This window comes from Streptomyces pseudovenezuelae (assembly GCF_001513955.1).
GTDB classification, from domain to species: Bacteria; Actinomycetota; Actinomycetes; order Streptomycetales; family Streptomycetaceae; genus Streptomyces; species Streptomyces pseudovenezuelae.
The window spans coordinates 1-57,671 of sequence record NZ_KQ948149.1 but is presented as its reverse complement, the minus strand read 5'-3'; the positions used below and the strand labels follow the sequence as shown (position 1 = coordinate 57,671).

General features: G+C 70.8%; 46 protein-coding genes and 1 tRNA gene (1 of these 47 running past the window's edge). 22 read left to right on the top strand and 25 right to left on the bottom strand.

The window, feature by feature from the left end:
• From dapF to miaA, 3 genes are all read right to left on the bottom strand, one after another.
• Positions 1 to 811, bottom strand: the 5' portion of a protein-coding gene (gene dapF / locus AQI94_RS24645) for a diaminopimelate epimerase (RefSeq protein WP_031052762.1). 59 nt of this gene lie to the left of the window's left edge; the window shows 811 of its 870 coding nt (coding positions 1-811); the start codon lies at positions 809 to 811; the stop codon falls past the left edge of the window.
• Positions 812 to 895: 84 nt separating this feature from the next.
• Positions 896 to 1,399 (bottom strand): hypothetical protein, encoded by a 504-nt coding sequence (locus tag AQI94_RS24640; RefSeq protein WP_031052761.1) that lies wholly within the window; start codon positions 1,397 to 1,399, stop codon positions 896 to 898.
• 108 nt (positions 1,400 to 1,507) lie between these two features.
• Entirely contained in the window at positions 1,508 to 2,446 is a 939-nt protein-coding gene (gene miaA, locus AQI94_RS24635) for a tRNA (adenosine(37)-N6)-dimethylallyltransferase MiaA (RefSeq protein ID WP_031052758.1), read from the bottom strand.
• Positions 2,447 to 2,629: 183 nt separating this feature from the next.
• Here miaA and AQI94_RS24630 point away from each other — a divergent pair, with 183 nt between their 5' ends.
• Together AQI94_RS24630 and AQI94_RS24625 are read left to right on the top strand one after the other, a co-directional pair.
• Positions 2,630 to 2,971: a hypothetical protein gene (locus tag AQI94_RS24630; protein WP_031052755.1), complete on the top strand. Its 342-nt coding sequence runs from the start codon at positions 2,630 to 2,632 to the stop codon at positions 2,969 to 2,971.
• Between the two features lie 24 nt (positions 2,972 to 2,995).
• Complete coding sequence (locus tag AQI94_RS24625) at positions 2,996 to 3,265, top strand: antitoxin (RefSeq protein ID WP_031052753.1); 270 nt, start codon at positions 2,996 to 2,998, stop codon at positions 3,263 to 3,265.
• Between the two features lie 156 nt (positions 3,266 to 3,421).
• On the opposite strand, the gene AQI94_RS24620 is transcribed toward AQI94_RS24625, so the two are convergent.
• The 3 genes from AQI94_RS24620 to miaB are packed head-to-tail and all read right to left on the bottom strand — an operon-like array spanning position 3,422 to position 6,004.
• A complete protein-coding gene (locus tag AQI94_RS24620; RefSeq protein ID WP_079062563.1) occupies positions 3,422 to 4,135 on the bottom strand; it encodes a class III extradiol dioxygenase subunit B-like domain-containing protein in 714 nt (237 codons plus the stop codon).
• Positions 4,136 to 4,145: 10 nt separating this feature from the next.
• Positions 4,146 to 4,442, bottom strand: coding sequence for a hypothetical protein (locus AQI94_RS24615; RefSeq protein ID WP_031060495.1), 297 nt, complete (start codon positions 4,440 to 4,442; stop codon positions 4,146 to 4,148).
• 35 nt (positions 4,443 to 4,477) lie between these two features.
• Positions 4,478 to 6,004, bottom strand: a complete 1,527-nt coding sequence (gene miaB, locus AQI94_RS24610; RefSeq protein WP_031060493.1) for a tRNA (N6-isopentenyl adenosine(37)-C2)-methylthiotransferase MiaB — start codon at positions 6,002 to 6,004, stop codon at positions 4,478 to 4,480.
• A gap of 211 nt (positions 6,005 to 6,215) precedes the next feature.
• Here miaB and argG point away from each other — a divergent pair, with 211 nt between their 5' ends.
• Complete coding sequence (gene argG / locus AQI94_RS24605; protein ID WP_031060491.1) at positions 6,216 to 7,670, top strand: argininosuccinate synthase; 1,455 nt, start codon at positions 6,216 to 6,218, stop codon at positions 7,668 to 7,670.
• A gap of 280 nt (positions 7,671 to 7,950) precedes the next feature.
• Here the strand turns inward: argG and rutA are convergent, their stop codons facing one another.
• On the bottom strand, positions 7,951 to 9,033 hold the full coding sequence (gene rutA / locus AQI94_RS24600) for a pyrimidine utilization protein A (protein WP_031060489.1): 1,083 nt from the start codon (positions 9,031 to 9,033) through the stop codon (positions 7,951 to 7,953).
• A 168-nt stretch (positions 9,034 to 9,201) separates the two neighbouring features.
• On the opposite strand from rutA, the gene AQI94_RS24595 reads away from it, so the two are divergent.
• Together AQI94_RS24595 and AQI94_RS24590 are read left to right on the top strand one after the other, a co-directional pair.
• Entirely contained in the window at positions 9,202 to 12,090 is a 2,889-nt protein-coding gene (locus AQI94_RS24595; RefSeq protein ID WP_031060486.1) for a SpoIIE family protein phosphatase, read from the top strand.
• A gap of 98 nt (positions 12,091 to 12,188) precedes the next feature.
• Positions 12,189 to 12,653: a hypothetical protein gene (locus AQI94_RS24590; protein WP_031060483.1), complete on the top strand. Its 465-nt coding sequence runs from the start codon at positions 12,189 to 12,191 to the stop codon at positions 12,651 to 12,653.
• Here the strand turns inward: AQI94_RS24590 and AQI94_RS24585 are convergent.
• Together AQI94_RS24585 and AQI94_RS24580 are read right to left on the bottom strand one after the other, a co-directional pair.
• Positions 12,640 to 13,293: a response regulator gene (locus AQI94_RS24585; RefSeq protein WP_031060481.1), complete on the bottom strand. Its 654-nt coding sequence runs from the start codon at positions 13,291 to 13,293 to the stop codon at positions 12,640 to 12,642. The genes AQI94_RS24590 and AQI94_RS24585 overlap by 14 nt on opposite strands.
• Entirely contained in the window at positions 13,293 to 14,240 is a 948-nt protein-coding gene (locus AQI94_RS24580; protein ID WP_031060478.1) for a HAMP domain-containing sensor histidine kinase, read from the bottom strand. Before AQI94_RS24580 ends, AQI94_RS24585 begins: the two co-directional genes overlap by 1 nt.
• Before the next feature lie 161 nt (positions 14,241 to 14,401).
• Here AQI94_RS24580 and AQI94_RS24575 point away from each other — a divergent pair, with 161 nt between their 5' ends.
• From AQI94_RS24575 to AQI94_RS24565, 3 genes are all read left to right on the top strand, one after another.
• A complete protein-coding gene (locus AQI94_RS24575; RefSeq protein ID WP_031060476.1) occupies positions 14,402 to 14,887 on the top strand; it encodes a cation:proton antiporter regulatory subunit in 486 nt (161 codons plus the stop codon).
• 4 nt (positions 14,888 to 14,891) lie between these two features.
• Positions 14,892 to 16,109, top strand: coding sequence for a cation:proton antiporter (locus AQI94_RS24570; RefSeq protein WP_031060474.1), 1,218 nt, complete (start codon positions 14,892 to 14,894; stop codon positions 16,107 to 16,109).
• A gap of 561 nt (positions 16,110 to 16,670) precedes the next feature.
• On the top strand, positions 16,671 to 17,666 hold the full coding sequence (locus AQI94_RS24565) for a TAXI family TRAP transporter solute-binding subunit (protein WP_062229935.1): 996 nt from the start codon (positions 16,671 to 16,673) through the stop codon (positions 17,664 to 17,666).
• Here AQI94_RS24565 and AQI94_RS24560 read toward each other — a convergent pair.
• Positions 17,656 to 19,038, bottom strand: a complete 1,383-nt coding sequence (locus AQI94_RS24560) for a sensor histidine kinase (protein WP_031050355.1) — start codon at positions 19,036 to 19,038, stop codon at positions 17,656 to 17,658. The genes AQI94_RS24565 and AQI94_RS24560 overlap by 11 nt on opposite strands.
• A gap of 237 nt (positions 19,039 to 19,275) precedes the next feature.
• Positions 19,276 to 19,962, bottom strand: coding sequence for a response regulator transcription factor (locus AQI94_RS24555; protein WP_031050356.1), 687 nt, complete (start codon positions 19,960 to 19,962; stop codon positions 19,276 to 19,278).
• A 301-nt stretch (positions 19,963 to 20,263) separates the two neighbouring features.
• On the opposite strand from AQI94_RS24555, the gene AQI94_RS24550 reads away from it, so the two are divergent.
• The 7 genes from AQI94_RS24550 (at position 20,264) to AQI94_RS24525 (ending at position 26,231) form a co-directional block, all read left to right on the top strand.
• Positions 20,264 to 21,040: an amino acid ABC transporter ATP-binding protein gene (locus AQI94_RS24550; protein ID WP_031050357.1), complete on the top strand. Its 777-nt coding sequence runs from the start codon at positions 20,264 to 20,266 to the stop codon at positions 21,038 to 21,040.
• A 61-nt stretch (positions 21,041 to 21,101) separates the two neighbouring features.
• A complete protein-coding gene (locus tag AQI94_RS24545; protein WP_031050360.1) occupies positions 21,102 to 21,947 on the top strand; it encodes a glutamate ABC transporter substrate-binding protein in 846 nt (281 codons plus the stop codon).
• A 108-nt stretch (positions 21,948 to 22,055) separates the two neighbouring features.
• Positions 22,056 to 22,724, top strand: coding sequence for an amino acid ABC transporter permease (locus AQI94_RS24540; RefSeq protein WP_031050362.1), 669 nt, complete (start codon positions 22,056 to 22,058; stop codon positions 22,722 to 22,724).
• On the top strand, positions 22,721 to 23,659 hold the full coding sequence (locus AQI94_RS24535; protein WP_031050366.1) for an amino acid ABC transporter permease: 939 nt from the start codon (positions 22,721 to 22,723) through the stop codon (positions 23,657 to 23,659). The genes AQI94_RS24540 and AQI94_RS24535 overlap by 4 nt, the downstream gene beginning before the upstream one ends.
• Before the next feature lie 193 nt (positions 23,660 to 23,852).
• Entirely contained in the window at positions 23,853 to 25,457 is a 1,605-nt protein-coding gene (locus tag AQI94_RS24530; protein WP_062229934.1) for an FAD-dependent monooxygenase, read from the top strand.
• A 116-nt stretch (positions 25,458 to 25,573) separates the two neighbouring features.
• The gene (locus AQI94_RS46595; protein WP_309506048.1) at positions 25,574 to 25,621 is read left to right on the top strand and encodes a hypothetical protein; all 48 of its coding nucleotides are present in this window, start codon (positions 25,574 to 25,576) and stop codon (positions 25,619 to 25,621) included.
• Between the two features lie 76 nt (positions 25,622 to 25,697).
• Positions 25,698 to 26,231 carry a cupin domain-containing protein gene (locus AQI94_RS24525; protein WP_031058626.1) on the top strand — a complete coding sequence of 178 codons (534 nt, stop codon included), beginning with the start codon at positions 25,698 to 25,700 and terminating at the stop codon, positions 26,229 to 26,231.
• 35 nt (positions 26,232 to 26,266) lie between these two features.
• On the opposite strand, the gene recX is transcribed toward AQI94_RS24525, so the two are convergent.
• Both recX and recA read right to left on the bottom strand, forming a co-directional pair.
• Positions 26,267 to 27,199, bottom strand: a complete 933-nt coding sequence (gene recX, locus AQI94_RS43100) for a recombination regulator RecX (protein WP_031058629.1) — start codon at positions 27,197 to 27,199, stop codon at positions 26,267 to 26,269.
• 4 nt (positions 27,200 to 27,203) lie between these two features.
• On the bottom strand, positions 27,204 to 28,328 hold the full coding sequence (gene recA / locus AQI94_RS24515) for a recombinase RecA (protein ID WP_031058632.1): 1,125 nt from the start codon (positions 28,326 to 28,328) through the stop codon (positions 27,204 to 27,206).
• Between the two features lie 322 nt (positions 28,329 to 28,650).
• Here recA and AQI94_RS44655 point away from each other — a divergent pair, with 322 nt between their 5' ends.
• A complete protein-coding gene (locus AQI94_RS44655; RefSeq protein WP_158806451.1) occupies positions 28,651 to 28,794 on the top strand; it encodes a hypothetical protein in 144 nt (47 codons plus the stop codon).
• Positions 28,794 to 29,591: a hypothetical protein gene (locus AQI94_RS24510; RefSeq protein WP_051832905.1), complete on the top strand. Its 798-nt coding sequence runs from the start codon at positions 28,794 to 28,796 to the stop codon at positions 29,589 to 29,591. Before AQI94_RS44655 ends, AQI94_RS24510 begins: the two co-directional genes overlap by 1 nt.
• 10 nt (positions 29,592 to 29,601) lie before the next feature.
• On the opposite strand, the gene AQI94_RS24505 is transcribed toward AQI94_RS24510, so the two are convergent.
• Together AQI94_RS24505 and AQI94_RS24500 are read right to left on the bottom strand one after the other, a co-directional pair.
• On the bottom strand, positions 29,602 to 30,852 hold the full coding sequence (locus AQI94_RS24505) for an AI-2E family transporter (RefSeq protein WP_078902951.1): 1,251 nt from the start codon (positions 30,850 to 30,852) through the stop codon (positions 29,602 to 29,604).
• 124 nt (positions 30,853 to 30,976) lie between these two features.
• Positions 30,977 to 31,171: a DUF3046 domain-containing protein gene (locus AQI94_RS24500; RefSeq protein ID WP_007385121.1), complete on the bottom strand. Its 195-nt coding sequence runs from the start codon at positions 31,169 to 31,171 to the stop codon at positions 30,977 to 30,979.
• A gap of 79 nt (positions 31,172 to 31,250) precedes the next feature.
• On the opposite strand from AQI94_RS24500, the gene AQI94_RS24495 reads away from it, so the two are divergent.
• The 4 genes from AQI94_RS24495 (at position 31,251) to AQI94_RS24480 (ending at position 39,264) form a co-directional block, all read left to right on the top strand.
• Positions 31,251 to 32,168: a hypothetical protein gene (locus AQI94_RS24495; protein WP_031058653.1), complete on the top strand. Its 918-nt coding sequence runs from the start codon at positions 31,251 to 31,253 to the stop codon at positions 32,166 to 32,168.
• A gap of 358 nt (positions 32,169 to 32,526) precedes the next feature.
• The gene (locus AQI94_RS24490; RefSeq protein ID WP_031058656.1) at positions 32,527 to 37,467 is read left to right on the top strand and encodes an ATP-dependent helicase; all 4,941 of its coding nucleotides are present in this window, start codon (positions 32,527 to 32,529) and stop codon (positions 37,465 to 37,467) included.
• 145 nt (positions 37,468 to 37,612) lie between these two features.
• Positions 37,613 to 38,467 (top strand): Fpg/Nei family DNA glycosylase, encoded by an 855-nt coding sequence (locus tag AQI94_RS24485; protein ID WP_031058660.1) that lies wholly within the window; start codon positions 37,613 to 37,615, stop codon positions 38,465 to 38,467.
• Between the two features lie 32 nt (positions 38,468 to 38,499).
• A complete protein-coding gene (locus AQI94_RS24480) occupies positions 38,500 to 39,264 on the top strand; it encodes an SDR family NAD(P)-dependent oxidoreductase (protein ID WP_031058662.1) in 765 nt (254 codons plus the stop codon).
• A gap of 489 nt (positions 39,265 to 39,753) precedes the next feature.
• Here AQI94_RS24480 and AQI94_RS24475 read toward each other — a convergent pair whose 3' ends face one another.
• The 8 genes from AQI94_RS24475 to AQI94_RS24440 form a co-directional block, all read right to left on the bottom strand.
• Positions 39,754 to 40,134, bottom strand: coding sequence for a helix-turn-helix domain-containing protein (locus AQI94_RS24475; protein WP_007385114.1), 381 nt, complete (start codon positions 40,132 to 40,134; stop codon positions 39,754 to 39,756).
• Positions 40,135 to 40,243: 109 nt separating this feature from the next.
• On the bottom strand, positions 40,244 to 40,789 hold the full coding sequence (locus AQI94_RS24470) for a CinA family protein (RefSeq protein ID WP_031058665.1): 546 nt from the start codon (positions 40,787 to 40,789) through the stop codon (positions 40,244 to 40,246).
• Positions 40,786 to 41,625, bottom strand: coding sequence for a CDP-diacylglycerol--glycerol-3-phosphate 3-phosphatidyltransferase (gene pgsA, locus AQI94_RS24465; protein ID WP_031058668.1), 840 nt, complete (start codon positions 41,623 to 41,625; stop codon positions 40,786 to 40,788). The genes AQI94_RS24470 and pgsA overlap by 4 nt, the downstream gene beginning before the upstream one ends.
• The gene (gene rimO, locus AQI94_RS24460; RefSeq protein WP_078902953.1) at positions 41,622 to 43,118 is read right to left on the bottom strand and encodes a 30S ribosomal protein S12 methylthiotransferase RimO; all 1,497 of its coding nucleotides are present in this window, start codon (positions 43,116 to 43,118) and stop codon (positions 41,622 to 41,624) included. The genes pgsA and rimO overlap by 4 nt, the downstream gene beginning before the upstream one ends.
• Positions 43,119 to 43,220: 102 nt before the next feature.
• Positions 43,221 to 44,057, bottom strand: coding sequence for a helix-turn-helix domain-containing protein (locus AQI94_RS24455; protein WP_031058674.1), 837 nt, complete (start codon positions 44,055 to 44,057; stop codon positions 43,221 to 43,223).
• A gap of 245 nt (positions 44,058 to 44,302) precedes the next feature.
• The gene (locus tag AQI94_RS24450) at positions 44,303 to 47,026 is read right to left on the bottom strand and encodes a DNA translocase FtsK (RefSeq protein WP_051832907.1); all 2,724 of its coding nucleotides are present in this window, start codon (positions 47,024 to 47,026) and stop codon (positions 44,303 to 44,305) included.
• Between the two features lie 118 nt (positions 47,027 to 47,144).
• Positions 47,145 to 47,831, bottom strand: coding sequence for a response regulator (locus AQI94_RS24445; protein WP_031058677.1), 687 nt, complete (start codon positions 47,829 to 47,831; stop codon positions 47,145 to 47,147).
• Positions 47,832 to 48,075: 244 nt separating this feature from the next.
• A complete protein-coding gene (locus AQI94_RS24440) occupies positions 48,076 to 53,547 on the bottom strand; it encodes a HAMP domain-containing protein (protein WP_107119432.1) in 5,472 nt (1,823 codons plus the stop codon).
• A 396-nt stretch (positions 53,548 to 53,943) separates the two neighbouring features.
• Here AQI94_RS24440 and AQI94_RS24435 point away from each other — a divergent pair, with 396 nt between their 5' ends.
• On the top strand, positions 53,944 to 56,697 hold the full coding sequence (locus AQI94_RS24435) for a SpoIIE family protein phosphatase (RefSeq protein WP_031058690.1): 2,754 nt from the start codon (positions 53,944 to 53,946) through the stop codon (positions 56,695 to 56,697).
• A 47-nt stretch (positions 56,698 to 56,744) separates the two neighbouring features.
• Here AQI94_RS24435 and AQI94_RS24430 read toward each other — a convergent pair.
• Positions 56,745 to 56,820: transfer RNA gene (locus tag AQI94_RS24430), tRNA-Thr, on the bottom strand.
• A gap of 74 nt (positions 56,821 to 56,894) precedes the next feature.
• Positions 56,895 to 57,557, bottom strand: coding sequence for a DegT/DnrJ/EryC1/StrS family aminotransferase (locus tag AQI94_RS24425; RefSeq protein ID WP_031058693.1), 663 nt, complete (start codon positions 57,555 to 57,557; stop codon positions 56,895 to 56,897).
• Positions 57,558 to 57,671 lie beyond the last annotated feature (114 nt).

Here is a 57,671-nt window from a genome sequence, read left to right as displayed (position 1 = left end):
CGGGACCGGTCATCTCGATCTCGCCGTCGACCTGTTCGGTGATCACCAGGGTGCCGCCGGGCACGTCCACGGTGTACGTCGCCGGGCTGCCGGTGGCCGCCGGGTCGACTCCGTCCCTGCGGGCCGCGGCCACGGCGACGGCGCACGCGCCCGTGCCGCAGGACCGGGTCTCGCCCGCCCCGCGCTCGTGCACGCGCATGGCGACGTGGCGGGGGCCCCGGTCGACCACGAACTCGACGTTGACCCCGCTCGGGTAGGCGGCGGCCGGGCTGAAGGGCGGCGGGGAGTACAGGTCGCCGGCGTGCGCGAGGTCGTCCACGAAGGCGACGGCGTGCGGGTTGCCCATGTTCACGTTCCGTGCGGGCCAGCTGCGGTCACCGACGCTCACCGTGACGTCTCCCTCGGGCAGCAGCGCCCTGCCCATGCCGACGGTGACGTCCCCGTCCTTCGCGATGTGCACGGCCTTCACGCCCCCGCGCGTGGCCACCGCGAGGTCGCCCTCGGTGACGTGACCGGCGTGCTGGAGATAGCGGGCGAAGACGCGTACGCCGTTGCCGCACATCTCCGCGACGGAGCCGTCGCCGTTGCGGTAGTCCATGAACCACTCCGCGTCCCCGGCCATGTGCGCGGCCTCGGGGTGCTCGGCGGACCGTACGACGTGGAGCAGGCCGTCACCGCCGATGCCGGCCCGGCGGTCGCACAGGGCGGCGACGGCGGCGGGGGGCAGGTCGAGGGCGTTCTCGGGGTCCGGGACGATCACGAAGTCGTTCTCGGTGCCGTGGCCCTTGAGAAAGAGGATCCGGGTGCTCATCTCTCGATCGTACGTGCAGGCCGGTGAAGGCTGCGTCCCGCGCCGGAGCCGGGCATTCCACGCGGCCCCGCACCCCGGAAGCCTCTAGCGGAGCCTCGCCACGCGCCAGACCGCGAGAACGACCACGACCGCCACCAGCAATACGTACCCGAGCACGACCCGCCAGTCCGCACGGCGGCCCGACCCCCGCTGCGGCAGTCCCGGCCACGTGTAACCAACCCGGCGCGCGGCCATCATGCCCCAGCCCGCCGCACAGGAGCAGATCAGCAGGCCCAGCATGGCGATCACCGCTCCGCTGTCGCCGAAGTCGAAGGCCAGCGGGAAGGCGAACATCAGGGAACCGACCGCGGCCAGCGAGACGATCGGGGCGAGCTGCCAGATCCGCAGGCGGCGCTGCGGGCGCAGTTCGACCTCGACCTCTTCCCCGCCCGGGAACATCTCCTCGGGCTCGGGACCGTCGGCGGTCACACCGCCCTGGGTGTCGTCGGGCCCGTCGGGGCTCAGACGCTCCGCGTCCTGCTCCGGCTCACCGCTCTCGACGGTGAGGGGCTCGGTGCCTTGTGCGGTGTCGCGAGGGCCGGCCTCCATCGCCACGCGCCCTCCCAACTCGGACTCCACTTGGTCGATCGAAGCTCGATGATGGCACGGCGCCGGAGGCCGGGATGACGGCCGGAGCGTCCCGATGCCAGGACGTGATCAGGCTGTGACCGGTCGTTCGACCAACGCCAGTGCGAGCTGCGGAAGTTCTGTGAGATGTGCCGCAGCCCCACTCAACCAGTGCACCCGCGGGTCGCGCCTGAACCATGAATCCTGACGGCGCGCGAAGCGTTTGGTGGCACGGACGGTCTCGGCCCGCGCGTCCTCCATCGTGCACTCCCCCGAGAGCGCCGCGAGCACCTGCTGGTATCCGAGCGCACGCGAGGCCGTGCGCCCCTCGCGCAACCCGCGCGCCTCCAGCTCCCGCACCTCGTCCACGAGACCCGCCTCCCACATCCGGTCGACCCGACGGGCGATGCGCTCGTCGAGTTCGGGCCGGGCGACGTCGACGCCGATCTGAACGGTGTCGTAGACCGAGTCATGGCCGGGGAGGTTGGCGGTGAAAGGCTTGCCGGTGATCTCGATCACTTCGAGGGCCCGGACGATACGGCGGCCGTTGCTGGGCAGGATCGCCTGCCCGGCTCCGGGGTCGGCGGCGGAGAGACGGGCGTGCAGCGCGCCGGAGCCGCGCAGCACGAGTTCCTCCTCCAGACGGGCCCTGACCTCGGGGTCGGTACCGGGGAACTCCAGGTTGTCGACCGCGCCGCGGACATACAGTCCGGATCCGCCGACGAGGATCGGCCAGCGGCCCTCGGCGAGCAGGGCGTCGATCCTGGCGCGGGCCAGCCGCTGGTACTCGGCGACGGAGGCGGTGACGGTCACGTCCCAGATGTCCAGGAGGTGGTGCGGGACACCGGCGCGTTCCGCGGGCGTCAGCTTGGCGGTGCCGATGTCCATCCCTCGGTAGAGCTGCATGGAGTCGGCGTTGACGACCTCGCCTCCCAGTCGCTGGGCGAGAAAGACGCCCAGATCGGACTTTCCGGCCGCAGTGGGGCCGACGACGGCGATGACGCGGGGGGCGGGGGGTGCGCTGCTCACCGCCCCAGTCTCGCAAACCTGGAGGCACCACCTCGAACGAGTTACGTGACGGCGCGGATCCGACGTCGTTGCCAGTTGCGTGGTGTCCGCCGCCCTGTTCATGGCGGCGATGTTCCGGACGGCGCGAACGGGCGCACCGGACGACGCGGGATTTCCCCCGCACACGTAACGTATGGAGTTGATATGGGCGTTTTCGCACGACTTCTTCGCAGGTCGAAGGCCACGGAGGAGGCGTCAACCGCCGAGACGCAGGCCGGCATCCCGACGGCCGAGTCCGCGGCGGAGGAGGCGGCACAAGCCGAGGGATCGACGGACGTCGAGGGAGGGGCCGGGACCGAGGTCGACTCCCCGGCAGAGGCCGAGGCCACCCACACCGCCACGGCCACGGCCACGGCCGAGGGCACGGACGGATCGACGGCGACGGAGGCCGGCGAGGACGCTGCCGCCGAGGGCGTCGAGATCCCCAAGCAGCAGTCCGCAGCGGCGGCGGCCGATCATGAGGCCGGCGAAGGCGCCCGCACGTAACTGTCCCTAGTGGGAAGGTGAACGATGGGTCTCCTGGACAATGTGAAGGCCAAGCTCAGCCCGGCCAAGGACAAGGTCTCCGGTCTCGCGCAGCAGCACGGGGACAAGATCCAGCACGGCATCGACAGGGCCGCGAAGGTCGTGGACGAGAAGACCAAGGGCAAGTACAGCGGCCGGATCCAGACGGGCACGGGCAAGGCCAAGGACGCCATGGAGCGCCTCGCGCACACCGACGGCACCAAGGGACCAGGGGACGGCAGCGCGCCGCCGGCCTCACCGCCGCCGGCTTCCTGAAGGGCAGTACGGCGCATCGACGGACGGCCGCGGGGCGGGACGCCCCCGGCCGTCCGCCGTTTCCCGGACTCCGCCCAGGACCCGCCGCGGAATCGGCGACGGCGACCGCGACAGCGACAGCGACCGCGGCTCTCGCTGCCGGCCCTCCCGCCGACGTCAGGACCAGGTCGCGACCACGTACCCCACGCCGTACGGCGCGTCCTCGTACAGCAGTGCGCCGCCGAGGTCGGCGCCCTCGGCGGCGCCCGCGAGGATCTGCCAGCCGGCCCGGCCGGACGCCTTCAGTTCGTACGCCAGCTCGGCGTCCAGCGCGCGCAGGGCCGCCACGTCGGCCGCGCCCAGCGCCCGCGCGACCTCCGCGTCGAAGGGCGCCGCGCGCTCGTCGAGGTAGCCCGGTGCCTTGAGCGTGCGACAGGCGCTGGCGTCACCCATCACCAGCATCGCCACCCGCTCGGCCCGGGCGGCGATGCCCCTTCCGGTCTGGATACACCGCTCGGGCTCCAGCGGTTCCCCCACACCGAGTCCCTCGATCGGGGCGCAGGACCAGCCGGTGCGCTCCAGCAGCCACGCGGCGACGGCCAGCGAGGCCGGGAGCGGACGCTGCGGGGCGGAGTCCCCCTCCGGCCCGAGCCGTACGTCCACATCGACACCGAAGCCGCGGAACGACCCCGGGGCGCCCTGCGGATGCGGGCCGCGTCCGCTCTCATCGGCGGGCCCCACGACGACGAGGCGGTCGGGCCGCGCCGCCGCGAGAACGCCCAGCGCGTCCGTGCAGGCGGCACGGGCCCCGTCGAGCTCGGGCGCCGCCCCGGCGGCGACCGGCGGCACGAGAACGGGCGGACAGGGACAGACAGCGGCTGCTACAAGCATGATCGGCAGCCTACTTCCAGGCCCACGGCCAGGACTCGGGATGCGTGCTCCAGGCCAGTTCGCCGAGCCGGTAGACCACGCAATGCGTGGACAACACGCCCTCGATGTGGGCGTAGTAGGCGTCCCCGTCGCCGATCCGGTAGACGTGCCGACGCTTCTGGCGCAGGGTGAGGCCCGGCCGGTGGGTGCAGGCGAGCTCGTACAGGCGCGCGCGTGCCTCTTCCCGGGTGCCCTCGAAGTGCGCCACCTCGTCCACGTCCTGCTGGTCTCCGTGACTTCGGTCGACCAGGACCACCCAGCGCCCCATGCCCCGCCCCTCCTGCGTGACCGGCGGCGGGCCGCTCAGTGCGCCGCGCAGCCGCCCGTGGCCGCCGGCAGCGGCTCGGGAACCCCGATCTTCGGGAGGCCCAGCATGACACCCGCGGGCCCGGCGGCCTCGGCCGCGTTCCGCTTCTCCCAGGCGTCCCCCGCGCGCGTGCGGCGCACGTCGAGGGCGGTGCCCTCGGCGAGAAGGTGGTGGGGGGCGGCGTAGGTGATCTCGACCGTGACCACGTCGCCGGGGCGGACCTCCTGGTCGGGCTTGGTGAAGTGGACCAGGCGGTTGTCGGGGGCGCGGCCGGAAAGGCGGTGGGTGGCGCCGTCCTTGCGGCCCTCGCCCTCGGCGACCATCAGCTCCAGGGTGCGGCCTACCTGCTTCTTGTTCTCCTCCCAGGAGATCTCCTCCTGGAGGGCGACGAGGCGCTCGTAGCGCGACTGCACGACCTCCTTGGGGATCTGCCCGTCCATGGTCGCCGCGGGGGTTCCGGGGCGCTTGGAGTACTGGAAGGTGAAGGCGTTCGTGAAGCGGGCCTGGCGGACCACGTGCATGGTCTGCTCGAAGTCCTCCTCGGTCTCGCCGGGGAAGCCCACGATGATGTCGGTCGAGATCGCCGCGTCCGGCATGGCGGCGCGGACCTTCTCGATGATCCCCAGGTAGCGCTCCTGGCGGTAAGAGCGGCGCATCGCCTTGAGGATCGTGTCGGAGCCGGACTGCAGGGGCATGTGCAGTTGCGGCATCACGTTCGGGGTCTCGGCCATCGCCTCGATCACGTCGTCCGTGAAGTCACGGGGGTGCGGGGAGGTGAAGCGGACCCGCTCCAGGCCCTCGATCGAGCCGCACGCGCGCAGCAGCTTGCTGAAGGCCTCGCGGTCGCCGATGTCCGAGCCGTACGCGTTGACGTTCTGGCCGAGCAGCGTGATCTCGGAGACTCCCTCGCCGACCAGCGCCTCGATCTCGGCGAGGATGTCGCCGGTGCGGCGGTCCTTCTCCTTGCCGCGCAGGGCCGGGACGATGCAGAAGGTGCAGGTGTTGTTGCAGCCGACGGAGATGGACACCCAGGCCGCGTAGGCGCTCTCGCGCCGGGTGGGCAGCGTGGACGGGAACGCCTCCAGCGACTCGGCGAACTCGACCTGCGCCTCCTCCTGCACGCGCGCGCGTTCCAGCAGGACCGGCAGCTTGCCGATGTTGTGGGTGCCGAAGACGACGTCGACCCAGGGGGCCTTGCGCACGATGGTGTCGCGGTCCTTCTGCGCGAGACAGCCGCCCACCGCGATCTGCATGCCGGGCCGCGAGGCCTTCCTGGGCGCGAGGCGGCCGAGGTTGCCGTAGAGCCGGTTGTCGGCGTTCTCCCGCACCGCGCAGGTGTTGAAGACGACGACGTCGGCGTCCCCGTCGGAGCCCTCGGGGGCGGGCACGTATCCCGCCTCCTCCAGCAGTCCGGACAATCGCTCGGAGTCATGGACGTTCATCTGGCACCCATAAGTGCGCACTTCGTACGTTTTCGGAGATGAAACGTCCACTGCCGGGCTCCGGTCGCTGCTGCTGGTCATGGCTCAAGGGTAGGCGCTCCGCGGAGGCCGCCGCCCCGGTGCTCAGCCGTGGCCGCTCACCCCCTCCGGGGCGCTCGCACCGACCATGGAGAGGCTCAGGCGCGCCGTCCCGCCCAAAGGTGAGAGGCGCCCATCGCGGATGACGTGAATCACGCGGGAGACGGAAGCCGGGGACTTTGCATGACCATACGTGGTGATGCATAATCTTCCTATGTCCAAGGTCCTCACGTCCCTCCCCGCCGGCGAACGCGTCGGCATCGCCTTCTCCGGTGGTCTCGACACCTCCGTCGCGGTCGCGTGGATGCGCGACAAGGGCGCCATCCCCTGCACCTACACCGCGCACATCGGCCAGTACGACGAGCCCGACATCGACTCGGTGCCCGGCCGCGCGAAGACCTACGGTGCCGAGATCGCGCGCCTGGTCGACTGCCGCGCCGCGCTCGTCGAGGAGGGCCTGGCCGCGCTCACCTGCGGGGCGTTCCACATCCGCTCCGGCGGACGGGCGTACTTCAACACCACGCCGCTGGGCCGTGCCGTCACCGGCACGCTGCTGGTGCGGGCGATGCTGGAGGACAACGTCCAGATCTGGGGCGACGGTTCGACCTTCAAGGGCAACGACATCGAGCGGTTCTACCGCTACGGCCTGCTCGCCAACCCGAACCTGCGGATCTACAAGCCGTGGCTGGACGCGGACTTCGTGACCGAGCTCGGCGGCCGCAAGGAGATGTCGGAGTGGCTGGTCGCGCACCAGCTGCCGTACCGGGACTCCACGGAGAAGGCCTACTCCACCGACGCCAACATCTGGGGCGCCACGCACGAGGCCAAGACCCTGGAGCACCTCAACACGGGCATCGAGACCGTCGAGCCGATCATGGGCGTCAGGTTCTGGGACCCGTCGGTCGAGATCGCGCCCGAGGACGTGACGATCGGCTTCGACCAGGGCCGCCCGGTGACGATCAACGGCAAGGAGTTCGGCTCCGCCGTCGACCTGGTCATGGAGGCCAACGCCATCGGCGGCCGGCACGGCCTGGGCATGTCCGACCAGATCGAGAACCGGATCATCGAGGCGAAGAGCCGCGGCATCTACGAGGCCCCGGGCATGGCCCTGCTGCACGCGGCCTACGAGCGTCTCGTCAACGCGATCCACAACGAGGACACCGTCGCCCAGTACCACAACGAGGGCCGGCGCCTGGGCCGTCTCATGTACGAGGGCCGCTGGCTGGACCCGCAGGCCCTGATGATCCGCGAGTCGCTCCAGCGGTGGGTCGGCGCGGCGATCACGGGCGAGGTCACCCTCCGCCTGCGGCGCGGCGAGGACTACTCGATCCTCGACACCATGGGCCCGGCGTTCTCGTACCACCCGGACAAGCTGTCGATGGAGCGGACCGAGGACTCGGCGTTCGGCCCGGTGGACCGGATCGGCCAGCTCACCATGCGCAACCTCGACATCGCCGACTCCCGCGCCAAGCTGGAGCAGTACGCGGGCCTCGGCCTGATCGGCACCGGCAGCCCCACCATCGGCGCCTCCCAGGCCGCCGCGACCGGGCTGATCGGCACCATGCCGGAACTCCCCGAGGGCGGCGCCGAGGCGATCGCCTCCCGCGGCGAGGTCTCCGAGGACGAGGCCCTGCTGGACCGGGCGGCGATGGAGTTCGGCACGGACTGACGCCCTGCGGGCGGAATCCATGATCGAGAGGCCGGTCCAGTGCCCGACAGCGGCACCGGGCCGGCCTCTCGGCCGTCCGGGCAGGCCTCCCGTTCGGACAGGCCTGCCCGAACGGGGAGCCGGCGCCACGACCGGCATCACGCGACGAAAGACACGCACCCCGCCCCCACTCAGGGGCGCGGGGAACTGCGCGACCAGCCCCCACTCACCGGCACCCGCACCCGCACCCGCACCCGCACCACAATCGGACCACAATCGGACCGAACCCGGCCCCGCCCCGTCAGCCCACCGACACGCGCCCCTCCCGCGACCGCATCAACGGTTGGATCCGCGTCCCGAACCGCTCGATCCCCTCGATGAAGTCGTCGAACACCAGCATGATCCCCTTGGTGCCTTCCACCCCGGCGATCTCGTCCAGCATGCGCGCGACACTCTCGTACGACCCGACGAGCGTGCCCATGTTGAAGTTCACGGCGCCCTCGGGCAGCACGATGGTGCGGGCCGTTGAGGAGTCGTCGGCGCTGGTGTCCGTGGCCGACTCCCCCGCCATGTAGGCCAGCGCGGCCAGGTCGGCGTTGTCGTGGTAGTCCTGCCACTTCGCGCGGGCGGCCTCGTCGCTCTCGTCGGCGATGACCATGAACAGGGACAGCGCACCGACGTCCCGGCCGGTCTCCCGCGCCGCCTCCACCAGCGTGGCCGCGCTGTCCGCGAAGGCGAGCGGGGTGTTCACGCCGCTGCCGAGGATGAAGTTGTAGTCGGCGTGCCCGGCGGCGAACCGCATCCCCGTGCCGCTCTGCCCGGCGGCCACGATGTCGATGTGCCCGTTCGCCGGACGCGGCGAGAGCACGCAGTCGTCCATCGCGTAGAACTCGCCCTTGAAGTTGCTGACGCCCTCGCTCCACAGCTCCTTCATCACCGTCACGTACTCGACGGCGCGCGCGTACCGGTTGCCGAAGTGCTCGTCGCCGGGCCACACGCCCATCTGTGCGTACTCGCCGGGCGCCCAGCCGGTGACGATGTTGACGCCGAACCGTCCGGGGGCGATGGAGTCGACGGTGACCGCCATGCGCGCGACGATGGCCGGCGGCAGGGCGAGGATCGGCGTGGAGGCGTACAGCCTGATCCGCTCGGTGACCGCGGCCAACCCCGCCATCAGCGTGAACGACTCCAGGCAGTGGTCCCAGAACTCGGTCTCGCCGCCGAAGCCCTTGAGCTTGATCATCGAGAGGGCGAAGTCGAACCCGTGCTCCTCGGCCTTCTGCACGACCGCCTTGTTGAGCTCGAAGGTCGGCAGGTACTGCGGGGAACTCTTCGAGATGAGCCAGCCGTTGTTGCCGATGGGGATGAAGACACCGATGTCCATGCCGTTCCTCATGATCGAAGACTGCCCGGTCCGTCGGCACGGTACACGGTGAGCCTTCGGCAACTTCCGCTGGAGCAAGGGTAGTTGAGGTAAGGGAATGGCGAGGAACAGCTCGTCGGAAACGGTGAATCAGGTTTCGACAGGAAACGGGAACGATAAGTTCCCTCCATGAACGCGCGGCTCGCTCTCCTCGGCACGGTCACCCCAGGTGCGACGGAGAGCGAGGTCTTCCGGCTGGCGCTCGGGCACGCGGTCGGTGAGCTGAGCGCGCTCGGCGGGACCGTGCACCTGCGCGGCCCGATGTCCGCCCTGCGCCTGGTGTCGTCCGTCGGCCTGCCGCCCGCCCTCACCCGCTCCTGGGAGATCGTCGACCAGGAGGGCCCCCTGGCCCCGGCCCGCGCGCTCCAGCAGGGCAGGGGAGTCTGGGTGCCGCTGCCCCAGGGCCCGCCGCAGGAGGACCCCTGGCCCGGCACCGGCCTCGCCGCCCTCCCGGTGTTCAGCGGCCGGCGCAGCATCGGCGCGCTGACCGTCCTGGCCGGCGAGGAGGGCGAACCCACCCCCGAGCACTGGGACTTCCTGCGGGACGTCGTCGCCTGGACCGAGGACCGGATGGCCCAGGCACCGCCGCCGTCGGGGCCCGCCCAGGCGGAGCCGAGCGGCGAGCGGCTGCGGCAGGCCCTGAAGGAGGTCCAGGTCGGCTCGTGGGACTGGGACATCCGCAACGGCGACCTGATCTGGGACGAGGCGGCCCTCGCGCTGTACGGCACCCGCCCCGCCGACTTCACCGGCCGGATCGACAACTGGATGCGGATCGTCCACCCCGACGACCTGGCCCCCACCCTGGCGGCGGCGCAGCGGGCGATCCTCGACCACTCCGTCTACGAGGCCGAGTACCGGGTACGGCGCCTGGACGGCACCTGGGGCTGGACGCAGGCCCGTGGCCGGGCGACCTACGACGAGCAGGGCGAGCCCCTGCGGATGATCGGGGTGGGCTGGGAGAGCAACGAGTCCCGCACCGCCCGGGACGCCCTCAGCAGGGCCCTGCGGCACATGAGCGACGGCTTCCTCGCGGTGGACGACGAGTGGCGGATCACCTTCGCCAACCTGGAGGCGGAACGCTTCCTCGGCTTCTCCGAGGAGGAGCTGTTCGGACGCCTGCTGTGGGACCTGCCGGCCACCCGCCAGGTCCCGGGCCTGAAGGAGAGCTGTCTGGCGGCCGGGGCCGAGGAGAAGCCCGCCGGGTTCGACGTGTACCTCGCGGACTGCCGGCGGCGGCTGCACGTACGGCTGGTGCCGGGACCCGACGGGCGCACCCTCTACTTCCAGGACGTCACGGAGAAGCGCCGGCTCGCCCAGGAACGGCACGCGGCGGAACGGGCCGCGGCCGAGCGGGCGGTGCGGATCGCCGAGCTGACCACCGAGCTCGCCAAGGCGACGACCTCCCGGGACGTGGTGGACGCCGTCGCCCGCCGGGTGCTGCCGCCGTTCGCCGCCTCCGGGCTGATGGTCCAGGTCAGCGAGGGCGACCGGCTCCATCACGTCGGCGCGGTCGGCTACCCCCGGGACTTCGTGGCCCTCCTCGACAGCCGCCGTCGGGCATCGACCGGCGACCCCGCCTGGGACACGATCGCCTCCGGCCTCCCGCTGTTCGTCTCCTCGGCGCGCGAGTACGCCACCCGCTATCCCGCACTGGCCGACTTCCCCACCCTCGGCGAAAAGAAGTCCTGGGCGTTCCTGCCGCTGACGGCGTCCGGGCGCACCTTCGGCGTCTGCGTGGTCTCCTTCGACCGGCCCCGGGTCCTCGACGACGAGGAACGCGCCCTGCTCACCACGATCACCGCCCTCGTCGCCCAGTCCCTGGAGCGGGCCCGGCTCTACGACGCCGAGCACACCCGGTCCCGGGAACTCCAGCGCAGCCTGCTCCCCCAGGCACTGCCCGACCTGCCCGCGTGCACGGCGGCCGCCCGCTACCTGCCGGCCGGCCAGGGCGCGGACGTGGGCGGCGACTGGTACGACATCATCCCGCTGTCCGGCGGACAGGTCGCGCTGGTCGTCGGGGACGTGATGGGCCACGGCCTGCCGGAGGCGGCCACCATGGGCCGGCTGCGCACCGCGGTGCACACCCTGGCCGACCTGGAGCTGCCGCCCGGCGAGATCCTCGGCCACCTCAACGACATCGTCGGCGGCATGGGCGAGACGTCGTACGCCACCTGTCTGTACGCGCTCTACGACCCGACGACCCGGGTCTGTTCCATCGCCCGGGCCGGCCATCCGCCGCCCGCGCTGGTACGGCCCGACGGAACCGTGCACTTCCCCGAACCGGAGGCCGATCCCCCGCTGGGCGCGGCCAAGCCGCCGTTCGAGACGGCCGAGTTGGAGGTGCCCGAGGGCAGTCTGCTCGTGCTGTACACCGACGGGCTGGTGGAGTCGGCGAAGCGGGAGATCGACGAGGGCATGGCCGAGCTGGCGCGACTGCTGGGCGCCGCCCACGCCGACGGGACCGCCGTGGACCTTGAGCGCCTGTGCGACAGACTGACGGCCGGGCTGCTGCCGGCGGACCAACAGGCGGCCGACGACGCGGCGTTCCTGGTGGCCCGGCTGCACGCGCTGCCGGCCGACCGGATGGCCGCCTGGTCCCTGCACGACGACCCCAAGGCGGCGAGCCAGGCCCGCCGGCATGTCCGCGAACAGCTCGCGGCCTGGGACCTGGACGACCTGTCCCCCACCACGGAACTCCTGGTCAGCGAACTGGTGGGCAATGTCGTCCGACACGCCCGCGGCCCGGTCCGGCTGCGCCTGCTGCACACCACCGTGCTGATCTGCGAGGTCTACGACGGCAGTCAGACCATGCCCCGTATCCGACACGCAGCGGACACCGACGAGGGCGGCCGGGGCCTCCAGCTCATCTCGGCGCTCTCCTCCCGCTGGGGCGCCCGTTACACGCCCACGGGCAAGTGCATCTGGACGGAACAGTCCCTGCGGGGCGCGGCCGAGCCGGCGGACGTGCTGTTCCTGAACCCCGCGGACTTCGACGAGGACTGGGACGCGCTCCTGTGACGGCGCGCCCGTTCGGCCCAGCTCCACGGGCCGGATGCCGGGCGCGTCCCTAGATTCGCGGTGACGGCTGTTCCGGCCCCGCCCGAAAGGCACGACCCATGGCAATACGCACCACGCTCACCGGCGCCGCGCTGGCCGTCCTGGCCACCGCCGGACCGCTGACCGGCATCGCCCACGCCCAAGGCGACCTGGACTGCGCCGACTTCGCCTACCAGGAGGACGCGCAGGCGCAGTTCGACCGCGACCGCAGCGACCCCAACCGGCTCGACGAGGACCAGGGTCCCGACGACGGCATCGCCTGTGAGGTGCTGCCGCGCAGGGACACCGCCGTCGTGAGCGCCGCCACGCCCCTCTCCACGCCCCTCTCGACGCCCGCCACTCCGCTCACCTCGCCGCTGCCGACGCTGGGTGTCCAGGGCGGGTCCGGCGGCAGCGTGGGCCCGGCGGGTTTCGAGCGGGCGATCGGGGTGGCCCTGGCAGTCGGCGGGGTCGGCCTCGCGGGCGCCTACGTGGTGCGGCGGCGTCGTGCCACGCACCCGCCCGCCCGTCTCAGGGATCGATGAGCCCGGCCCGTATCGCGTACCGGGTCAGCTCCAGCCGGTCCCGCATCCCCAGCTTGTGCAGCAGGTTCGCCCGGTGCCGCTCGACGGTCTTCGCGCTGATGAACAGCAGCTCGCCGATCTCCTTCGTGGTGTGCCCCTCGGCGACCAGCTTGAGGATCTCCTCCTCGCGCTCGGTGACGGCCCGCGTGGGCAGGTCGTCACCGCGGTGCAGCCGGTCGAGGTAGGAGCGGACGAGGGCCCGCTCCGCCCCGGGGTAGACGAAGGACTCGTCGCGCACGGCGGCCCGGCACGCCTCGACGAGATCGCGGTCCGCGACGGACTTGAGCACGTAGCCGCTGGCCCCGGCCTTGAGCGCCTCGAAGAAGTACTGCTCGTTGTCGTACATCGTCAGGATCAGGATCCGCAGGTCCGGAAGCCGCCGGGACAGCTCACGGGCCGCCTGCAGTCCCGTCATCCGGGGCATCGCGATGTCCAGCACGGCCAGATCGACCTCACGCGCGCGTGCCAGCTCGACCGCCTCGGCGCCGTCCCCCGCCTCGGCCACGACCGTGAGGTCCGGCTCCCCCTCCAGGATCAGCCGGACCCCTCGCCGTACGAGGGTGTGGTCGTCGGCCAGCAGGACACGGGTCGGCTCCGGCATCAGCGCACCCCCGCCGGGGCCGGTATCCGCAACCGCACATCCGTCCCCCGACCGGGCCCGGGCCCCACCGAGAAAACCGCCCCGACCAGCAGCGCCCGCTCCCGCATGCCCTGGATCCCGGCCCCGTCGGGCGCCCCGCCCAGCCCCTTGCCGTTGTCCCGCACGAGGAGCTCGACTCCCCCCTCGACCGGCTGGAGCCGGACTTCGGCGCGGTCGGCGGCAGAGTGCCGCGCGGTGTTCGTGAGCCCCTCCTGGGCCACCCGGTAGACCACCAGTTCCGACTCCTCGGTCAGCCGGGGCAGATCGCCGCCGACGTGATGGCGCACGGTCAGCCCGTGCGTCGTGAACTCGGCCGCGAGGGACCGCAGGGCGCTCGACAGCCCGAGCTCCTCCAGCACCCCCGGCCGCAGCCGCCGCGCGATCCGGCGGATCTCGTCGAGCCCGGCCCGGGTGGCCTCCTGTGCCTGTCCCACTTCCTCCCGCAGCTCCTGCGGTGCCCGGTCGGCGACCCTCTTGAGCTGCAACAGCACGGCGGTCAGCGTCTGGCCCACCTCGTCGTGCAGCTCGCGCGCGATGCGATGCCGTTCCCGTTCCTGCGCGGAGAGCGCGTGGGCCGCGCCGGTCGCCCGCTCGGCCTCCAGCCGGTCGAGCATGGTGTTGTACGTCGTGATCAGAGCGGCTGTCTCGGAGGGACCGGAGACGGGGGCCCGCACCCCGGGCCGCAGCAGATCGGCGGCGGCCATGGCCCGCCCCAGCCGCTGGAGCGGCACGAGTCCGACCCGCAGCACCAGGGCGTTGGCGACCAGCAGCAGCACCAGCCCGCCGAGAACGACGACGGCCTCTCCCCGCCGCACGGGAGTCGACACGGTGACCGGCCCCAGCAGCAGCGCGGCGGCGACGACGAGGCCCGCGGCGTTGAGCGAGAAGATCCGCCAGAACAGCGACACGGCCCTGCCCTCACTCCTCCCGTACGGCACCCGAGGCCCCAGCCTCGCCGGTCCCGGCCGCTCGCGTATATCCGTCACGTCACCCATATCGCCACCGTACGGGGGCCTGGCAGCATGCGAACCCGGCACCCGTGATCACTCGAACCACAAGGGGAAGAAACGTGTCTGCTCCACGCCTGAGGGCGACGCCGCTGCCGGGAATCGGGGTCCAGTACGACCTCATGACCCGCGAGGACCGCCATCTGTCCGTGGTGGCGCACCGCGACGGTGCCCGCACGGTGAGCGTGTACCGGGCCGACGACCCCGACTCCTGCGCGCAGTCGCTGCGTCTGACCGGCTCCGAGGCGGGCGCCCTGATCGACGCGCTGAAGCCCTCCCACCACAGCGCGAGCCTCCTCTACGCCTCCGACCTGGGCCTGGTGGCCGAGCGCATCGAGGTGGCGGCCGGCTCCCGCTGGAACGGCCGGGTCCTCGGCGACACGAGGATGCGCACCGACACGGGCGCCTCCGTCGTGGCGGCCCTGCGCCGGGCCGAGGCGATCCCGTCCCCCGCGCCGGACTTCCGCCTGGCGGGCGGCGACATCCTGATCGTCGTGGGCACCCGCGAGGGCGTGGACGCCGCCGCGGCCGTCCTCGGGCGGGAGTGAACGCGTGCACTCCGCGGTCCTCCTGATCGAGTTCGGCTCGATCATCCTCGGCCTGGGCCTCCTCGGCCGTTTCGCCGCCCGTTTCCGCCTCTCCCCCATCCCCCTCTACCTCCTGGCCGGCCTGGCCTTCGGCGAGGGCGGTCTGCTCCCCCTGGGCGCCAGCGAGGAGTTCGTCTCGATAGGCGCCGAGATAGGCGTCATCCTGCTCCTCCTGATGCTCGGCCTCGAGTACTCGGCCGGCGACCTGGTCACCAACCTCAAGGCCCACTACCCCTCGGGCCTGGTCGACGGCGCCCTCAACGCCCTCCCGGGAGCGGCGGCCGCCCTGCTGCTCGGCTGGGGCCCGGTGGCCGCGGTGGTCCTGGCGGGCGTCACCTGGATCTCCTCCTCGGGCGTCATAGCGAAGGTCCTCGGCGACCTGGGCCGGGTCGGCAACAGGGAGACCCCGGTCATCCTCAGCGTCCTGGTCCTGGAGGACCTGGCGATGGCGGTGTACCTGCCGATCGTCACCGCCCTCGTCGCCGGAGCGGGCCTGCTGGCCGGAAGCCTGACCCTGGCGATCGCCCTGGGCGCGGCCGGCCTGGTCCTCTTCACAGCGGTCCGCTACGGCCGCCTGATCTCCCGTTTCGTGTCGAGCGACGACCCGGAGAAGCTCCTGCTGGTCGTCCTCGGCCTGACGATCCTGGTGGCAGGCGTGGCCCAGCAACTCCAGGTATCGGCGGCCGTGGGCGCGTTCCTCGTCGGCATAGCCCTCTCGGGAGAGGTGGCCGAGGGCGCCCACACGCTCCTGAACCCCCTGCGCGACCTCTTCGCCGCGGTCTTCTTCGTCTTCTTCGGCCTCCACACCGACCCGGCGAGCATCCCCCCGGTCCTGCTCCCCGCCCTCGCACTGGCCCTGGTCACGGCAGCCACAAAGATCGCCACGGGCTACTGGGCGGCCCGCCGCGCCGGCATCTCCCCCAAGGGCCGCTGGCGCGCGGGCGGCGCACTGGTCGCCCGCGGCGAGTTCTCGATCGTTATCGCGGGCCTGGCCGTCTCGGCCGGCATAGAACCCTCCCTAGGCCCCCTGGCCACGGCCTACGTCCTCATCCTGGTCATCCTCGGCCCCCTCACGGCCCGCTACACAGAACCCCTGGCAACAAAACTCACGGCCCACCGCGATTCCCCAAGGCCCCCGGACACCAAGTCCCGCCTCCCGGAGGCCTCGGTAGACAGCGCGTGACGACTGCGCTGGGCTTGAGCAGGGCGCCTATGGGGGTACAGAGTTCGGTCGTGGTGCGGCTGCGCGTCCGTCGTGGCTGGTCGCGCAGTTCCCCGCGCCCCTGAGGAGCTACAGCCACCGGCGCTACTACGGACCGTGCGCCACCTGAGGTCGTGTTGCGAGTGCGGGCCGGTGGGGGCTGGTCGCGCAGTTCCCCGCGCCCCTAGCGGGTGCAGTCAGCGGCGCCAGGGCCGAGCCGTTCATTGGACCGTGCGCCACGACGGAACCGTTGGCCGCGTACGGCGGCAAGGGGACGGGGTGGGGGGTGTCCGCCCGCAGCGGCCGGCGTCCGTCACCGAGCCCCTTTTGCAATGGACCGAACCGCCGGACCGAGGACGGACACCCCCCACCCCGTCCCCGACCCACCACCCCACCCGCACGCGCTACACAAGCCCCCACCAAACCGAAACAGGCCGCCGCAGGCACCAGGGGCGCGGGGAACTGCGCGAAAACGCCAGCCCCCCTCCCCCGGAGCCAACCCACACTGGCCAGCCCCCCACACCCCCTGGCAGGATCACCGCCATGCCCCCGCCGTTCCCCCACCTCAGCCGCCGCCAGGCGCTCCAGACCGCGGTCGCCACCCTCGTGGCCCTCGGTCTGCTCCTGTGGTGGCTGCTCCCCCTGGGCGAGAGCCCCCCGACCGGCACGATCACCTTCAGCACGGGCACGAAGGCGGGCGTCTACCAGAAGTACGGCGAACTCCTCCGCGACGAGATCCACAAGGACATGCCGGACCTGAAGGTGGAGCTGGAGACCAGCGCGGGCTCCCAGGAGAACGTCAGACTCGTCGCGACCGGAAAGTCCGACTTCGCGATCGCCGCAGCCGACGCGGTGGAGACCTACCAGCACAACCGCGACCCCGGCGCCGACCAGCTCCGCGGCGTGGCCCGCCTCTACGACGACTACGTCCAGCTCGTCGTCCCCACCGACTCGGACATCCACACCGTGGCCGACCTGAAGGGCAAGCGCGTCTCCATCGGCGTCCCGAACTCCGGCGTACGACTGATAGCGGACCGCGTGCTCGACGCCGCCGGCATCGACCCCGCCAAGGACATCCGGCCGAGGGCCGAGGGCATCGACACCGGACCCAAACTCCTCGGCCACGGCCTGGACGCGTTCTTCTGGTCCGGCGGCCTGCCCACCGACGGTCTCAAGCAGCTGGCCGAGCGCTCCGCGTTCCGCTTCGTCCCGATCGAACCGGCCCTCGTGGCGAAGCTGCACGCGGAGGGCGAGCCCACCCGCTACTACCGCGCCACCAACATGCCGGCGTCGGCGTACCCGTCCGTCCAGAACGGCAGGACCGTCCCGACCATGGCCGTCTCCAACGTGCTGATCACCCGCGAGGACATGGACCCCGAGCTCACCCAGTGGCTCACCCGGACCGTGATCAAGAGCAGGGACGGCATCGGCCGGCACGTCCACTCCGCCCAGCTGGTGGACGTACGCACGGCGATCTACACGGACCCGGTCGCGCTCCACGAGGGCGCCCGCCGCTACTACCGCTCGGTCAAGCCGTAGGGCGCGTACGGGGCACCGACACGGTGACCAGCAGGCCGTGCGGCTCGTGGTGGCCGTAGGAGATCGCCCCGCCGCCCGCGGCCAGGAGCGCCCGCGAGATGGACAGTCCGAGACCGGAGCCCTTGACGTTCTGATGCTGCCCGCTGCGCCAGAACCGGTCGCCGACACGCGCGAGTTCCTCGTCGGTGAGCCCGGGTCCGCGGTCGGCGACGACGACTGTGGAGGTGTCCCCGTCCGCGGCGACCGTGACCTCGACGGTCTCGTCCTGCGGCGTGAACTTGAGCGCGTTGTCGATGACCGCGTCGAGGGCGCTGGAGAGGGTGACGGGATCCGCCCAGGCGGTGGTGGCCGGACAACTCCCCACCAGTCGCACTCCCTTGGCCTCGGCGGTGGGGGTCCAGGCGGCGACCCGTTCGGCGGTGAGTGCGCCGATGTCGGTGATTCTCAGGTCCGCCTCGGTGTGCTCGGCGAGTGCGAGGTCGAGGAGGCCGTCGAGGACCTGGGCGAGGCGTTTGCCCTCGGTCTGCACGGAGGCGATCTCGGCGTTCCCCGGGGGAAGTTCGAAGGCGAGCAGCTCGATGCGCAGCAGCAGTGCGGCGAGCGGGTTCCTCAACTGGTGCGAGGCGTCGGCGACGAAGGCCCGCTGCTGCTCCAGCACGTCCTCGACGTTGTCCGCCATTTCGTTGAACGACCGTGCCAGGCGCCTGAGTTCGGGCGGCCCGCCGGCCACCGCGACCCGGGACTTGAGGCGCCCGGTGGCGATGTCGTGGGTGGTGGCGTCGAGCACCCGCACCGGCCTGAGCACCCAGCCGGTCAGCCGCAGGGCGGCACCGACGGCCAGCAGCATGGCGGCGAGTTCGCCCGCGAAGATGACGAGCCAGTCCTGCAGGATCCGTGAACGCATGGGTCCGGTGGGCGAGTCGGTGACGACGACCGCGACGACGTCACCGTCCCGGATCACCGGCGAGGCGACGACCAGTCGGCCCCGCTGCCAGGGCCACACCTGCTTGGGATCCTGGCTGCGGCGGCTGAGCAGGGCTTCGCCGAAGGCGTCACGTACCTCGCCCGTGCGGGGCAGGAACCACCCGCGGGGCGCCGTGGCCATCGGTACGTCGCCGTCGTAGAAGACGCCGACGCGGATGCCGTAGACCTTGTAGTAGCTGGCGAGTTCGCTCTCCAGGGTCTCCAGGCGCTCGTCGGAGGCGTCGGTGACGAACTGGGCGAGCGCGGCGAAGTGCGCGGTGTCGTCGATCCGGTCGACGACGACCTTCTGCTGCTGCGCGGAGGCCACACCGATGGCGAGCGGCACACCGAGGGCCAGCAGCACGGCGGCCATGAGGACGATGAGCAGCGGAAGCAGACGTGTACGCACGGCCCCGCCTACGCCCCGCCCCGACGCACGGCCCTCAGGCTCCCGCTCCAACCGAGCGGCTCACGGCCACCACCGGGCACACGGGCACCCTCACCGCCGCACTCACCCGCGCCCACAGCCACCGTCCCTCACTCGACGCAATTCCTCCCCCGAGCCTCGCACAGCTCTGCGCCCACGGTTTCACCGGATCTGGGCCTGCACCCGGACCCGGACCTGGACCCGGACCTGAATGTGAACTCACACCCCCGGCGCCACCAACCGATACCCGACCCCCCGCACCGTCTCGATCAGCGCCGGCATCCGCAACTTCGCGCGCAGGGACGCCACATGCACCTCCAGCGTGCGGCCGGTGCCTTCCCAGCTGGTGCGCCAGACCTCGCTGATGATCTGCTCGCGCCGGAAGACCACCCCGGGCCGCTGGGCGAGCAGTGCGAGGAGGTCGAACTCCTTGCGGGTGAGCTGGACGACCGTGCCGTCCACGGTGACCTGACGCGTCGGCAGTTCGATACGCACGGCGCCGAGTACCAGCGCGGTGTCCCCGCCGCCGGTCACGTCCTCATGGGCGGTGCGCCGGCTCACGGCATGGATGCGGGCGAGGAGCTCCCCCGTGTCGTACGGCTTGACCACGTAGTCGTCGGCGCCGAGGTTCAGCCCGTGGATGCGGGAGCGTACGTCGGACCGCGCGGTGACCATGATGACCGGCGTGCTGGTGCGCTTGCGGATCTTTCCGCACACCTCGTAGCCGTCCTGGTCGGGCAGCCCGAGGTCGAGGAGCACGACCCCGAAGCCGTCACTCTCCGGAACCAGCGCCTGGAGTGCCTCCTCGCCGCTGCGCGCGTGCGTGACGTCGAAACCGTGCCGCGCGAGCACCGCGGACAGCGCGGCGGCCACGTGGTTGTCGTCCTCGACGAGGAGAAGTCTCACCCCGGCCCCCTTTGGTCCATCGGACGTACTATCTGAATATGCAGTGAACGGGTACAACTGTGCGTACACACACGCGCGTGCGCACCGTGCAGTCATGCTGATGGATGAGGACGGCGTCAAGAGGGTTCCGGTTGCGCCGGGGTTCCGTTACCCGGCCGATATGCCCACTGGTGGCAAGTGCTACGACACGTGTCCGATTGCTATCGGATCGTGATGCTCAGATTCCCCTCAAGACTAATGACGCTGGTCGCATGGGGTTACTACTGTCCTCCGAAACCGAGGAGGACGGAGCCAGAGAGCGATGACCGAAGTATCGGTGGCCAAGGAAGATGTGGCCGCGACCGGCGAACTGGTCGTCCTGAAGAGCGTCAACAAGCACTTCGGCGCGTTGCACGTACTCCAGGACATCGACCTGACGATCGCCCGCGGCGAGGTCGTCGTGGTCATCGGACCCTCCGGGTCCGGGAAGTCCACCCTGTGCCGCACCATCAACCGCCTGGAGACGATCGACACGGGTTCGATCACCATCGACGGCAAGCCGCTGCCCCAGGAGGGCAAGGAACTGGCGCGGCTGCGCGCCGACGTCGGCATGGTCTTCCAGTCCTTCAACCTCTTCGCGCACAAGACCGTGCTCGAGAACGTGATGCTGGGCCAGATCAAGGTCCGCAAGGCCGACAAGAAGCAGGCCGAGGAGAAGGCGCGCGCCCTGCTCGACCGGGTCGGTGTCGCCACCCAGGCGGACAAGTACCCCGCTCAACTGTCCGGTGGTCAGCAGCAGCGGGTGGCCATCGCCCGGGCCCTGGCGATGGACCCCAAGGTCATGCTCTTCGACGAGCCCACGTCGGCGCTCGACCCCGAGATGATCAACGAGGTGCTGGAGGTCATGCAGCAGCTCGCCCGCGACGGCATGACAATGATCGTCGTCACGCACGAAATGGGTTTCGCACGATCGGCCGCAAACCGCGTGGTGTTCATGGCGGACGGACGGATCGTCGAGGAGGCTGCGCCCGACCAGTTCTTCAGCAATCCGCGCAGCGACCGCGCCAAGGACTTTCTGTCGAAGATCCTGCACCACTGACGTGCCACCCGGATCGACCACTGACGGCTCTCATCTCTTTACCACCCAAAGGATGTTCACCATGAAGCTCCGCAAGGTCACCGCCGCCTCGGCCGCCGTCCTCGCACTCGCTCTGTCCGCGACCGCCTGCGGCGGCGACAGCAAGGACGACAGCTCCGGCTCGGGTTCCAGCGGCGGCGGCAAGATCAAGATCGGTATCAAGTTCGACCAGCCCGGCCTCGGCCTGAAGCAGCCCGACGGTTCCTACGCCGGCTTCGACGTGGACGTGGCGACGTACGTGGCCAAGCAGCTCGGCTACAACGCGAACCAGATCGAGTGGGTCGAGACGAAGAGCGCCGACCGTGAGAACGCGCTCGCCCGTGGCGACGTGAAGATCATCGCGGCCACCTACTCGATCAACGACGAGCGCAAGAAGAAGGTCGACTTCGCCGGCCCGTACCTGCTGGCCCACCAGGACCTGCTGGTCAAGAAGGACTCCAAGATCAGCCAGGCCACGGACCTCAACGGCGAGAAGCTGTGTTCCGTGACCGGCTCGACCTCGGCGCAGAACGTCAAGGACGACTTCGCCCCCAAGGCCCAGCTGAAGCAGAACGCCGGCTACTCGGAGTGCATCGCCGCCCTCCAGAGCGGTGCCGTGGACGCGGTGACCACGGACGACTCGATCCTCGCGGGCTTCGCGGCCCAGGACAAGTACAAGGGTCAGTTCAAGCTCGCCGGCCTCAAGCTGAGCAACGAGAACTACGGCATCGGCGTGAAGAAGGGCGACACCGCCACCGTCAACAAGATCAACGCCGCCCTCGAGAAGATGGTCAGCGACGGCTCCTGGCAGAAGGCGGTCGACAAGAACTTCGGCCCGGCCGGCTACAAGAACGAGCCCGCCCCGAAGATCGGCGTCATCGTCAAGTAACGCAGGGCCCCACCGGCGCGCCGCCGCCCGCCGCGATCAGGGCGGCGGCGCGCCGCGCCCGTCCACGTACGCCACACACACGCCACACACCCGGAAGCGCGGGAGATCGTGTTCGACTTTCTAGAAGGTTATGACGTCCTCGGGGCGTTCTGGATGACGGTGAAACTCACTGCTCTCTCCGCCGTCGGCTCCCTGATCTGGGGCACCCTGCTGGCCGCGATGCGGGTCAGTCCGGTCCCGTTGATGCGCGGCTTCGGCACCGCCTACGTCAACATCGTCCGGAACATCCCCCTGACGGTCATCATCGTCTTCGCCTCGCTCGGCCTGGCCGACATCTTCGGGGTGACGATGGGCGCGGCGGACAACTTCGACGTCCAGGGCTTCCGGCTGGCGGTGCTCGGTTTCGTCGTCTACACCGCGTCGTTCGTCTGCGAGGCGATCCGCTCCGGCATCAACACGGTGCCGCTGGGCCAGGCCGAGGCGGCCCGCGCGATCGGGCTGAACTTCAGCCAGACGCTGCGTCTCATCGTGCTCCCGCAGGCCTTCCGCTCAGTCATCGGGCCGCTGGCCAACGTACTGATCGCGCTGACCAAGAACACCACCGTGGCTGCCGCGATCGGTGTGGCCGAGGCGGCCGCGCTGATGAAGACGATGATCGAGAACGAAGCCCAGACGCTCGCCATCGGTGCGGTCTTCGCGCTCGGCTTCGTGGTACTGACCCTGCCGACCGGCCTCCTCCTCGGCTGGCTCGCCAAGCGACTGGCGGTGAAGCGATGAGTTCGGTCCTCTACGACACTCCGGGACCCCGCGCCAAACGGCGCAACGTCCTCCTGTCCATCGTCTTCACCCTCCTCCTCGTCCTTCTGCTGTGGTGGGTGTGGCAGAAGATGGACGACAAGAACCAGCTGGAGTGGAAACTCTGGGAGCCCTTCACCACCGGTGAGGCCTGGACGACGTACCTGCTGCCCGGCCTCGGTGACACCCTCAAGGCGGCGGCGATCTCCATGGTGATCGCCCTTCCCCTGGGCGCGGTCTTCGGTATCGCCCGCATGTCGGACCACGCCTGGGTGCGGGGTGCGGCCGGCACGGTGGTCGAGTTCTTCCGGGCGATCCCGGTGCTGCTGCTGATGCTGTTCGCCAACGAGTTCTACGTCCGCTCCACGGACATCTCCAGCGAACAGCGACCCCTGTACGCCGTCGTCACCGGCCTGGTCCTCTACAACGCCTCGGTGCTCGCCGAGGTCGTCCGCGCCGGCATCCTCTCGCTGCCCCGCGGACAGACCGAGGCGGCCTACGCGGTCGGCCTGCGCAAGGGCCAGACGATGACCAGCATCCTGCTCCCGCAGGCGGTCACCGCGATGCTGCCGGCCATCGTCAGCCAGCTGGTCGTCATCGTGAAGGACACCGCGCTGGGCGGCGTGATGCTGGGCTTCACCGAGCTGCTCAACTCGCGCAGCACGCTGGCGGCCAACTACGCCAACGTCATCCCGAGCTTCATCGTCGTCGGCATCATCTACATCATCGTCAACTTCATCCTCACCAGCTTCGCGAGCTGGCTGGAGAAGAGGCTGCGCCGCAGCAAGAAGAGCACGGGCGCGGTGCTGGGTGAGGACACGGAGGTCAACCCGGCGGCGGTGGGCGGCACGTTCGGAACCGGCGGCGAGGGCGGCGGCCCGAGCGGATTCACTTTCAAAGACAAGCCGCCCCGATGATCTGATGCACAGTCAAGTGACCTGAGCAGTCTGCCCGGACGACACGGAGGCAGTGGCATGATCGCCACTGCCTCCGTCACTTGACGCAAGCACCGGCAATAGGTTGCATACGTTCTGTGATCGTGCACCCTGCCCCAACCTCCTGTTCACATACGTCTTCCGGTACTGCGCTGCGGGCAGGGGGCGCCGCGTCGTGGACCCGGTGATCATCGTCGGAGCGGGGCCCGTCGGGCTCACGCTCGCCCTGGCGCTGGCGCGTCAGGAGGTCCCCTCCGTGGTTCTCGACGAGGGCCCGGGCAAGGACGAACCCCGCCTGGCCCGCACCGCCGTACTGCACGAGGACACCGCCGCCCTCATGTCACGGCTGACCGGGGTGCCGGTCGCCGAGCTGGGTCTGCACTGGGCCGGATGGCGGTCGATGCGCCGCAAGCAGGTGATGCGCGAGGTCGACTTCGAGGAGGCCGGGGACGCCCCCCTGCACCTCGCCCAGCACGTCCTGACCGGCGCCCTGCGCCATGCCCTCGCCGAGGAGCGGCTGGTCAAGCTCGCCACCGACAGCCGTCTCGACACCATCGAGCAGGAGCCCTCGGGCGTCACCGCCCACACCCGCGGCCCCAAGGGCACGTGGTGGCGCGGCAGTTACCTGGTCGGCTGCGACGGCACGCGCTCCACCGTGCGCAAGCTCCAGGACATCCGCTTCCCGGGCCGTACGGCGGTGGAGCGCCACGCGGTCGCCGCCCTGCGCGCGGAACTCCCCTGGGAGGACCGGGCGTTGCTGCACAGGATGCCGCCGTGGCGGACCTCCGGGCCGTCGGCCGGGGAGATCACCGCCCGCCCTCTCCCCGAGGGCGTGTGGCGCCTGGACTGGCTGCTGCCGCCGGGCAAGGACCTGGTCACGCCCGAGCTCCTGGTGGCCCGCGTCCGGGAGACCCTCGCGGGCTGGACGGGCGGTGCGACACCGCCGTACGAACTCCTCGACACCGGGGTCCACACCGTGCACCACCGGCTGGCCCGGCGTTGGCGCGCCGGCCGGGTCTTTCTCGCCGGGGACGCGGCGCACTGTCTCGGTGCGCTCGGCACGCAGGGTCTCGACGAGGGCCTCAAGGACGCCGACAACCTCGCCTGGAAGCTCGCCCTCGCCTGGCACCACGGCTCGCACGAGGCGCTTCTCGACAGCTACCAGACCGAGCGGCGCGCGATCGTCGCCGGTCGGCTGCGCGCCGCCGACCAGGCGCTGCCGCTGCTCCGCGGCGGCGGGGGTCTGCGCTCGGTGGTCCCCGGCTCGGCTCGCGGTCACGACGCGTTGCTCACGGACGGCCACTTGGGGCGCGGCCCGCTCGGCGCGCCGGGGGCGTACGCCGACTCGCCCCTCGCGCCCCGGCATCTCGAAGGAGAGGTACCCGTCGACACACCCCCGGGGGCCTCGGTCACGGATGTACGGGTCACCGCCGAGGACGGCTCGTTCGTACGGCTGCGCGATCGCCTCGGCCGCGGCGCGCTGCTCGTCCTCCTGGTCGCACCGGGCACCGGGGTGTGGGAGCGCAAGCACTGGGTGACCGCCGGAATCATGCCCCGGCTGGCCGCGGCGGTGACCGCGCTGCCACACTCCGCCGAGCTCCTGGTCGCCGAGGAGTACCCGGGCGCGGCCCCGCACACGGTCCTTCTCGTACGGCCCGACGGTCACCTCGTCACGGCGCTGAGCGGGGTCCGCCCGGCCGACCTGTACTCGGCGGCCGAGACGGCGCTCGGCGGCCCTCCGGCGAAGACCGAGGCGAACGCGGGGGCCGCCTCACGTTGACGTGCTCACTGTCACTGTGCGTCCACATAGTGACAGTGAGTTGAAACGGTCTGCACCCCCATGGTGTACTCCGCATCGTGACCGACACCTGTGTGCGCCTGTGGCGGAGGGTCCATATGGACCTCGTCCGCTATGCGGGCTGCGTGTGTCGCCCGTCCTGCTGAATTCGCCTCTTCTCTTCCCCGCGTGCCGCGCCCGTGCGACGGCACGCTGTCGCGAACTCTTCTCAGGACGGTACCCGTGTCTGTCTCCCCCGCCCTTCCCTCGGTCTCCTCCGTCGCGCCGCCCACCCAGGCCGAACTCCTCGACTTCGTACGGCGCACCGCCGCCGACGCCGAGCTGATCGACTCGCTTCCGCTCGACCCGGAGGGCCGCACCTGGGTGCGCCTGGAGGGGCCCGGCGGCAGCGAGGCCTGGCTGATCGGCTGGCCCCCCGGCACCGGCACCGGGTGGCACGACCACGCCGAGTCGGTCGGCGCCTTCATCACCGCCGCGGGCGAGCTCAAGGAGAACTCCCTCGCCGCCCGGCTGCCCGCCGACGGCTGGAAGACCCTCGAACTCTCGGACGACGTGGACCGTGAGCGACGGCTGCCGGCCGGCAAGGGCCGTTCCTTCGGGCAGCATCACGTCCACGAGGTGCTGAACGAGTCCACCGAGGCCCACGCGATCTCCGTGCACGCCTACTACCCGCCGCTCCCCCAGATCCGCCGCTACAGCCGCACGGCCCAGATCCTGCGGCTGGAGCACGTGGAGCGGCCGGAGGACTGGCAGTGAGCGCCTGACTGCCGGTCGCGGACCGACTCCCCGTCTCAGAACCCCTCGTCGCCGAGGAACTCCGTCTCCTCCCCCTCCTCCTCCAACGCCTGCCGGACCACCCGCAGGGCCATGCCCTCGGAGTAGCCCTTGCGGGCGAGCATGCCCGCGAGGCGACGCAGCCGCTTGTCGCGATCGAGCCCACGCGTCGCGCGCAGCTTGCGGTCGACGAGCTCCCGGGCCGTCTCCTCCTCCTGCTCGGAGTCGAGCTGCGAGACGGCCGCGTCGATCAGTGTGGAGTCGACACCCTTGGTGCGCAGTTCCTGGGCGAGCGCCCGCCGGGCGAGCCCCCGGCCGTGGTGCCGGGACTCCACCCATGCGTCCGCGAACGCGCTGTCGTTGATCAGTCCGACCTCCTCGAACCGCGACAGCACCTCCTCGGCGGCGTCGTCCGGGATCTCCCGCTTGCGCAGGGCGTCGGCGAGCTGCTTCCGCGTCCGCGGGGTCCCGGTGAGCAGGCGCAGACAGATCGCCCGCGCCCGCTCCACCGGGTCCGCCGGAGGCTCCCCCTTCTCGGCCCTCGACAAGGAGGGGCCGCCTCCGTCCTCGCCGGGCGATTCCCCGAAGCCGCGCCGGCGCTGCCGACGCCCGCGGGAACCGCCCGCGTCAGGTGCTCCGCCACCTCGACGCGAACTCCGGCCGAACGCCCCGGAACCCCGGTCCGCCCCGTCACCGGACTCGTCGCCGCCCGGCCCACCGTCGCCGAACGTCCCACCGTCACTGTGGGAGCGCCCGCCGCGGTAGGACGGACCGGTGCCACGCGCGAAGCCGTCACCGAACGGCACCGAACGGCCGTGTCCCCCGTCCGTTCCCTGCCCCGTGCCGTCCCCGTGCCCGTCGCCGCCCGGCCCGGCAGAACCCCCGTCGCCTCTTTCGCCCCACCCTCGTGAAGCGTCCTCGTACTCGGCCCAGTCGGTTCGCCGTGTCACGGGATCAGCTCTTGGCGGCCGGAGCCTTGGCCTTCGTCGCCTTCGCGGCCGCCGGAGCCGGCACCTTCGCGGCGTCGTCCGCGGCAGCGGTCACCGCGGCGTCCGCACCCGGCTCCGCGGCAGGCTGCTCGGGCCGCACGCCGACGCCCAGCTTCTCCTTGATCTTCTTCTCGATCTCGTTGGCCAGGTCGGGGTTGTCCTTCAGGAAGTTGCGCGCGTTCTCCTTGCCCTGGCCGAGCTGGTCGCCCTCGTACGTGTACCAGGCGCCGGCCTTGCGGACGAAGCCGTTCTCCACGCCCATGTCGATCAGGCCGCCCTCGCGGCTGATGCCCTGGCCGTAGAGGATGTCGAACTCGGCCTGCTTGAAGGGCGGCGCGACCTTGTTCTTGACGACCTTGACCCGGGTGCGGTTGCCGACCGCGTCCGTGCCGTCCTTCAGGGTCTCGATGCGGCGGATGTCCATGCGCACCGAGGCGTAGAACTTCAGCGCCCGGCCACCGGTCGTGGTCTCCGGGGAGCCGAACATCACGCCGATCTTCTCGCGGAGCTGGTTGATGAAGATCGCGGTGGTCTTGGACTGGTTGAGCGCACTGGTGATCTTCCGCAGGGCCTGGCTCATCAGACGGGCCTGCAGACCGACGTGGCTGTCACCCATCTCGCCCTCGATCTCCGCGCGCGGGACGAGCGCCGCGACGGAGTCGATGACGATGAGGTCGAGGGCACCGGAGCGGACCAGCATGTCCACGATCTCCAGGGCCTGCTCGCCGTTGTCCGGCTGGGACAGGATCAGGTTGTCGATGTCGACGCCGAGCTTCTTCGCGTACTCGGGGTCGAGGGCGTGCTCCGCGTCGATGAAGGCGACCTGACCGCCGGCCTTCTGTGCGTTCGCCACCGCGTGCAGCGTCAGGGTCGTCTTGCCGGAGGACTCCGGGCCGTACACCTCCACCACGCGGCCGCGCGGGATGCCGCCGACGCCGAGCGCGACGTCGAGTGCGGTCGACCCGGTGGGGATGACTTCGATGGGCTCGTTCGGCCGCTCGCCCATGCGCATGACCGCGCCCTTGCCGAACTGCCGTTCAATCTGTGCGAGAGCGGCGTCCAGGGCCTTCTCGCGGTCGGTTCCTGCCATGGGTTCCACCCGATTTGCTTGAGTCGATCGCTTCACGTCAAAGACGCTAACGCCTGCCACTGACAATGCGCCCCGACGCCCGCCCGGCCTGTGGATAACTGGGGGACTTCTCCACGCGAACCGTATCGAAACGCCCGTCGTCGACTGCGCCGGAGCTTCCATATGAATGGATGTTCGATTTTCGTGTCAAGCGCACCACGCGGCACCCGGGACACTTCCTGTGCCCCCTCCCGCGGCCTCCACCGCCTACTTCCCGCGGCGTACTCCAGGTGCCTTCGACGGTACGACGACCGGACGGCCCGTTCCCCGCGAGTCTGGTGTCATGCCGACCACGACCAGCGCCGGGGAGACCGCCTCGGGAGACACCGCGCTCATCGACTCGACGGTCGCCGAACTCGTCGCCCCGGCCGTCCTCATGGCAGCCGGGGCCCCGGCCCGCCCCGCCCGGAAGGGAGCGCGGGCCTGATGGACCCGGTCCTGAGGAACACTCCCGCGGTGGCCCGCACACCCGTGCCGCAGGCCGTCGACGCACGCCGGACGGAGCGTCTGTGCCACGCCACCGGTCTTCTCCTGGTCCTCTCCGGGCTCGCGCACCTGGTGGTGTTCGCCGTGGACGGCGGCCCCTGGGACGGGCCGGTCTCCTGGCGCAAGCCGGTGACGTTCGGGGTGTCCTTCGGAGTGACCCTGATCGCGGTCACCTGGGTCACGTCGTATCTGCGGGTCGGCCCACGGCCCCGAGCCCTGCTCCTCGCGGTCTTCGCGGCGGACTGTGCGGTGGAGGTCGGCGGCATCACCCTCCAGGCGTGGCGCGGGGTGCCCTCGCACCTCGACATGGAGACGCCCTTCGACACGGCGGTGTCCATGACGCTCGCGGTGGGCGGTGGCGTCCTGGTGGTACTGCTGACGGTGTTCGCGGTCGCCTCCTTCCGCCACCGGCCCTCGGGCCCGGCGGGAATGGACCTCGCGGTGCGGTCGGGGTTCGCGATCCTGCTGGTCGCCCTCGCCTCGGGCGCCGCGATGATCGCGCGCGGTGTCGTCCTCACTCGCACCGGCCACCAGGAGGCGGCCTACCACTCGACCGCCCCGCTCAAGCCGCTGCACGGCGTGAGCCTGCACGCGGTCCTGGTCCTGCCCGCACTCACCTGGCTGCTGTCACGCACGCCCTGGAGCGAGCCGCTGAGGCGACGGCTCCTGTACGCGGCGATCGGCTCCTACGTCACGGCCGTCATCGGCGCCGCGGTGTGGGCCGCCCTCACCTACTGAACCCGGCCCCTCAGGACGAGCCGTCGCCGCCGCCGGACGTGCCCGACCGCCGCCGCTCCCACAGCGCACGCGCACGCGTGACCGGCGAGGGCCCCTCGCCCCGCTTGCGGTGCCCGTGGACACGCGGGTCGTCGGTGACGTCGTACCGCTTCACATAGGCCCCCAGGAACGCCTGCAGCGTGGCGACCGCAGGAATGGCGATCAGGGCGCCGACCGCGCCGAGGAGGGCGGTGCCCGCGATGACCGAGCCGAAGGCGACCGCGGGGTGGATGTCGACGGTCTTCGAGGTCAGCTTGGGCTGGAGCACGTAGTTCTCGAACTGCTGGTAGATCACCACGAAGATCAGCACCCACAGCGCGTACCAGGGGTCGACCGTGAAGGCGATCAGCATGGGCAGGGCGCCCGCGAGATAGGTGCCGATGGTCGGGATGAACTGCGAGACCAGGCCGACCCACACGGCGAGCACGGGCGCGTACGGCACGTCCAGGGCCTGGAGCAGGACGAAGTGCGCGACTCCGGAGACGAGCGCCATGAGACCGCGCGAGTAGAGGTAGCCGCCGGTCTTGTCCACGGCGATCTCCCACGCGCGCAGCACCTCGGCCTGCCGGGCGGGCGGCAGCACGGAGCAGATCGCACGCCGCAGCCGCGGGCCGTCCGCGGCGAAGTAGAAGGAGAACAGCCCGATCGTCAGCAGCTGGAAGAGCCCGCCGAGCACCTGGGCGGAGACGTCCAGGACGCCGGTGGCGCTGTTCTGCACGTAGTTGCGCAGCCAGTCGGAGCGCAGCAGCCCCTCCTGGACGTCCACCCGCTTCAGCTCGGTGTGGAAGTGTCCGTTGATCCAGGCGATGACGGAGTCGAGGTAGTCCGGGAAGTCCTCGACGATCTTGATGATCTGGCCCGCGAGCATCGAACCGAGCAGCGTGACGAAGCCCGCCGTCACGATCAGCACACCGAAGAAGACGAAGAAGGTGGCGAGCCCTCTGCGCATGCCGCGCGCGGCCATCTTGCTCACCGCGGGCTCGATGGCCAGGGCCAGGAAGAACGCGATGAGGATGTTGGTCAGCAGGCCGATCAGCTGGTGGAAGGCCCAACTGCCCAGCTGGAACACGGCGATGAGGGCGAGCGCGAGCACCATGGCACGCGGCAGCCAGCGCGGCATGCGGGCGCCCGGCCCGCCGTCGGCCGGGGGCCGGGTGGGGGGCGTAGTGCCTAGCGGAGATGCGTGCTGGGCTGCCTGCCCGGACTCGTCAGTGGGTGCCACGGAGCAAGTCTCGCCCACGCGACTGACAATGGCTGCCGTCCTGCGATCTTCGTGACCTGTAAGTGCCTCTTTCGTGAGATGTTCACACGAACTCGGCACTTCTCCCCGGAACGTCCACGCCGTTTCAGTGCCTCTCGCCCGGAACGCTCATCACGGTGCAGACCACGCGCCACACGTCCTTGGCGTCCCAGCCGGCGTCCAGCGCCTCGTGCACGGTGCGCCCACCGAGCTCCGCCATCACATGATCGCGCGCGAAGGTGTCGGCGTACCCCGGACCGAAGTGTTCCGCCATCCGCTGCCAGAAAACCGTCAACCGCATGACGCCAGTATCCCGCCCCTGGGGGTGGCCTCGTCCGGGACCGCCTGCCGAGACCGCTTTCCGCCCTACGGTCTGACCCATGCCCGAAACAGGAGCTTCCCCACTCCCCCAGACGCCACCGGCGCACTCCCCGCTCTTCCGCGCCGAGCACTTCGTCTGGCTCACCGCGCGTGTGCTGGAACAGCGTCTGTTCGCGTACCACTTCCTGAACGGCGGCCCCGACCCGGTGGAGACGGCCCTGGACGCCTACCGCAACGCCGACGGCGGTTACGGCCACGCCCTGGAGCCCGATCTGCGCGGCCCGGTCAGCCAGCCCCTGCACACCGCTCACGCCCTGCGCGTGCTGGACGCCGTGGGTCGCTGCGGCGGACAGCGGGTGGAACGGGTGTGCCGCTATCTCACCTCGGTGTCCACCCCGGACGGCGCCCTCCCGACGGTCACTCCCGCCCAGCGCGGCTACCCGACGGCCCCCTTCGTACCGGTCGTGGACGCCCCACCGAGCGAACTGCTGGCCACCGGTCCCGTGGTCGGCCTGCTGCACCGCAACGAGGTGTGGCACGCCTGGCTGTTCCGGGCCACGGACTTCTGCTGGCAGGTGGTGGAGTCCCTCCAGCTGTCCCGCCCGGACGAGATCCAGGCCGCCCTGACCTTCCTGGACTCCGCCCCCGACCGCCCGCGCGCACAGACCACCGCCGACCGCCTCGGCTGCCTGGTGCGCGACCAAGGTCTGGCCGTGCTGGACCCCTCGAACCGCGACGGCGACGCCCACCGCTTCCCGCACGACTACGCGAGGACGCCGAACTCCCTGGCGCGCGCATGGTTCACGGACGACGAGATGTCCCGCTCCCTGGACTTCCTCACCGCCGAACAGCAGGAGGACGGCGGCTGGCCGGCCCGCCGCCGCCAGTGGGCCCCCACCACCACCTTCGAAACCCGCCCCATGGCCACCATCGAGGCCCTGCAGACCTTGCGCGCCCACGGCCGCGAAGTGGGCTGAACCACCACGACGAACCGTCGGCCGCGGACGGCGGCAAGGGGACGGGGTGGGGGGTGTCCGCCCGCAGCGGCCGGCGTCCGTCACCGAGCACCCCTCAAGGGACCGAGCCGCCGGACCGAGGACGGACACCCCCCACCCCGGCCCCGACCCACAACCGAACCCCACGCGCTACACAAGCCCCCACCAAAGCCGAAACAGGCCGCCGCAGGCACCAGGGGCGCGGGGAACTGCGCAAAAACGCCCACCCCCACCGAACCCGCACCCACCGACAACCCCACCCAGCACCCAACCCAACCCAACCGCCACAGCCAACCCGCAGGTCAGAGCGGTTGTCAGTCCCCCGGGGCAAGATGGACGCATGGTCAGCCCAGCACACCGAGCCCTGAAGGGCTTCTCCCCCGCCACCCGCGGCTGGTTCACGGGAGCATTCGACGCACCCACCACCGCCCAGGCCGGTGCGTGGCAGGCCATCGCCGAGGGCTCGGACGTACTCGTCGTCGCCCCCACCGGCTCCGGCAAGACCCTGGCCGCCTTCCTCGCCGCTCTGGACCAGCTGGCCTCCACGCCCCCGCCCGCGGACCCCAAGAAGCGCTGCCGGGTCCTGTACGTCTCCCCCCTCAAGGCCCTCGCCGTCGACGTGGAGCGCAACCTCCGCAGCCCCCTCACCGGCATCCGTCAGGAATCCGTCCGCCTGGGCCTGCCCGAGCCCGAGGTCAAGGTGGGCATCCGCTCCGGCGACACCCCGCCGGCCGAGCGCCGGGCCCTGTCCACCCGCCCCCCGGACATCCTGATCACCACCCCGGAATCCCTGTTCCTGATGCTGACGTCGGCGACCCGGGACGCGCTCACCGGCATCGAGACAGTGATCCTCGACGAGGTCCATGCCGTGGCCGGCACCAAGCGCGGCGCCCACCTGGCCCTCTCCCTGGAGCGCCTGGACGAACTGCTCCCGAAGCCGGCCCGCCGCATCGGCCTGTCCGCCACGGTCCGCCCGGTCGACGAGATCGCCCGCTACCTCTCCCCCCAGCGCAAGGTGGAGATCGTCCAGCCGAAGTCCGGCAAGGAGTTCGACCTCTCGGTCGTGGTCCCGGTGGAAGACCTCGGTGAGCTGGGCGGCTCCCCGGTCGCCGAGGGCACCGAAGGCGCGGAGCGCCCCTCCATCTGGCCCCACGTGGAGGAGCGGATCACCGACCTCGTCCAGTCCCACCGCTCCACGATCGTCTTCGCGAACTCCCGCCGCCTCGCGGAACGCCTCTGCAACCGTCTCAACGAGATCGCCTACGAGCGGGCGACCGGCGAGCCCCTTGACGAACACCACGCCCCGGCCGAGCTCATGGGCGGCTCGGGCGCGGCCCAGGGCGCACCCCAGGTCATCGCCCGCGCCCACCACGGCTCGGTCTCCAAGGAACAGCGCGCCCTGGTCGAGGAGGACCTCAAAGCGGGCCGCCTCCCGGCCGTGGTGGCCACCTCCAGCCTCGAACTCGGCATCGACATGGGCGCGGTGGACCTGGTGATCCAGGTCGAGTCACCCCCGTCCGTCGCCTCCGGCCTGCAGCGCGTCGGTCGCGCGGGCCACCAGGTCGGCGCGGTCTCCACCGGTGTGGTCTTCCCGAAGTACCGGGGCGACCTGGTCCAGGCAGCGGTCGTCACGGAACGCATGCGGACGGGTTCCATCGAGTCCCTCAAGGTCCCCGCGAACCCCTTGGACGTCCTCGCCCAGCAGATCGTCGCGATGACCTCGATGGACACCTGGCAGCTCGACGACCTCCTCGCCACGGTCCGCAGGGCGGCCCCCTTCGCCTCCCTCCCCGAGTCCGCGTTCACCGCGGTCCTGGACATGCTCGCGGGCCGCTACCCCTCCGACGCCTTCGCGGAGCTGCGTCCGCGCGTGGTCTGGGACCGCATCGCCGGCACGATCACCGGCCGCCCGGGCGCCCAGCGCCTCGCCGTCACCTCCGGCGGCACCATCCCCGACCGCGGCCTCTTCGGTGTCTTCCTCGCCGGCTCCGACCCCAAGAAGGGCGGCGGACGGGTCGGCGAGCTCGACGAGGAGATGGTCTACGAGTCGCGCGTCGGGGACGTCTTCACGCTCGGCACCAGCTCCTGGCGCATCGAGGACATCACCCGCGACCGTGTCCTGGTCTCCCCCGCCCCCGGCGTCCCCGGCAGGCTCCCCTTCTGGAAGGGCGACCAGCTGGGCCGCCCGCTCGAACTCGGCCGCGCGGTGGGCGCGTTCCTCCGCGAGGTCGGCTCGCTGTCCAAGGAGGACGCCCGCCTGCGCCTGCTCACCGCGGGTCTGGACGCGTGGGCGGCGGACAACGTCCTGTCCTACCTGGACGAGCAGCGTGAGGCCTGCGGTCATGTCCCGGACGACCGCACCATCGTCGTGGAGCGCTTCCGGGACGAGCTCGGCGACTGGCGGGTCGTCGTCCACTCCCCCTTCGGCGCCCAGGTCCACGCCCCCTGGGCCCTGGCCCTCGGCGCCAAGCTCTCCGAGCGCTACGGCATGGACGCCCAGGTCATGCACGCCGACGACGGCATCGTCCTGCGCCTGCCCGACGCCGACCTGATGAGCCTGGACCTCCTCGACCGGGAACCGACCAGGGCCGGCACGGAGTACGACGCCGAGCAGGCTCCGGTGGGCGCCGCGGACGTCGTCTTCGACAAGGGCGAGGTCGACCAGGTCGTCACCGACCAGGTCGGCGGCTCGGCCCTGTTCGCCTCCCGCTTCCGGGAGTGCGCCGCCCGGGCGCTCCTGCTGCCGCGCCGCAACCCCGGCAAGCGCACACCCCTGTGGCAGCAGCGTCAGCGCGCCTCCCAACTGCTGCAGGTGGCGAGCGAGTTCGGTTCGTTCCCGATCGTCCTGGAGGCGGTCCGCGAGTGCCTCCAGGACGTCTTCGACGTTCCCGGTCTCGTCGAGCTGATGGGCGACCTGGAGTCCCGTCGGGTCCGCCTGGTCGAGGTCACCACCCCGGAGCCCTCCCCCTTCGCCCGCTCCCTCCTCTTCGGCTATGTCGCCCAGTTCCTCTACGAGGGCGACTCGCCCCTCGCCGAGCGGCGGGCGGCGGCCCTCTCGCTGGACTCGCGTCTGCTGGCCGAGCTGCTGGGCCAGGCGGAGCTGCGCGAGCTGCTCGACGCGGAGGTCCTGACCGAGCTGGAGCGGGAGCTCCAGTGGCTGACCGAGGACCGCCGGGTCAAGGACGCCGAGGGGGTCGCGGACATCCTGCGCGTCCTCGGCCCGCTCACGGACGCCGAGCTGGCCGAGCGCGGCGCCGAACCGCAGTGGGCGCAGGACCTCGCCGGTGCCCGCCGCACGATCAAGGTGCGGGTCGGCGGCGCCGAGCACTGGGCGTCGATCGAGGACGCGGGACGCCTGCGTGACGCCCTCGGCACAGCGCTGCCGGTCGGCGTCCCGGAGGCCTTCACCGAGCCGGTCAAGGACCCCCTCGGCGACCTCCTCGCGCGCTACGCCCGCACCCACGGTCCTTTCACCTCGGCGACGGCCGCGGCCCGTTTCGGCCTGGGCACGGCCGTCACCGAGGGCGCCTTGCAGCGGCTGGCCGCGAGCGGACGTGTCGTACAGGGAGAGTTCCATCCGGCGGGCATCGGCCAGGAGTGGTGCGACGCGACCGTGCTCCGCCGCCTGCGCCGCCGCTCCCTGGCAGCCCTGCGCCATGAACTGGAACCGGTGCCGCCACCGGCCCTCGCGCAGTTCCTCCCGCAGTGGCAGCACATCGGCAAGGGGCATTCCCTGCGCGGCATCGACGGACTGGTGCGCGCGGTGGAGCAGTTGCAGGGCGCTTCCGTGCCCGCCTCCGCCCTGGAGAAGCTAGTCCTGCCGTCACGGGTCACGAACTACACCCCGGCCCTGCTCGACGAGCTCACCGCCGCCGGGGAGATCGTCTGGGCCGGGGCGGGCGCCCTCCCCGGCAAGGACGGCTGGGTCTCCCTGTACCTGGCGGACGCTGCCCCCCTTCTCCTGCCCCCGCCCCACCCCCTGGAGCTGACGGCCCTCCACCAGTCGGTACTGGACGCGCTGACCGGCGGCTACGGCCTGTTCTTCCGCCAGATCGCCGACCAGGTCCGCGCCACCACCCACCCGGACGCCACCGACCCCCAACTGGCCGACGCCGTATGGGACCTGGCCTGGTCGGGGCGGCTCACCAATGACACCCTCACCCCGATGCGGTCCCTGCTGGGCTCCGGCCGCACCGCCGGTGCCACCGCCCACCGCGCCAAGCGCACCGTCCCCCGCGGCCGCTACGGCTCCCTCACCGCCGCCGCCCGCACCGCCTCCCGGACCGGCCCGCCGACCGTCGCCGGCCGCTGGTCCCTGCTGCCGCCGCGCGAGGCCGATCCGACCGTGCGCGCCCACGCCCTGGCCCGCACCCTCCTCGACCGGCACGGAGTGGTCACCCGGGGAGCCGTGTCGGCGGAGGGTGTGGAAGGCGGGTTCTCGGCGACGTACCGCATCCTCTCCGCCTTCGAGGACAGTGGCCAGGCCCGCCGCGGCTATGTCGTGGAGGGCCTCGGCGCCGCCCAGTTCGCCATGGACGGCGCGGTGGACCGCCTCCGCGCGGTGTCCAACGCCCGCGACCGCGGCGAGGCAATGCCGGACATCGGCGCTCCCGACCTCTGGAGTCCGGACTCGGTACTCGACGGACCCCACAGCCCCGCACAGGGCGATCCCTCGACCGAGGACTGGGACTGGACCCGCGCCTTCGACACCCCGGCCGGCCCCGACAGCGAAGCCGGCCCGCACTCCCAGCCCAGCGCCGCGTCCCCGGCCTCCCGTGACGAGTACATCTCACCGCGCGACTACCCACCCCAGCCCATGCCCCAGCACTGGCAGGGCACCCCCGCGTACGGTTCCGGCTTCGGCAACCGCAGGCAGAACGCCTCGGACGCCTCCCGAGCGGTGGTCCTGGCCGCCGCCGACCCCGCCAACGCCTACGGCGCCGCCCTGCCCTGGCCCGACCCCCCGACCGAAGCAGGCCACAAGCCGGGCCGCAAGGCGGGCTCCCTCGTGGTCCTCGTGGACGGCGAGCTCACGCTCTACATGGAGCGGGGTGGCAAGACCCTCCTGGCCTGGCCCTCCGCCCCCGACACCACCCCCTCCGACGACCCCCGCCTCCGCACGGCGTCCGAAGCCCTCGCGGCAGCCGCCAAGGCCGGCTCCCTGGGCACGGTCACGGTGGAACGCATCAACGGCACCTCAGCCCTGACCTCCCCCCTGGGCGCCCTCCTGGAGACAGCGGGCTTCATCGCCACCCCACGGGGCCTACGCCTACGCGCCTGACCCCCACACAGACATCACCGCACCCGCCCCGGCCGCCGACGAAGAGCAAGCCGCCAGACCGAGACGAAGCCGAGGCCAAGACCCCCAGAACGCCACCGCCCCACCGCACCCGCCGCGGCCCCGTCACCCGTGCCACCCTTGACCCATGCCCGAAGGAGACACCGTCTGGCAATCCGCGAAGCGCCTCCACCACGCCCTCGCGGACAGAGTGCTGACCCGCAGCGACCTGAGGGTGCCGAAATTCGCCACGGCCGACCTCACCGGCCGCGGGGTCCTGGACGTCACCGCGCGAGGCAAGCACCTCCTCACCCGCGTCGAGGGCGGCCTGACCCTGCACTCCCACCTCCGCATGGACGGCTCCTGGAAGGTCTACGCGGAGGACCAGCGCTGGACCGGCGGCCCCGCCCACCAGATCCGCGCGATCCTGGCCAACACCGACCGCGCTGCCGTCGGCTACCGGCTGCCCGTCCTCGAACTGCTCCGCACCGCGGACGAGCACAAGGCCGTCGGTCACCTCGGCCCCGACCTCCTCGGCCCGGACTGGGATCCCGAGCGTGCCCTCGCCAACGTGCTCCGGGACCCCGCCCGCTCCCTCGGCGAGGCCCTCCTCGACCAGCGCAATCTCGCCGGCATCGGCAACGTCTACAAGAGCGAGCTCTGCTTCCTGCTCGGCGTCACCCCCTGGCTGCCCGTCGGCGCCCTCCCCGCGGACCGCGCCGCACAGCTCCCCGTGCTCGCCAAGAAGCTCCTGGAGGCCAACCGCGACCGCCCGGTCCGCAACACGACCGGCCGCCGCGGCCAGGACCTGTTCGTCTACGGCCGCGCACCCCGGCCCTGCCTCCGCTGCCGCACCTCCCTCCGGGTCGCCGACCAGGGCGACGGCTCCCGCGAACGCCCCACGTACTGGTGCCCGACCTGCCAGATCGGCCCGGCCCCGAGCCCTCGCCGCCGGGCACCGGGTCGAACACACCCCAGAACCTCACGCCGTACGACCAATTGACGACCCGTCAGAAACGCTCGTACCGTCGCTCCATGGCCGTCAGCGCGTACGACCTCACCGGACGCGTCGCGTTCGTCACCGGCGCCGCGAGCGGCATCGGCCGCGCGACCGCCGTCCTGCTCGCCGAGGCGGGCGCCACCGTCCACTGCGCCGATCTCGACGCGGCCGGGCTGCACGAGACCGAGACTCTGATCAAGGACGCCGGCGGCACCGCCCGCACCCACCCTCTCGACGTCACCGACCGCGACCAGCTCCACCGGGCCGTCATCTCCTGCGAGCGTCTGGACGTGCTGGCCGCCGTCGCCGGGATCATGCACAGCAGCCCGGTCCTGGAGACGCGGGACGAGGACCTCGACCGCGTCCTGGACGTCAACTTCAAGGGCGTGCTCCACGCCTGCCAGGAGGCGGCCCGGCTGATGCTCGACCGGAAGACGAGGGGCAGCATCGTCACGATGGCCTCCGGCGCCGTGGACACGGGCGGCGCAGGCCTGCTCTGCTACGGCGCCGCCAAGGCAGCCGTCGTACAACTCACGAAGACCCTGGCCACCGAGGTCGGCCGGTACGGCATCCGGGTCAACGCCGTCGCACCCGGCTGGATCCGCACCCCCATGACCGACCGCCACGACGAGGGCGCCCAGGCCCACACCGAGGCGCTCATGTCCCGCATGTCACCGCTCCGGCGCGTGGGCGAACCGGAGGACATCGCGCACGCCGTGCTCTACCTGGCCTCCGACGCCTCGTCCTTCACGACGGGCCAGATCCTCCGCCCGAACGGCGGCGTGGCGATGCCGTGGTAGCCACCCCCGACTCCCCGGGCCTCCCGGCCGACGCAGCAGGCCCGGTCCCGGCAGGCTTCCCCGCCCGCCACGCCTGACCCCAGCGCCCAGCGGCCACGGCCCCCGCGGCCCGCGCCTTGGGCACACAGTGCACCGGCAGCAGGCTCAGCCCCCACCCGCCCGCCACGACCGCCCCTTCGAGCACTCCGGCGTCCGGCGCCAGCACCAGCCGCGCCATGGCACACCACCACAGTGCCCCGAGCCCGAGAGCCACCCCCCGGCGTACTGTCGGCCCCGCCATGCCGCCACCTCCAGCCCGGACGCTAGACGGCTGCCCGATCCGCGGGGAGGGCGCACCGAGGGCACACGGACGCACCGACGCGACCGTCGCTCCAAGATGCACGAAAACCCCGACCGGCGCCTCTCCAGACCAACTGGAGAAACCCGTCCGGGGCCTCGCAGAACTTCCTCGCGGTGAGCCGTCGGCTCACCGCGCACCGAGCACGAGCGTCACGCCGCTACGACGTCCACCGCTTCGCTCGGCGCCTTGATGGTCACTCGTTCCGGTGGCACACCCTTCACCGACACGGAACCCAGCATCGGGCGCACGGGCGCCGGTACGGGCTCGCTGGGGGTGGCCGCAGCAGACTGGGCCAGCTCGGCGAGGGCGAGCTCGTCGCTCACTTCTCGCATGAGCTCGGACATCCGTACGTCCAACGCGTCGCAGATCGCGGAGAGCAGTTCGGAGGAAGCCTCCTTCTGCCCCCGCTCCACCTCGGAGAGATAGCCGAGTGAGACTCGGGCGGAGGAGGAGACTTCGCGCAGAGTACGGCCCTGGCGCTGGCGCTGCCGACGCAGCACGTCACCCAGCAGGCGACGGAGCAGAATCATCGGTGGCTCCCTCCTCGGACCGCGTAGCCGCATCCTTCACGCCCCACCGTACCGCCTTGCGCCGCGGCCGTGCGGGGAGCGATGTCGTGTTCACTCAGGGCTGCAAACATCAAAACCCCCCGTTCCGTTCCGTATCCTGTGCCCGCTCATTCCCGGTCTGTTCGCTCGCCAGCTCCTCCAGGAGGAGGGCGAGTACGCTCCGTACACTCTCCATACGAATTTCCGCACGGTCGCCGTTCAACCGCAGCGCGGTCACTTTCCCGCCACTCACTGCCTCGGAAGCGCCCGTGAAGGGTCCGTCGACGGCCACGAAAACCGTTCCGACGGGCTTTCCGTCCTGTGGTTCCGGGCCCGCCACTCCGGTGGTCGCGATACCCCAGTCGGCACCGAGCGCCTTGCGTACTCCAGCCGCCATCTGGGCCGCGACCTGCGGATCCACCGCACCTCGCTGGTCCAGCAGGGTGGCGTCGACACCCAGCAGCTCATGCTTGAGCTCGGTGGCGTAGGCGGTCACCGAGCCCCGGAACGCCTGGGACGCGCCGGGAACCGCTGTGATTTCCGCCGCAACCAGTCCGCCGGTGAGCGACTCGGCGACCGCGAGCGTACGACCGCTCACGGTGAGTAGTCGCACCACTTGGGCGGCTGAGGAACTCACGCTTCCGTCTCCTCCAACGCCGCCTGACGCTCGGCGATTCCCTGCCTGCGCAGCACAATGGCCTGTCTCACATAGTCGAGCCCAGTCACGACGGTCAGCACGACCGCCACGGCCATCACCCAGAACCTCGCGGTGGCCAGCCATCCCGTCAGCGCCAGGATGTACATCCCTACGGCGATGCCCTGGCTGAGGGTCTTGAGCTTGCCACCCCGGCTCGCCGGGATCACGCCGTACCGGATGACGAGGAAACGCAGGAGGGTGATTCCGAGTTCCCTGCCGAGGATGACGATCGTCACCCACCAGGGCAGGTCGCCGAGCCCGGACAGACAGATCAGCGCCGCCCCCATGATCGCCTTGTCGGCGATGGGGTCGGCGATCTTCCCGAAGTCGGTGACGAGGTTGTAGGTGCGGGCCAGGTGCCCGTCGAACAGGTCGGTGATCATGGCGACCGCGAAGGCCGCCCAGGCGAACGAGCGCCACGCGGGGTCATACCCGCCGTCGGCCAGCATCAGGGCGACGAATCCGGGCACGAGGACCAGCCGGAGCATGGTCAGCAGGTTGGCGATGTTCCAGACACTGGCCTGGTTGACGGCCGCGGCCGCGATCTTCTTCCCGCGCGCGGGCTTCGTACCGGAGTCGACGCCGTCCTCCGAAGCCGCTGCGGATACGACCTCCACCACGGGGACGGCACCGGCGTGCACCGCGGCCGCCGTACCCGAGACCGCGTCCGAGGGAGCGCTCGGTGCCGCGCCGGACGGGGCGCCCGAGACCGCCGCCGCCGGTCCGCCCTTCGCGGCGGAGGGGCCACCCGCAGCGGACGCCGGAACTCCGGTCATCTGCCCGCCTCCTCACTACACGCGAGCGAGCCGTCCAGCGGCTCGGCCACCAGGTCGACACCTTCCGTACCGACCACCTTCGCCTCGACCATACGACCGACGCTCAGACCTTCGCCGCTCGTGAGCAGCACCTGACCGTCGGTCTCGGGCGCCTGGTGCGCGCCGCGGCCGTACACGCCCTCCTCGTCGACCGACTCGACCAGCACGTGCACGGTCTCGCCGACACGCTCCTCGGCGCGCTGCGAGACGAGCTCCTCGGCCAGCCGGGAGACGTGGGCCAGCCGCTCGGCGACGACGTCCTCGTCCAGCTTGTTCTCGTACGTCGCCGCTTCGGTGCCCTCCTCGTCGGAGTACCCGAAGACGCCGATGGCGTCCAGTCGCGCGCCGTTAAGGAAGCGCTCCAGCTCGGCGAGGTCGGCCTCGGTCTCGCCGGGGAAGCCCACGATGAAGTTGGAGCGCACGCCGGCCTCGGGGGCCTTACCGCGGATGGTGTCGAGGAGCTCCAGGAAGCGGTCGGTGTCGCCGAAGCGGCGCATCGCGCGCAGCACGCCGGGGGCGGAGTGCTGGAAGGACAGGTCGAAGTAGGGCACGACCTTGGGCGTGGAGGTGAGCACGTCGATCAGACCGGGCCGCATCTCGGCGGGCTGCAGGTAGCTGACGCGCACGCGTTCGAGGCCGGCCACCTCGGCGAGCTCGGGCAGCAGGGACTCCAACAGACGGATGTCGCCGAGGTCCTTGCCGTACGACGTGTTGTTCTCGGAGACCAGCATGATCTCCTTGACGCCCTGCTCGGCGAGCCAGCGCGTCTCGTTGAGGACGTCCGAGGGGCGGCGGGAGATGAAGGAGCCGCGGAAGGACGGGATGGCGCAGAAGGAGCAGCGCCGGTCGCAGCCGGAGGCGAGCTTGACCGAGGCGACCGGGGAGCCGTCCAGACGGCGGCGCAGGGGCGCGCGGGGGCCGGAGGCCGGAGCGAGGCCCTCCGGAAGGTCCGCGGGGGCCGGCTCGGGGGCCTCGGCGGCCGGACCGTGCCCGGGCAGCGCGACGGAGGCCGCCGAATCCTGCCGCTCGGCCGGGCTGATCGGCAGCAGCTTGCGCCGGTCACGCGGGGTGTGGGCGGCGTGGACGCCGCCGCTGAGGATCGTCTGGAGCCGGTCGGAGATGTCGGCGTAGTCGTCGAAGCCGAGCACCCCGTCCGCTTCCGGCAGCGCCTCGGCGAGGTCCTTGCCGTACCGCTCGGCCATGCAGCCCACCGCCACGACGGCCTGGGTTCTGCCGTGACCCTTGAGGTCGTTGGCCTCCAGGAGGGCGTCGACGGAGTCCTTCTTGGCGGCCTCGACGAAGCCACAGGTGTTGACGACGGCGACGTCCGCGTCCGCGGCGTCCTCCACGAGATCCCAGCCGTCCGCCTCCAAACGGCCTGCGAGCTCCTCCGAGTCCACCTCGTTGCGGGCGCAGCCAAGAGTGACAAGTGCGACGGTACGGCGTTCAGGCATGGGCTCAAGACTACTTCGTCCCGCTGACACCCCATGTCGAAGGGGTTGGCCGATCATGGCCAACCCCTTCACGACGGAGAACCGAGAGGTTCGAACAGGGAGCTATCCGACCTGCGGGTCGCCCTTCGTGTAGGTCAGGCGCTCCACGGCTCCGGGCTGCCAGTCGTCGTCGATCTTCTTGCCGTTCACGTACAGCTGGATCGCCCCGGCGTCACCGAGGACGAGGTTGATCTTGTCGCTGTCCTGGAAGGTCTTGGAGTCGCCCTGCTTGAGCAGCCCGTCGAAGAGGGTCCGGCCGTTGTGGTCCTTGGCGAGGATCCAGCTCTTTCCGTCGGCCGCGCTGACCTGCACGGTCACCTTGTCCTGCGGGGCGGCCGCGATGGCGCTGTCGGACGGCGTGGGCTTCGGGTTCTTGGGGGTCTTGTCGGACTTCGGCGTCGGAGACTTGCTGGCGGCGGGCGTGGTGCCGTCGGCGACCTGTGCCGTCCCGCCGTCGTCGCCGCCCTTGAAGGCGGTGAACCCGACGAAGCCGACCACGGCGACGATCGCGGCGACCATGGCCGCGGTCCAGTTGGGTCCGCGCCGCTCGGGACGGATGCGTTCCGCCTCGAAGAGCGGGGCGGCCGGGGTCGGGGCGGGACGCCCGCCGCCGTGATCGGCGGCGAACTGGTCCAGAAGGGGGGCCGGATCCAGATGGACGGCCTTGGCCAGGGTCCTGATGTGGCCCCGGGCGTACACATCGCCACCGCAGGGGGCGAAGTCGTCCGCCTCGATGGCGTGCACGATGGCGATGCGGACCCTGGTGGCGTTGCTGACGTCGTCGACGGTCAGCCCGGCCGCGATCCGCGCCTGTTTCAGGGCGTGACCGACGGAGAGGTGGGCTTCCTGCGGGTCGTCTTCGAACGGACGCTCGTCTTCAGGGGAGTTGCCGATGGACACGGGGGCGCCTTTCGAGCGTTTAAGCCACCTGTGCTGGAGGTTCAGTCTAGGGGGGGTGCGAAAGAGTGGGGCAACCGGGCGGTGGGACTTTGTACGCCATCGGAATGGCCGAACACGCCGATGGTGGGGCAGCAGCATTTTGCTTCCCTCAACTTGACGTACGTCGAAGGGAAACGGTTGCTCGATGATCCCTTACGGGTGAGTCACGATCGAACATCGGTGGCCGCACCCGCTCGGGGCTCCCTCTAAGCCTCCCCGCGGATCACCGCGAGCACTCCGTCCAGTTCGTCAGCCTTCACAAGAACGTCACGAGCCTTGGACCCCTCGCTGGGTCCCACGATGCCCCGGGACTCCATCAGGTCCATCAGCCGGCCCGCCTTCGCGAACCCGACGCGCAGCTTGCGCTGGAGCATCGAGGTCGACCCGAACTGCGTGGAGACGACCAGCTCGGCCGCCTGGCACAGCAGGTCGAGGTCGTCGCCGATCTCCTCGTCGATCTCCTTCTTCTGCTTGGTGCCCACGACGACGTCGTCCCGGAAGACCGGCGCCATCTGGTCCTTGCAGTGCTGGACGATCGCCGCGACCTCTTCCTCGGTCACGAAGGCGCCCTGCATACGGGTGGGCTTGTTGGCGCCCATCGGCAGGAAGAGACCGTCGCCCTTGCCGATCAGCTTCTCGGCGCCCGGCTGGTCGAGGATGACCCGGGAGTCGGCGAGCGAGGACGTGGCGAAGGCGAGCCGCGAGGGCACGTTCGCCTTGATCAGACCGGTGACGACGTCCACCGACGGCCGCTGGGTGGCGAGCACCAGGTGGATGCCGGCCGCGCGCGCGAGCTGCGTGATCCGCACGATGGCGTCCTCGACGTCCCGCGGGGCGACCATCATCAGGTCGGCGAGCTCGTCGACGATCACCAGCAGATAGGGGTACGGCTGGAGCTCGCGCTCACTGCCCTCGGGCAGTTTGACCTTGCCGTTCCTGATGGCCTCGTTGAAGTCGTCGATGTGCCGGAACCCGTACGCCGCCAGGTCGTCGTAGCGAAGGTCCATCTCCCGTACGACCCACTGGAGCGCCTCGGCGGCCCGCTTCGGGTTGGTGATGATCGGCGTGATCAGGTGCGGGATGCCCTCGTAGGCCGTCAGCTCCACGCGCTTGGGGTCGACGAGGACCATGCGCACGTCCTCGGGGGTCGCGCGGACCATGACCGAAGTGATCAAGCAGTTAATGCACGAGGACTTACCGGAACCGGTGGCTCCGGCCACGAGCACGTGCGGCATCTTCGCCAGGTTGGCCATCACATAGCCACCCTCGACGTCCTTGCCGAGCGCGACCAGCATGGGGTGCTCGTCCTCGGCCGCCGCCGCGAGCCGCAGCACGTCACCGAGGTTGACCATCTCCCGGTCGGTGTTGGGGATCTCGATGCCGACCGCGGACTTGCCGGGGATCGGGCTGATGATCCGCACGTCCGGGCTGGCGACGGCGTACGCGATGTTCTTGGCCAGCGCGGTGATCCGCTCGACCTTCACCGCGGGCCCGAGCTCGACCTCGTAGCGCGTGACCGTCGGCCCGCGCGTGAAGCCGGTGACGGCGGCGTCGACCTTGAACTCCGTGAAGACGGTCGTCAGCGAGGCGACCACGGCGTCGTTGGCCGCGCTGCGCGCCTTGCCCGGACCACCACGCTCCAGGAGGTCGAGGGAGGGCAGCGCGTAGGTGACGTCACCGGACAGCTGGAGCTGCTCCGCGCGCGGGGGCAGGTCGCTGGGAGCCTCGGGAGCGGGCTTGGTGAGGTCGGCGACCTCGACCTTGAGCTTCTCCTGCTTCGGACGCGACTCCTGCTTGGGCCGCGCGGCCGGGACCGGCGTGTGCACGGGGGTCGTCTCGACCCGGTCGCCCACGCCGACGCCCTGGGTGAGGTCGGCGACCAGCGGCGAGGGCGGCAGGCCGTGCATGACGACGCCGTCCAGATCGGCGGCGGCGGCCGCGGCGATGTCCACGGCGTCCATCTGCCGGTCCATCGCGGGCTGCGGCACCGCGGACCGCCTGGGGCGCCCGCGACGCTGCGAGAGGGCCTCCTGCTCGGCGCCGTCGGGGTCGTAGGCCTCGGGCGCCAGACCTCGCTTGCGCCCGCGCGCGGGCAGCGCCTCACGCCACTGCTCGTCGTAACGCTCGTCGTCCTCGCCGAACTCGTCCTCCACCGGGTCGGGGAGGATCCCGAGCCGCACGCCGAGCTCCCGCAGCCGCCGCGGAATGGCGTTGACCGGGGTGGCGGTGACGACGAGCAGCCCGAAGACCGTCAGCAGCACGAGCAGCGGTACGGCGAGGACCTCGCCCATGGTGTACGTCAGCGGGGTGGCCGCTCCCCAGCCGATGAGGCCGCCGGCGTCCCTTATCGCCTGCATGCCGTCGCTGCGGGCGGGGGCACCGCAGGCGATGTGGACCTGGCCGAGGACGCCGATGACGAGCGCCGACAGGCCGATCACGATCCGGCCGTTCGCCTCGGGCTGCTCGGGGTGCCGGATGAACCGTACGGCGATGACCGCGAGCAGTATCGGCACGAGCAGGTCGAGCCGACCGAAGGCACCGGTCACGATGATCTCGACGAGGTCGCCGACGGGCCCGCGCAGGTTCGACCAGGTACCGGCGGCCACGATCAGGCCGAGGCCGAGCAGCAGGAGTGCCACGCCGTCCTTCCGGTGCGCCGGGTCGAGGTTCTTCGCGCCCTGCCCTATCCCGCGGAACACGGCGCCCACGGCATGGGCAACGCCGAGCCAGAGGGCGCGGACGAGCCGGAGGACGCCTCCGGTCGGACTGGGCGCCGGCCTCGGCGGCACGGCCTTCTTCGCCGCTGCCTTCCTGGCGGGCGCCTTCTTGGCCGGTGCTTTCCTGGCAGCGGCCTTCTTCGCCGGACCCTTCGCGGGAGCGGCAGCCTTCTTGGCGGGCTGCTTCTTGGCGGCGGGGGGACGTGAGGCCATGAGTGTGAGGTTACCGGTGGAGACGACCGCGGACACGTGTGCCCACTGCTTCACCCGTTCGTGTCGCTTCTGATGGGGTGCCGAACTGACGCGGACTCAAGGGGTCTGTCGGCGAGCGTCAGTTCTGCGAGGACACCGACGGGGAACTCCCAGTACCCGGCTCCAGCGCGTCCAGCGCCCGCCGCAACCCCGTCAGTTTGCGTTCGAGATGGGCCGCGGTGGCGACCGCTGCCGCGTCCGCGGACTCGTCGTCCAGTTGCTTGGAGAGCGCCTCCGCCTGCTCCTCGACCGCCGCGAGTCGCGCGGACAGCTCGGCGAGCAGCCCCGCCGGCTCCTTCGCGTCCCCGATCGCCGCCTTGCCTCCGCCGCCGCCCTCCAACTGGAGCCGCAGCAGCGCCGCCTGCTCTCGCAGCTGGCAGTTCTTCATGTAGAGCTCGACGAACACCGAGACCTTCGCGCGCAGCACCCACGGGTCGAAGGGCTTGGAGATGTAGTCCACCGCTCCCGCCGCGTACCCACGGAAGGTGTGGTGCGGGCCGTGGTTGATCGCGGTGAGGAAGATGATCGGGATGTCCCGGGTCCGCTCCCGCCGCTTGATGTGCGCCGCGGTCTCGAAACCGTCCATGCCCGGCATCTGGACGTCCAGCAGAATCACCGCGAAGTCGTCCGTGAGCAGCGCCTTGAGCGCTTCCTCCCCGGACGATGCCCGCACCAGTGTCTGATCGAGCGCGGAGAGGATGGCCTCCAGCGCCAGCAGATTCTCCGGCCGGTCATCGACCAGGAGGATCTTGGCCTTCTGCACCATGGCCCGCCCTCCTCGCCCCGGATGTGCACCGGGTGCCGCCCCTGCAGACGACTCCCTTTCGCCGCCCGTCCTTGTGCCGGTCATCGTAGCCGCACCCTGTCTGTCGCCACACCCTGTCACCGTGATGTCACTGTGCACGTAGCAGAAACGTAGCGGGAGACCAGAAGGTTCCCCGAATCCCGTACTTCTACACGGCATCGGGCACCCTGAGTCAGCAACTCCGCGTGAACTCCGCAGATTCCCATCACTCTCCCCGCATCCACTGCTGCATCACCGACAGCAGATGATCGGGATCGACGGGCTTCGTCACATAGTCCGAGGCGCCCGACTCGATCGCCTTCTCCCGGTCGCCCTTCATCGCCTTGGCGGTCAGCGCGATGATCGGGAGCCCGGCGAACTGCGGCATCCTGCGGATCGCGTTGGTCGTCGCGTACCCGTCCATCTCGGGCATCATGATGTCCATCAGGACGACCGCCACGTCCTCGTGCTGTTCCAGCACCTCGATGCCCTCCCGGCCGTTCTCCGCGTAGAGCACCGACAGGCCGTGCTGTTCGAGGACACTGGTGAGCGCGAAGACATTGCGGATGTCGTCGTCGACGATCAGCACCTTCTCCCCGCCGAACCGGATGCCCCGGCGCGGCTGCGGCGCGGACTGGTGCTCCACCGCCGACCACTGGTCCGGCTGCCCGATCCGCTGCTCCAGGGACGGCGCGGTCCTGCGACGGCGCCGGAACAGCGCCGCGGCCCCGTTCTGCGTCTCCTGGTACGACCGCACCTCGGCCGGCGTCTCGACCTCGACGCCGCCCATCCCGTTCTCCGACGTGGACGCCACCAGGTCGCCGGCCTCCAGAGCGGGCATGGACTGCTGGTAACCCTGCGGAGGCAGTTCGCTCGGGTGCAGCGGCAAATACAGCGTGAACGTCGATCCGCGTCCCGGCTCGCTCTGCGCGTGGATCTCGCCGCCGAGCAGTTGCGCGATCTCCCGCGAGATCGACAGCCCGAGGCCCGTGCCGCCGTACTTGCGACTGGTCGTGCCGTCGGCCTGCTTGAACGCCTCGAAGATCACCCGCATCTTGCTGGCCGCGATGCCGATGCCGGTGTCGGTCACCGAGAACGCGATCAGGTCGGCGTCCGGGTCGCGCAGCGAACCGGCCTCCAGCAGCTGCTCCCGGATCGCCACCGGCACATCCCGCCCGGCGGGCCGGATGACCAGCTCGACGGCCCCGGAGTCGGTGAACTTCACCGCGTTCGAGAGCAGGTTCCGCAGCACCTGGAGCAGCCGCTGTTCGTCGGTGTGCAGTGTGGCGGGCAGCTCGGGCGAGACCCGTACGGACAGGTCCAGGCCCTTCTCCGCGGTCAGCGGCCGGAAGGTGGCCTCCACGTAGTCCACGAGCTGCACGAGGGCGATACGCGTCGGCGAGACGTCCATCTTGCCCGCCTCGACCTTCGACAGGTCGAGGATGTCGTTGATCAGCTGCAGCAGGTCGGAACCCGCGCCATGGATGGTCTCGGCGAACTCGACCTGCTTGGGGGTGAGGTTGGAGTCCGCGTTGTCGGCGAGCAGCTTGGCGAGGATCAGCAGCGAGTTCAGCGGGGTCCGCAGTTCGTGCGACATGTTCGCCAGGAACTCGCTCTTGTAGCGCATCGAGACGGCGAGTTGCTCGGCGCGCTCCTCCAGGACCTGCCGCGCCTCCTCGATCTCGGTGTTCTTGACCTCGATGTCACGGTTCTGCTGGGCCAGCAGCTCGGCCTTCTCCTCCAGCTCGGCGTTGGACGCCTGGAGGGCCTTCTGCCGGTTCTCCAACTCCGCCGACCGCTCCCGCAGTTGCTCGGTCAGCTCCTGCGACTGCTTCAGCAGCACCTCCGTCTTGGTGTTGACGGAGATGGTGTTGACGCTGGTCGCGATCATCTCGGCGATCTGGTTGAGGAAATCCTTCTGGATCTGCGTGAAGGGTGTGAAGGACGCGAGCTCGATGACACCGAGCACCTTGCCCTCGAACAGCACCGGGAGGACGATCACTTGCGCGGGCGGCGCCTCTCCGAGACCGGAGGAGATCTTCAGATAGCCGCTGGGCGCGTTCTCCACCAGGATCGTGCGCTTCTCCTCTGCGGCCGTCCCGATGAGCGCCTCCCCCGGCCGGAACGACGTCGGCATGGAGCCCATCGAGTAGCCGTACGACCCGAGCATGCGCAGTTCGTACTGCTCCTCCGCCTCGGCGCTCATGTCCTTGCCGTCCAGGAGCGGCATCGCGACGAAGAACGCGCCGTGCTGCGCGGTCACCACCGGCGTCAGCTCGCTCATGATCAGCGAGGCCACGTCCTCCAGGTCCCGGCGGCCCTGCATGAGCGCCGAGATACGGGCCAGGTTGCCCTTGAGCCAGTCCTGCTCCTTGTTGGCGATCGTGGTGTCGCGCAGGTTGGCGATCATCTTGTTGATGTAGTCCTGGAGCTCCTGGATCTCGCCCGACGCGTCCACGTCGATCTTCAGGTTCAGGTCGCCCCGGGTCACCGCGGTCGCCACGCGCGCGATGGCTCGCACCTGGCGGGTGAGGTTTCCTGCCATTTCATTCACGGACTCGGTCAGGTCGCGCCAGGTGCCGTCGACGTCCCGCACGCGTGCCTGGCCGCCGAGCTGTCCTTCGGTGCCCACCTCGCGGGCCACCCGGGTGACCTCCTCGGCGAAGGACGACAGCTGGTCGACCATCGTGTTGATGGTCGTCTTCAGCTCCAGGATCTCGCCTCGGGCGTCGATGTCGATCTTCTTGGTCAGGTCGCCCTTGGCGATGGCCGTGGTCACCATGGCGATGTTCCGCACCTGACCGGTCAGGTTGGACGCCATCTGGTTCACGGATTCGGTGAGGTCCTTCCAGGTACCGGCCACACCCGGCACCCGCGCCTGGCCGCCCAGGATGCCGTCCGTGCCCACCTCACGGGCCACCTTGGTGACCTGGTCCGCGAACGAACTCAGCGTCTTCACCATGGTGTTGAAGGTGTCGGCGAGCTGCGCGACCTCACCGCGCGCCTCGATCGTCACCGTCCGCGTGAGGTCACCATTGGCGACCGCGTTGGCGACCTGGGAGATGTTGCGCACCTGCATGGTCAGGTTGTTGGCCATCAGGTTCACGTTGTCGCTGAGGTCCTTCCAGATGCCCGTGACACCCGGAACCCGCGCCTGACCGCCCAGCTGTCCCTCGGTGCCCACCTCACGGGCCACCCGGGTCACCTGCTCGGCGAAGGACGACAGCTGGTCGACCATCGTGTTGACGGTGGTGACGAGCTCAAGGATCTCGCCCTTCGCGTCGACGGTGATCTTCTTCGAGAGATCGCCCTTGGCGACCGCCGTGGTGACCTCGGCGATGTTGCGCACCTGGATCGTCAGGTTGTTCGCCATGAAGTTCACGGACTGCGTGAGGTCCTTCCAGGTGCCGGAGACACCCTGCACCTCGGCCTGGCCGCCGAGGATGCCCTCGGTGCCCACCTCACGCGCCACCCGGGTCACCTGGTCGGCGAAGCTGGAGAGCTGATCCACCATCGTGTTGAGGGTGTTCTTCAGCTCAAGGATCTCGCCCCGTGCGTCCACGTCGATCTTCTGCGACAGGTCACCCCGGGCCACCGCGGTGGCCACCTGGGCGATGTTGCGCACCTGGGCAGTAAGGTTTCCTGCCATTCCGTTCACGGAGTCGGTCAGGTCCCGCCACACACCGGCGACGCCGGGCACCTGGGCCTGCCCGCCGAGGCGGCCCTCGGTGCCCACGTCGCGGGCCACCCGGGTCACTTGGTCGGCGAAGGCGGAGAGCTGGTCGACCATCGTGTTGATGGTGTTCTTCAGCTCCAGGATCTCGCCGCGCGCGTCCACGTCGATCTTCTGCGACAGGTCACCCCGGGCCACCGCCGTCGTCACCTGGGCGATCTGCCGCACCTGAGAGGTGAGGTTGCCACCCATGAAGTTGACGGAGTCGGTGAGCTCCTTCCACGTACCCGACACGCCCGGCACGACGGCCTGACCGCCCAGCCGGCCCTCGGTGCCCACGTCCCGGGCCATCCGCGTCACCTGGTCGGCGAAGGCGGAGAGCTGGTCCACCATCGTGTTCACGGTGTTCTTCAGCTGGAGCATCTCGCCGGAGACGTCCACGGTGACCTTCTGCGACAGGTCACCGTTGGCCACCGCCGTCGTCACCTGGGCGATGTTCCTCACCTGTCCGGTGAGGTTCCTGAACGCGGTGTTGACGGAGTCGGTCAGGTCCTTCCACGTACCGGCGGCGCCCGGCACCTGCGCCTGGCCGCCCAGCTCACCCTCGACACCGATCTCGCGCGCCACGCGCGTGACCTCGGCACCGAACGCGGACAGCTGGTCCACCATCCCGTTGACGGTGTTCTTCAGCTCCAGCATCTCGCCGGCCACGTCCACGGTGACCTTCTGCGACAGGTCACCGTTGGCCACCGCCGTCGTCACGGCGGCGATGTCCCGCACCTGGGTGGTGAGGTTCCGGAAGACCGTGTTCACCGAATCGGTGAGGTCCTTCCACGTCCCCGCCGCACCCGGCACGTTCGCCTGCCCGCCGAGCTGCCCCTCGGCACCGACCTCGTTGGCCACGCGGGTGACCTCGTCCGCGAAGATCCGCAGCGTCTCGGTCATCTGGTTGATCGTGTCGGCGAGCTGCGCGACCTCGCCGCGTGCGGACACCGTCACCTTCTGCGACAGGTCACCGCTCGCGACCGCCGTCGTCACCTGGGCGATCCCGCGCACCTGGGCCGTCAGGTTGCCGGCCATGAGGTTCACCGAATCGGTGAGGTCCTTCCACACCCCGGCCACACCCGGCACCTGCGCCTGGCCGCCGAGCTCGCCCTCGACACCCACCTCGCGCGCGACGCGGGTCACCTCGGAGGAGAAGGAGGAGAGCTGGTCCACCATCGTGTTGACGGTGTTCTTCAGCTCCAGCATCTCGCCGGCCACGTGAACCGTGACCTTCCGGGACAGATCGCCCTTGGCGACCGCCGTGGTCACCAGCGCGATGTCCCGCACCTGGGCCGTCAGCCGGTACGCCATCGTGTTGACGGACTCGGTCAGGTCCTTCCAGGAACCCGACATGCCACGCACGCGTGCCTGGCCGCCCAGCTTGCCCTCGGTACCGACCTCGCTGGCCACCCGAGTGACCTCGTCGGTGAACGTCGAGAGCTGATCGACAAGGTTGTTTACAGTCCGCCCGACCTTCAGGAACTCCCCGCGCAGCGGATGCCCCGTCCCGTCCGGCGCCTGCGTCCTGAGCTCCATACGGGGTGACAGATCACCCTCCGCCACCGCGGACAGCACCCGGCCGACCTCGGAGACGGGCCGTACGAGATCGTCCACGAGCGCGTTGGAGGCATCGATGGCCGACGCCCAGGAGCCCTCGCAGGCGCCTGTTTCCAGCCTTTCCGTGAGCTTGCCCTCACGACCCACCATGCGCCGCACGCGTGACAGCTCACCCGTCAGATGCAGATTGCGGTCGGCCACCTCGTTGAAGACGGCCGCGATCTCCGACATCACGCCGTCGCCGGACACCGTCAACCGCTTGCGGAAGTTCCCGTCACGCATCGAGACCAGCGCGGACAGCAGCCGGTCCAGGGCAGCCGTGTCCACCGCGGTGGTCCCGCCCCGCGGTTTGCGCTGGCCGCTCGCGGACTGTCCGCCCTTCGCGCGCGTCCTAGTGCCCCGCGTCGCTGCGCCAGACTCCACTGTGTCCCTCCCGCAGGGGTCGACCGTTACTGCTGTGCTCGGGTGGTACCGCGCGGCACACTGCTTGCTGCCGCACGCTTCTGCTTACTACAGCGATATTTCAACCAGGCGTGCGAAGCCGCACCACGGGCTGCTGCCCGCCCTGCGAGCAAGCCACTCGGCCTGCCCGAACCTTCTTCAGGAGCTTGCCCAGTGTTTCACCCTGGTTGAACCCGGCCATAACAGTTCGGCAGCTTCGCACATCGTCCGCACACCCTCCGGACGGAAACACTGCAGACCGGCATCCGCATGGCCGTCGAAGGTAAGTAACCTTGCATGCGGCTGTCCAGCCGAGCCGGTCCGTCCGGCCTGGGCGGTGGCACGAGCACGAGCGGGCATCGGAGGGCGGCCGCACACATGACCACCGGACTGATCCCCGGGGGACAGAACCCGGATCCCCGGCCGACGGGCGGTCTGCCGCAGCAGCGGCACGAGCCGGTCGGCCAGGCAGCCCTGCACGTCGACAACCGGTCGAGGAGTTCTGTGATCACCGCGCGCGCGGCCGCCAGCTTCGAGCCCGTCGGACGATCGGTCGCGACAGCCCGGTCCTTCGTCCGCGACACCCTCCAGGGCTGGGGCTTCGCCGACATCGTCGACGACGCGGTGGTCCTCACCAGCGAACTCGTCACCAACGCCGTGGTGCACGCCGGCACCTCGGCCGACGTTCTGTGCCTGCGCAGTGACGACGGTGTCCGCATCGAGGTGGCCGACCACTACCCCGAACGGGAGATCCCGCTCCAGGGCCAAGCCGTCAACATGGGCAACCTCGACCGCGAGGGCGGCCGCGGCCTCCAGCTCTGCGCCGCGCTCGCCGGCCGCTGGGGCGTCGACTACACGCCCACCCAGAAGCAGGTCTGGTTCCAACTCGACCTGCCCGAGCGCCCGGTGGGCACCCGCACGGCGGGCCCGTCACTGCCCGCGGACCTCCTCCCGCTCGCCGACGGCCGCGTCCGCGTCGCCGTCGTCCAGATCGACCGTACGTGCGCCATCACCTCGTGGAACGAGGACGCCGAGGAACTCTTCGGATACGCCGCCGAACAGGTCCTCGGCAAGCCTCTGACCGACCTCGCGGCCTGGCCGCACACCCCGGGCACCGGCACCGGCATCGCCGAGGCACTCCAGCTCTCGCGCTGGGAGGGCAGCTACGGCATAAGGGCCGCCAACGGCCGCGTCACCTCGGTCTACGCCTCCCACCTGCGCGTCCGCGACACCGGCGGCGAGCCCTCCACCGTCTGCCTCCTGGTGCGCGACCACGAACGGGCCGTACTCCAGACGCCGTTGCGCGGCCCCGCCTCCGACACGAACACCTCCGTCGACGGCCAGAGCACCGACCCCTTCGAGGTGTTCATCGGCTCCCCGGCCCCGGACGACCTCGACGGCCTGCTCCAGCGCACGGTCGAACGCGCGCGCGACATGCTCGACGGCGACTCCGCCTTCCTGCTCCTCGCGACCGATGACGAGACGGAGCTGGAGGTCCGCGCCTCCACCGGCCTGCCCTCCGCCCGTCAGCGCTTCGCGCGCGTGCCCGTCGAAGGGGGCCCCGGCCGCTACGGCTCCGCCCGCATGCCGGCCGTCCACGACGACCTGTCGGCCGTACCGGGCGCCGTACCGCTGCTGAGCGGCACCGGCATGCGCTCGGTCGTCACCGTCCCGCTGAAGGTCGAGGGACGCCTCACCGGCTCCCTGGGCGTGGCCGCGGAGGGACCCGGCAGATACTCGAACGAAGAGGCCCTGCGACTCCAGTTCGCCGCCGACCGCATCGCGTTGGCCGTCGAGTCGGCCCGCCTGGGTGAACTCGAACGCCTGCGCCGAGGCTCCCTGAGCTTCCTCGTCGAGGCCTCGGACCTCCTCGCCGGCACCCTGGACCGCGACCAGACGCTGGCCCTCATGGCCCAGATGACCGTCCCGACCCTGGCCACCTGGTGTGCCGTGTACACGATCGCCGACCAGGCCTCGGATCCCTATCTGTCGTACGTCCTGCACGAGGACGAGGAACTCATCGACGGCATCAAGTCGTTGCTGTCGAAGATCCAGCCCCCGGACCCGGTCCCCACTCCCGGTGCCCGCGTCTGGTCGGCCCCCGGCGAGGCGGCCCACCAGGCGGCCCTGCGCAGCTCCATGCGCAGCCTCGGCCTCACCGGCGGCCAGACCCACCAGCTCGCCTCCGGAATCGGCCCCACGCTCGCCACGGCCTCCGCGGTGGGCGGCGAGACCGTCGTCCTTCCCCTGGTCGCCCGCAACCGCGTCATCGGCATGCTGACCCTCGGCAAGCCCTCCGACGAACACTTCCGCCAGGAGATCCTGGAACTGGCCGAGGACCTGTCCCGCCGGGCCGCCCTCGCCCTCGACAACGCCCGCCTCTACTCCGAGCGCACGGCCATCAGCCAGTCCCTCCAGCGCAGCCTCCTGCCACCCGAGCTCCCCCAGATCGACGGCGTCGAGGTCGAGGTCATCTACCGCGCGGCGGGCGAGGGGAACGAGGTCGGCGGCGACTTCTACGACGTCTTCCCCATCAGCGACGGCGCGTACGGCTTCGCCATCGGCGACGTCTGCGGCACGGGCCCGAACGCCGCCGCGGTGACGGGCCTCGCCCGTCACGCCCTCCGCCTCCTGGCCAGGGAGGGCCTCAGCGGCCCGGCGGTCCTGGAGCGCCTGAACTCCGCGATCCTCGACGAGGGCGCCCGCAGCCGCTTCCTGACCCTGCTCTACGGCGAGCTGTGGCCGCAGGAGGACGGCAGCGCCCGTCTGAAGGTCGTCTGCGCCGGCCACCCGCTCCCGCTCCGCCTGCGCCAGGACGGCACCGTGGAACCGGCCGCCGAACCGCAGCCGCTCCTCGGCGTGATGGAGGACCTGGAGCTCTACGAGCAGACGGTCACCCTCGACCCGGGCGACGTCCTGCTCTGCGTCACGGACGGCGTCACCGAACGCCGGGAAGGCACCCGCATGCTGGGCGACGACGGTCTCGCCGACGTCCTCACCACCTGTACGGGCCTGACGGCCGGCGCGGTCGCGGCCCGCATCATGCGCGCGGTCGAACGCTTCGCCTCCGACGCCCCGTCCGACGACATGGCCATCCTGGCGATGCGCGTCCCGGGCCTGCACACGGACTGAGAGAGAGCACGAAAAAGGCCCCGCCCGAATGGGCGGGGCCTTTTGGCTGGAGCCCCCTAACGGAATCGAACCGTTGACCTTCTCCTTACCATGGAGACGCTCTGCCGACTGAGCTAAGGGGGCCTGTCGCCTTTCGAGGTTTCCCTCGCGGCAACGGAATAGATCATACCCCGAGCAGACCCGTGCTCCCAACTCGCTCAGAAAGCAGGCTGAAGCAGTCCGCCGAGGGCGTTGCACGCGGCCACCACCCGCTGCATGTCCCGCTTGGTCAGCGAGGCATCGACCGGCAGCGCAAGCGTCTCGTCGGCGGCCAGCTCGGTCTCCGGCAGCGACACGCAACGCCGGAACTCGGGAAGCCGGTGCACAGGCGTCTTCACCGGCACCCGGCACTCAACTCCCTTGCTCCGCAGGGCCCGCGCGAACGCGTCCCGGTCCGGCCGTCCGTTGCCGGGCACGCGCACGACGTACTGCTGGTAGGTGTGCCCGTCGCCTCCATCGGGCGTGCGCACCCCGCGCAGCTTCCCATCGAGATAGCAGGCCCGCTCCCGCCGTTGAGCGGTCTCGTCGTACGGCGCCTCGGACTCGCCCTCCTGGAGCACCAGCAGCCCGTGCCGCTCCCCGACCGCGAGCAGCCGCGCCATGTCGGCCGGCCGCCCGAATCGGTGGACGACAACGACGGCCGCCGTCCGCGGAGTTACGGCCGCTTCGACAGCGGACGCGTCAAGGCAGTAGCTGACCGGATGTATGTCCGCGAACACCGGAAGCGCACCCGTGAGTGTCACCGCTTCGGCGACCTCGACGTTCCCGAAGGCCGGTACGACGACCTCGTCACCGACTCCGACGCCGGCGGCCCTGAGCATTGCAGCAGTACCCATGCTGGGGATGGTGGTTGCGCAACGTGAACTTCAAGTGACGCCCAACAAAAAAGGGTTGGACCCTGAACCGAAGTTCAGGGTCCAACCCTTTGAATGATT

Bases quoted from the DNA above. Each gene is read 5' to 3' on its own strand.
- AQI94_RS24640 (WP_031052761.1), bottom strand. From the start codon at position 1,399: ATGGAGGCCGGCCCTCGCGACACCGCACAAGGCACCGAGCCCCTCACC.
- AQI94_RS24630 (WP_031052755.1), top strand. From the start codon at position 2,630: ATGGGCGTTTTCGCACGACTTCTTCGCAGGTCGAAGGCCACGGAGGAG.
- AQI94_RS24625 (WP_031052753.1), top strand. From the start codon at position 2,996: ATGGGTCTCCTGGACAATGTGAAGGCCAAGCTCAGCCCGGCCAAGGAC.
- AQI94_RS24620 (WP_079062563.1), bottom strand. From the start codon at position 4,135: ATGCTTGTAGCAGCCGCTGTCTGTCCCTGTCCGCCCGTTCTCGTGCCG.
- AQI94_RS24615 (WP_031060495.1), bottom strand. From the start codon at position 4,442: ATGGGGCGCTGGGTGGTCCTGGTCGACCGAAGTCACGGAGACCAGCAG.
- miaB (WP_031060493.1), bottom strand. From the start codon at position 6,004: ATGACCAGCAGCAGCGACCGGAGCCCGGCAGTGGACGTTTCATCTCCG.
- argG (WP_031060491.1), top strand. From the start codon at position 6,216: ATGTCCAAGGTCCTCACGTCCCTCCCCGCCGGCGAACGCGTCGGCATC.
- rutA (WP_031060489.1), bottom strand. From the start codon at position 9,033: ATGGACATCGGTGTCTTCATCCCCATCGGCAACAACGGCTGGCTCATC.
- AQI94_RS24595 (WP_031060486.1), top strand. From the start codon at position 9,202: ATGAACGCGCGGCTCGCTCTCCTCGGCACGGTCACCCCAGGTGCGACG.
- AQI94_RS24590 (WP_031060483.1), top strand. From the start codon at position 12,189: ATGGCAATACGCACCACGCTCACCGGCGCCGCGCTGGCCGTCCTGGCC.
- AQI94_RS24585 (WP_031060481.1), bottom strand. From the start codon at position 13,293: ATGCCGGAGCCGACCCGTGTCCTGCTGGCCGACGACCACACCCTCGTA.
- AQI94_RS24565 (WP_062229935.1), top strand. From the start codon at position 16,671: ATGCCCCCGCCGTTCCCCCACCTCAGCCGCCGCCAGGCGCTCCAGACC.
- AQI94_RS24550 (WP_031050357.1), top strand. From the start codon at position 20,264: ATGACCGAAGTATCGGTGGCCAAGGAAGATGTGGCCGCGACCGGCGAA.
- AQI94_RS24545 (WP_031050360.1), top strand. From the start codon at position 21,102: ATGAAGCTCCGCAAGGTCACCGCCGCCTCGGCCGCCGTCCTCGCACTC.
- AQI94_RS24535 (WP_031050366.1), top strand. From the start codon at position 22,721: ATGAGTTCGGTCCTCTACGACACTCCGGGACCCCGCGCCAAACGGCGC.
- recA (WP_031058632.1), bottom strand. From the start codon at position 28,328: ATGGCAGGAACCGACCGCGAGAAGGCCCTGGACGCCGCTCTCGCACAG.
- AQI94_RS44655 (WP_158806451.1), top strand. From the start codon at position 28,651: ATGCCGACCACGACCAGCGCCGGGGAGACCGCCTCGGGAGACACCGCG.
- AQI94_RS24510 (WP_051832905.1), top strand. From the start codon at position 28,794: ATGGACCCGGTCCTGAGGAACACTCCCGCGGTGGCCCGCACACCCGTG.
- AQI94_RS24500 (WP_007385121.1), bottom strand. From the start codon at position 31,171: ATGCGGTTGACGGTTTTCTGGCAGCGGATGGCGGAACACTTCGGTCCG.
- AQI94_RS24495 (WP_031058653.1), top strand. From the start codon at position 31,251: ATGCCCGAAACAGGAGCTTCCCCACTCCCCCAGACGCCACCGGCGCAC.
- AQI94_RS24490 (WP_031058656.1), top strand. From the start codon at position 32,527: ATGGTCAGCCCAGCACACCGAGCCCTGAAGGGCTTCTCCCCCGCCACC.
- AQI94_RS24485 (WP_031058660.1), top strand. From the start codon at position 37,613: ATGCCCGAAGGAGACACCGTCTGGCAATCCGCGAAGCGCCTCCACCAC.
- AQI94_RS24480 (WP_031058662.1), top strand. From the start codon at position 38,500: ATGGCCGTCAGCGCGTACGACCTCACCGGACGCGTCGCGTTCGTCACC.
- AQI94_RS24475 (WP_007385114.1), bottom strand. From the start codon at position 40,134: ATGATTCTGCTCCGTCGCCTGCTGGGTGACGTGCTGCGTCGGCAGCGC.
- pgsA (WP_031058668.1), bottom strand. From the start codon at position 41,625: ATGACCGGAGTTCCGGCGTCCGCTGCGGGTGGCCCCTCCGCCGCGAAG.
- rimO (WP_078902953.1), bottom strand. From the start codon at position 43,118: ATGCCTGAACGCCGTACCGTCGCACTTGTCACTCTTGGCTGCGCCCGC.
- AQI94_RS24450 (WP_051832907.1), bottom strand. From the start codon at position 47,026: ATGGCCTCACGTCCCCCCGCCGCCAAGAAGCAGCCCGCCAAGAAGGCT.
- AQI94_RS24445 (WP_031058677.1), bottom strand. From the start codon at position 47,831: ATGGTGCAGAAGGCCAAGATCCTCCTGGTCGATGACCGGCCGGAGAAT.
- AQI94_RS24435 (WP_031058690.1), top strand. From the start codon at position 53,944: ATGACCACCGGACTGATCCCCGGGGGACAGAACCCGGATCCCCGGCCG.
- AQI94_RS24425 (WP_031058693.1), bottom strand. From the start codon at position 57,557: ATGCTCAGGGCCGCCGGCGTCGGAGTCGGTGACGAGGTCGTCGTACCG.